General features: G+C 63.8%; 52 protein-coding genes and 1 pseudogene (1 of these 53 running past the window's edge). 22 read left to right on the forward strand and 31 right to left on the reverse strand.

The window, feature by feature from the left end:
* Positions 1-379: 379 nt before the first annotated feature.
* The 11 genes and pseudogenes from CR492_RS16765 to CR492_RS16820 form a co-directional block, all read right to left on the reverse strand.
* Positions 380-1534 (reverse strand): hypothetical protein, encoded by a 1155-nt coding sequence (locus tag CR492_RS16765; RefSeq protein ID WP_146030306.1) that lies wholly within the window; start codon positions 1532-1534, stop codon positions 380-382.
* Positions 1535-1596: 62 nt separating this feature from the next.
* Positions 1597-2052 carry a hypothetical protein gene (locus tag CR492_RS16770; RefSeq protein ID WP_146030307.1) on the reverse strand — a complete coding sequence of 152 codons (456 nt, stop codon included), beginning with the start codon at positions 2050-2052 and terminating at the stop codon, positions 1597-1599.
* A 247-nt stretch (positions 2053-2299) separates the two neighbouring features.
* Positions 2300-3436 (reverse strand): annotated as a pseudogene (locus CR492_RS16775) (IS3 family transposase).
* A gap of 498 nt (positions 3437-3934) precedes the next feature.
* Positions 3935-4225, reverse strand: coding sequence for a hypothetical protein (locus CR492_RS16780; protein WP_102844885.1), 291 nt, complete (start codon positions 4223-4225; stop codon positions 3935-3937).
* A gap of 219 nt (positions 4226-4444) precedes the next feature.
* Positions 4445-5116 (reverse strand): response regulator transcription factor, encoded by a 672-nt coding sequence (locus CR492_RS16785; RefSeq protein ID WP_102844886.1) that lies wholly within the window; start codon positions 5114-5116, stop codon positions 4445-4447.
* A complete protein-coding gene (locus tag CR492_RS16790) occupies positions 5116-7431 on the reverse strand; it encodes a GAF domain-containing protein (RefSeq protein ID WP_102844887.1) in 2316 nt (771 codons plus the stop codon). Before CR492_RS16790 ends, CR492_RS16785 begins: the two co-directional genes overlap by 1 nt.
* Positions 7424-8062 carry a biliverdin-producing heme oxygenase gene (locus CR492_RS16795; protein WP_180982584.1) on the reverse strand — a complete coding sequence of 213 codons (639 nt, stop codon included), beginning with the start codon at positions 8060-8062 and terminating at the stop codon, positions 7424-7426. Before CR492_RS16795 ends, CR492_RS16790 begins: the two co-directional genes overlap by 8 nt.
* Positions 8063-8204: 142 nt before the next feature.
* Positions 8205-8816, reverse strand: a complete 612-nt coding sequence (locus CR492_RS20570) for a hypothetical protein (RefSeq protein ID WP_146030308.1) — start codon at positions 8814-8816, stop codon at positions 8205-8207.
* Between the two features lie 131 nt (positions 8817-8947).
* The gene (locus CR492_RS16810) at positions 8948-10201 is read right to left on the reverse strand and encodes an SAM-dependent methyltransferase (protein ID WP_102844891.1); all 1254 of its coding nucleotides are present in this window, start codon (positions 10199-10201) and stop codon (positions 8948-8950) included.
* Positions 10198-10995, reverse strand: a complete 798-nt coding sequence (locus tag CR492_RS16815; protein WP_102844892.1) for a DUF1365 domain-containing protein — start codon at positions 10993-10995, stop codon at positions 10198-10200. The genes CR492_RS16810 and CR492_RS16815 overlap by 4 nt, the downstream gene beginning before the upstream one ends.
* Entirely contained in the window at positions 10992-12335 is a 1344-nt protein-coding gene (locus CR492_RS16820) for an NAD(P)/FAD-dependent oxidoreductase (protein ID WP_102844893.1), read from the reverse strand. The genes CR492_RS16815 and CR492_RS16820 overlap by 4 nt, the downstream gene beginning before the upstream one ends.
* 146 nt (positions 12336-12481) lie before the next feature.
* Between CR492_RS16820 and CR492_RS16825 the strand changes: the two genes are divergently transcribed.
* On the forward strand, positions 12482-13318 hold the full coding sequence (locus CR492_RS16825; RefSeq protein ID WP_102844894.1) for an alpha/beta hydrolase: 837 nt from the start codon (positions 12482-12484) through the stop codon (positions 13316-13318).
* On the forward strand, positions 13315-14124 hold the full coding sequence (locus CR492_RS16830) for a DUF1295 domain-containing protein (RefSeq protein ID WP_102844895.1): 810 nt from the start codon (positions 13315-13317) through the stop codon (positions 14122-14124). Before CR492_RS16825 ends, CR492_RS16830 begins: the two co-directional genes overlap by 4 nt.
* Here the strand turns inward: CR492_RS16830 and CR492_RS16835 are convergent.
* Positions 14121-14522 carry a DUF2177 family protein gene (locus CR492_RS16835; RefSeq protein WP_102844896.1) on the reverse strand — a complete coding sequence of 134 codons (402 nt, stop codon included), beginning with the start codon at positions 14520-14522 and terminating at the stop codon, positions 14121-14123. The two genes, CR492_RS16830 and CR492_RS16835, sit on opposite strands and share 4 nt — an antisense overlap.
* A gap of 133 nt (positions 14523-14655) precedes the next feature.
* On the opposite strand from CR492_RS16835, the gene crtI reads away from it, so the two are divergent.
* Positions 14656-16146, forward strand: coding sequence for a phytoene desaturase family protein (crtI, locus tag CR492_RS16840; RefSeq protein ID WP_102844931.1), 1491 nt, complete (start codon positions 14656-14658; stop codon positions 16144-16146).
* Between the two features lie 15 nt (positions 16147-16161).
* Here the strand turns inward: crtI and hemA are convergent, their stop codons facing one another.
* From hemA to bchF, 14 genes are read right to left on the reverse strand one after another with little or no spacing between them, the layout of a single operon-like run.
* The gene (gene hemA / locus CR492_RS16845) at positions 16162-17388 is read right to left on the reverse strand and encodes a 5-aminolevulinate synthase (RefSeq protein ID WP_102844897.1); all 1227 of its coding nucleotides are present in this window, start codon (positions 17386-17388) and stop codon (positions 16162-16164) included.
* A gap of 23 nt (positions 17389-17411) precedes the next feature.
* The gene (puhE, locus tag CR492_RS16850; protein WP_102844898.1) at positions 17412-18299 is read right to left on the reverse strand and encodes a putative photosynthetic complex assembly protein PuhE; all 888 of its coding nucleotides are present in this window, start codon (positions 18297-18299) and stop codon (positions 17412-17414) included.
* A 13-nt stretch (positions 18300-18312) separates the two neighbouring features.
* The gene (gene acsF / locus CR492_RS16855; protein WP_102844899.1) at positions 18313-19374 is read right to left on the reverse strand and encodes a magnesium-protoporphyrin IX monomethyl ester (oxidative) cyclase; all 1062 of its coding nucleotides are present in this window, start codon (positions 19372-19374) and stop codon (positions 18313-18315) included.
* On the reverse strand, positions 19371-19676 hold the full coding sequence (locus CR492_RS16860; RefSeq protein WP_102844900.1) for a hypothetical protein: 306 nt from the start codon (positions 19674-19676) through the stop codon (positions 19371-19373). Before CR492_RS16860 ends, acsF begins: the two co-directional genes overlap by 4 nt.
* Positions 19673-20146, reverse strand: coding sequence for a photosynthetic complex assembly protein PuhC (puhC, locus tag CR492_RS16865; protein ID WP_102844901.1), 474 nt, complete (start codon positions 20144-20146; stop codon positions 19673-19675). Before puhC ends, CR492_RS16860 begins: the two co-directional genes overlap by 4 nt.
* Positions 20143-20841, reverse strand: coding sequence for a photosynthetic complex putative assembly protein PuhB (gene puhB / locus CR492_RS16870; protein WP_102844902.1), 699 nt, complete (start codon positions 20839-20841; stop codon positions 20143-20145). The genes puhC and puhB overlap by 4 nt, the downstream gene beginning before the upstream one ends.
* Positions 20838-21599 (reverse strand): photosynthetic reaction center subunit H, encoded by a 762-nt coding sequence (gene puhA, locus CR492_RS16875; protein WP_102844903.1) that lies wholly within the window; start codon positions 21597-21599, stop codon positions 20838-20840. Before puhA ends, puhB begins: the two co-directional genes overlap by 4 nt.
* A 24-nt stretch (positions 21600-21623) precedes the next feature.
* Positions 21624-23054, reverse strand: coding sequence for a BCD family MFS transporter (locus tag CR492_RS16880; protein WP_102844904.1), 1431 nt, complete (start codon positions 23052-23054; stop codon positions 21624-21626).
* Complete coding sequence (gene bchM / locus CR492_RS16885; RefSeq protein WP_102844905.1) at positions 23051-23752, reverse strand: magnesium protoporphyrin IX methyltransferase; 702 nt, start codon at positions 23750-23752, stop codon at positions 23051-23053. The genes CR492_RS16880 and bchM overlap by 4 nt, the downstream gene beginning before the upstream one ends.
* Positions 23752-24660, reverse strand: coding sequence for a ferredoxin:protochlorophyllide reductase (ATP-dependent) iron-sulfur ATP-binding protein (gene bchL, locus CR492_RS16890; protein ID WP_102844906.1), 909 nt, complete (start codon positions 24658-24660; stop codon positions 23752-23754). Before bchL ends, bchM begins: the two co-directional genes overlap by 1 nt.
* Entirely contained in the window at positions 24657-28406 is a 3750-nt protein-coding gene (locus CR492_RS16895; protein ID WP_102844907.1) for a magnesium chelatase subunit H, read from the reverse strand. The genes bchL and CR492_RS16895 overlap by 4 nt, the downstream gene beginning before the upstream one ends.
* The gene (gene bchB / locus CR492_RS16900; protein ID WP_102844908.1) at positions 28378-29922 is read right to left on the reverse strand and encodes a ferredoxin:protochlorophyllide reductase (ATP-dependent) subunit B; all 1545 of its coding nucleotides are present in this window, start codon (positions 29920-29922) and stop codon (positions 28378-28380) included. The genes CR492_RS16895 and bchB overlap by 29 nt, the downstream gene beginning before the upstream one ends.
* A 3-nt stretch (positions 29923-29925) precedes the next feature.
* Entirely contained in the window at positions 29926-31206 is a 1281-nt protein-coding gene (locus CR492_RS16905) for a ferredoxin:protochlorophyllide reductase (ATP-dependent) subunit N (protein ID WP_102844909.1), read from the reverse strand.
* On the reverse strand, positions 31203-31736 hold the full coding sequence (gene bchF / locus CR492_RS16910) for a 2-vinyl bacteriochlorophyllide hydratase (RefSeq protein WP_102844910.1): 534 nt from the start codon (positions 31734-31736) through the stop codon (positions 31203-31205). The genes CR492_RS16905 and bchF overlap by 4 nt, the downstream gene beginning before the upstream one ends.
* A 438-nt stretch (positions 31737-32174) precedes the next feature.
* On the opposite strand from bchF, the gene CR492_RS16915 reads away from it, so the two are divergent.
* Entirely contained in the window at positions 32175-33023 is an 849-nt protein-coding gene (locus tag CR492_RS16915; RefSeq protein ID WP_180982585.1) for a cobalamin B12-binding domain-containing protein, read from the forward strand.
* Positions 33024-33119: 96 nt separating this feature from the next.
* The gene (gene ppsR, locus CR492_RS16920) at positions 33120-34496 is read left to right on the forward strand and encodes a transcriptional regulator PpsR (RefSeq protein WP_245412139.1); all 1377 of its coding nucleotides are present in this window, start codon (positions 33120-33122) and stop codon (positions 34494-34496) included.
* 184 nt (positions 34497-34680) lie between these two features.
* Here ppsR and CR492_RS16930 read toward each other — a convergent pair whose 3' ends face one another.
* Positions 34681-35532: a carotenoid 1,2-hydratase gene (locus CR492_RS16930; protein WP_102844914.1), complete on the reverse strand. Its 852-nt coding sequence runs from the start codon at positions 35530-35532 to the stop codon at positions 34681-34683.
* Between the two features lie 35 nt (positions 35533-35567).
* A complete protein-coding gene (gene crtD, locus CR492_RS16935) occupies positions 35568-37115 on the reverse strand; it encodes a 1-hydroxycarotenoid 3,4-desaturase CrtD (RefSeq protein ID WP_102844915.1) in 1548 nt (515 codons plus the stop codon).
* Positions 37116-37231: 116 nt separating this feature from the next.
* Between crtD and CR492_RS16940 the strand changes: the two genes are divergently transcribed.
* From CR492_RS16940 to CR492_RS17015, 16 genes are all read left to right on the forward strand, one after another.
* On the forward strand, positions 37232-38101 hold the full coding sequence (locus tag CR492_RS16940; RefSeq protein WP_102844916.1) for a polyprenyl synthetase family protein: 870 nt from the start codon (positions 37232-37234) through the stop codon (positions 38099-38101).
* Positions 38102-38193: 92 nt separating this feature from the next.
* Positions 38194-39327, forward strand: coding sequence for a methyltransferase (locus CR492_RS16945; protein WP_102844932.1), 1134 nt, complete (start codon positions 38194-38196; stop codon positions 39325-39327).
* 90 nt (positions 39328-39417) lie between these two features.
* Positions 39418-40365: a chlorophyll synthesis pathway protein BchC gene (gene bchC, locus CR492_RS16950; RefSeq protein WP_102844917.1), complete on the forward strand. Its 948-nt coding sequence runs from the start codon at positions 39418-39420 to the stop codon at positions 40363-40365.
* Positions 40366-40424: 59 nt separating this feature from the next.
* Entirely contained in the window at positions 40425-41396 is a 972-nt protein-coding gene (locus CR492_RS16955) for a chlorophyllide a reductase iron protein subunit X (RefSeq protein ID WP_102844933.1), read from the forward strand.
* A gap of 45 nt (positions 41397-41441) precedes the next feature.
* A complete protein-coding gene (gene bchY / locus CR492_RS16960) occupies positions 41442-42983 on the forward strand; it encodes a chlorophyllide a reductase subunit Y (RefSeq protein WP_102844918.1) in 1542 nt (513 codons plus the stop codon).
* On the forward strand, positions 42983-44440 hold the full coding sequence (gene bchZ / locus CR492_RS16965; protein WP_102844919.1) for a chlorophyllide a reductase subunit Z: 1458 nt from the start codon (positions 42983-42985) through the stop codon (positions 44438-44440). The genes bchY and bchZ overlap by 1 nt, the downstream gene beginning before the upstream one ends.
* A gap of 72 nt (positions 44441-44512) precedes the next feature.
* Positions 44513-44746: a hypothetical protein gene (locus tag CR492_RS16970; protein ID WP_102844920.1), complete on the forward strand. Its 234-nt coding sequence runs from the start codon at positions 44513-44515 to the stop codon at positions 44744-44746.
* 99 nt (positions 44747-44845) lie between these two features.
* The gene (gene pufB / locus CR492_RS16975) at positions 44846-45076 is read left to right on the forward strand and encodes a light-harvesting antenna LH1, beta subunit (protein WP_102844921.1); all 231 of its coding nucleotides are present in this window, start codon (positions 44846-44848) and stop codon (positions 45074-45076) included.
* 15 nt (positions 45077-45091) lie between these two features.
* Positions 45092-45298: a light-harvesting antenna LH1, alpha subunit gene (gene pufA / locus CR492_RS16980; protein ID WP_102844934.1), complete on the forward strand. Its 207-nt coding sequence runs from the start codon at positions 45092-45094 to the stop codon at positions 45296-45298.
* A gap of 113 nt (positions 45299-45411) precedes the next feature.
* Positions 45412-46236: a photosynthetic reaction center subunit L gene (gene pufL, locus CR492_RS16985; protein ID WP_102844922.1), complete on the forward strand. Its 825-nt coding sequence runs from the start codon at positions 45412-45414 to the stop codon at positions 46234-46236.
* A 15-nt stretch (positions 46237-46251) separates the two neighbouring features.
* Positions 46252-47217, forward strand: a complete 966-nt coding sequence (pufM, locus tag CR492_RS16990; RefSeq protein ID WP_102844923.1) for a photosynthetic reaction center subunit M — start codon at positions 46252-46254, stop codon at positions 47215-47217.
* A gap of 8 nt (positions 47218-47225) precedes the next feature.
* The gene (gene pufC, locus CR492_RS16995; protein WP_102844924.1) at positions 47226-48242 is read left to right on the forward strand and encodes a photosynthetic reaction center cytochrome PufC; all 1017 of its coding nucleotides are present in this window, start codon (positions 47226-47228) and stop codon (positions 48240-48242) included.
* A gap of 99 nt (positions 48243-48341) precedes the next feature.
* Positions 48342-49271 (forward strand): chlorophyll synthase ChlG, encoded by a 930-nt coding sequence (gene chlG / locus CR492_RS17000; protein ID WP_102844925.1) that lies wholly within the window; start codon positions 48342-48344, stop codon positions 49269-49271.
* Complete coding sequence (locus tag CR492_RS17005) at positions 49271-50638, forward strand: BCD family MFS transporter (protein ID WP_102844926.1); 1368 nt, start codon at positions 49271-49273, stop codon at positions 50636-50638. Before chlG ends, CR492_RS17005 begins: the two co-directional genes overlap by 1 nt.
* 2 nt (positions 50639-50640) lie before the next feature.
* Positions 50641-51843, forward strand: coding sequence for a geranylgeranyl diphosphate reductase (locus CR492_RS17010; RefSeq protein WP_432431218.1), 1203 nt, complete (start codon positions 50641-50643; stop codon positions 51841-51843).
* A 32-nt stretch (positions 51844-51875) separates the two neighbouring features.
* The gene (locus tag CR492_RS17015; protein WP_180982586.1) at positions 51876-52397 is read left to right on the forward strand and encodes a TspO/MBR family protein; all 522 of its coding nucleotides are present in this window, start codon (positions 51876-51878) and stop codon (positions 52395-52397) included.
* A gap of 17 nt (positions 52398-52414) precedes the next feature.
* Here CR492_RS17015 and bchO read toward each other — a convergent pair whose 3' ends face one another.
* Positions 52415-53569: an alpha/beta fold hydrolase BchO gene (bchO, locus tag CR492_RS17020; RefSeq protein ID WP_102844927.1), complete on the reverse strand. Its 1155-nt coding sequence runs from the start codon at positions 53567-53569 to the stop codon at positions 52415-52417.
* Between the two features lie 83 nt (positions 53570-53652).
* Here bchO and CR492_RS17025 point away from each other — a divergent pair, with 83 nt between their 5' ends.
* Entirely contained in the window at positions 53653-55170 is a 1518-nt protein-coding gene (locus CR492_RS17025) for an alpha/beta hydrolase (protein ID WP_102844928.1), read from the forward strand.
* On the opposite strand, the gene CR492_RS17030 is transcribed toward CR492_RS17025, so the two are convergent.
* Both CR492_RS17030 and bchI read right to left on the reverse strand, forming a co-directional pair.
* The gene (locus CR492_RS17030; RefSeq protein ID WP_102844929.1) at positions 55160-56926 is read right to left on the reverse strand and encodes a magnesium chelatase subunit D; all 1767 of its coding nucleotides are present in this window, start codon (positions 56924-56926) and stop codon (positions 55160-55162) included. The genes CR492_RS17025 and CR492_RS17030 overlap by 11 nt on opposite strands.
* Positions 56923-57671 carry the 3' portion of a magnesium chelatase ATPase subunit I gene (gene bchI, locus CR492_RS17035; protein WP_102844937.1) on the reverse strand. It continues 277 nt past the right edge of the window, so 749 of the gene's 1026 nt are visible here — the last part of the coding sequence; the start codon falls outside the window, past its right edge; the stop codon is at positions 56923-56925. Before bchI ends, CR492_RS17030 begins: the two co-directional genes overlap by 4 nt.

Genomic DNA, 57671 nt, shown 5'->3' on the forward strand with positions numbered 1-57671 from the left:
AATCACCTGCTCGAACAAATCGAGAGCTTTCGCGTCGGCGACAAAAACAGGGATCGAGAAGACGACCTCCTCGACACCTTCTGCTATGGCGTCGCCATCGCACTCGGCAATAGCAAGGGATTTTAGGCGGCTCAGGGCACGTCTTTGCGCGCCGGCCTGCTCACTTAAATTTTGATGAATCGGTCAGCCGCGCCGCTGCGCCGTTTACAGACTTTTATGGGCTTTACAGCAACCGCCGAGCAAGTCCGGTTTTTCGCCCGCGATCTGTTCACGCCCGCGCGCGATTTTTCGTGCAGGAACTCGCAGACCGATTGGCGTCATCCCCCAATAGACACGCCAACGCCATTCTGCAGATACTGAATCCCCGCGGCGACGCGCATCAGTAGTCTACAAATTCGTGAAGATTGACCCGAAGAGCGGCGGCCTCTTGCTTTAGAGCGCTATCTATCGAGAGGCCGGGCAAATCTGCAATGTTCTGGACATAATTGATATGGGCGTCCCGCAAAAACCGTTGATACTCCGACGTTCCGGCCTGCAATCCCAACACCCGCGGGTCCGGGTCAGCCAGCATGCGCGCCAAGCCTGGGTGTAAGCACGCCTGTTCCGCAACTTCCTGCGGAGTTTCGCGCTGTAACTCAGCCATCTTTCGCACCCAAAGCAAAATTTGGCCTGGCTGGAAACGAGCTGGCAGATCAAATGTCGGCGCGAAGTAATGCGTTCCAAGCTCATCCACATTCTGGCGAAGACGCTGCAACCTGTTTCGTTCACCTTCGGTGAACATAAGGCGTTCGAGACGTCCGCCCTCATTTGATCCCAAGCTCGCTACCACTGCGGCGCACAGGTGCCCGAGATAAGTCGCATTACAAAATCCCGAGACATTCAATGTTTTTCGAACTCGCCACAGGCGGTAAGCTGCATCGCTCAGCTGTTCGGCCTTATGCAAAAGCATGACCTTCACCGGCGGGCAGGTTCGGTTGAAAAGCCCTGGAATCATCGAATATGACGTCTCGTATAAGGTGGGAATCATGTGGCGGGCGAGTATTCCAGGAACTTCAAAACGCATGTATCGAGCCGCCAGCCGAAGGACCGGATCTGGGCCTGTAGACACGCCGAAATTGACGCCCTCGAACAACGGCTTCGTGATCGCCGCAGCAAACGGCATCGTCGAGTCCTTGTGGCGGCGCAGCGTGCAAAACTGGGCGATTGATTGCATCACGAGCTTCGGCTTGCGCATGCCAGGAGGTACGTCCCGCCGGGGGAGTTCAGCCGCGATCTCGGACGCGCGCCGCCAGAGCTCGCTTTTTCCTGCGTCATCGGGCACGGCGGGATGCAGCACATTTACGGCCGTTTCATCCACCCCCTGAGGCAATGTCGAGGTTCGATAAGCATGCTTGCTGGGGATATCGAGGAAGACGTATCCAGGCGGCCTTCCATCGGTAAAAACTTCCTTGTTCCAACCGTCTAGAGGCGTGCTTACGCCAAAAACACCGTGAAGCGCATCAGACCATGCGCCATCTGCGGGTCTCTCCAACATCAATTGGCGGCACGCGCAAAGCCAAAGGTGAAGCTCAGGAGACTCGACCTCGTCACGGCCGGTCACGAACGCCGAACGATCGCCTGCACGACGACCGTCACCTCATGTGCCGTTTCTCGCGCCTGCGCGTTGATCGCGCCCGCGTCAACCAGTACTTTTGCCAACGTCTCTTCAGCCGCGCGCGCCGCCTCGGGCGATGCGCCGCGCTCCTCGATTGCTGTCAACGCGAGCTGAAGCTGCTTTTGTTGCGCCTCGCCGTCAGAAGGCTCGATTTTCTTGGCGCGGATTTTGGCCAAGTAGTCGCGCGTGGCGTCGGCGTGCTGCTTAGCGAGGGGCTTTATGCCAAGCTCGTCCAAATAGGCTCCCGCGTAGCGGTTAAGGACAAAAAGCACAGTTCCAATAAAAAGTGCCTCGCCGATAAAATATCGGTCCTCCGCGCTGGGCGTAGCCAATACGGTCGCTAACGCCTTGTCCATTTTACTGCTGAACTCGCTTACGGCATTCGACGCATCTGCCATCATTTTCCCCCTTCGAAGTCAGCAAACGTCGTCCGACGCTTAGATTTGTTTTTCACTGCGTTGCGCATTCGGCAAAGGACATGAACGCCACCAGCGCCCCGTCAGAAAACTATCCGTCCGCACCTGCCAAGACTAAATAAGTCAAGATACGCACGGTTGCCAATTGCTTCTGAGCCCCGCTTTGCGGACAACAAGTTCTCATGCGCGAAGAGCAATGTGAGATGCTGCTGGTTTCATGGACACCGAGTTAGGCTAACATAGCTGCATTCTCGAACTCGACGGGGCTAGATATCCAGCGTCGAGTGTCGGCGGCGCGGGTTGTAGAAGCGCTCGATATAATTGAACACATCGGCAATGGCATCGTCCCGGGTGCGGTAGACTTTGCGGGCGGTGCGTTCGGATTTGAGCGATGAGAAGAAGCTCTCCATCGCCGAATTGTCCCAGACATTGCCGGACCGGTTTATCGAGCAGGTGATGCCATGATCGGTTATCAGTCGCTGGAACAGCTCGCTCGCGTATTGGTTGCCCTGGTCGGAATGATGCAGCAGGCTGTCCGGCTTGCCGCGGCGCCAGATCGCCATGATGAGAGCATCCGTGACGAGCTGGGCGGTCATGCTCGCGCTCATCGGCCATCCAACGCGGCGTGAGAACAGATCGACGACCGCTGCCACATAGAGCCCGCCCTGAGCTGTCCAGATGCAGGGTGAAGTCGGCGATCCACTTCTGGTTCGGTGCTGAAGCTTCGAACGCTCGATCGAGGATGTTGGGCGATACCGCATGACGCTGGCCGGCACTTTTGGCAGGCCTCTGCGTCATGGCCGTACCCGTGGGCCCTGCTAGCGCATCAGCCGCTCGATGCGATGCAGACCGGCGTCGAGCCGTTCGGCGAACACGTCATGCCAGACCGACGAGTTCCGCAAGTCCGGTCGCTGCCGGCAAAGCTCGACTGGATCTCGGCAACCAGCACTTCGTCATGCCGGGCCCGTTGGCTGGACGAGCGATTGAGCCAAGCATGAAAGCCCGAGCGAGAGACACCGAGTGCCTCGCAAATCCACGTAACCGGCCAGATCCCTCGGTGCTTTGCGACGAACGCGAACTTCATATCGAGTCCCTGGCATAGTAGGCCGCGGCTTTTTTTAAGATGTCGCGCTTTGCGCTTGGCGACTTTGCGCCGCAGCTTCTCGATCTCAAGCTGCTCCGGCTTCATCTGACCATGGCCGGGAAACGCCTGTTGCGGATCGACGGAATGCTCTCGCACCCGTTTGCGCAGCGCATTCACATGCAGGTCGAGATCACGGGCCGCCTGCGCGACAAAAACACCTCGATCCACCACCAGCTTCACTGCCTGGAGCTTGAACTTAAGGCCGAATTTCCGTCTCTCCATCAACACTCTCCAATTCCAAAAACACCTTACCTCGGTGTCCTCAAAACCGGCAGCAGCTCACGTTGGCCAATCTTCAGCTATGGCGTCGCCGCCTGAGGCGACAAGTTCTGGCTTCGGCTAGACAACAACGTGAACGCCGGCACTCAATTTTTGCGCGGAGTTGCAAATGGCTCAAGAAACGATTGCGAATTTGGTCCTCCGGCAAGATCGTCCTTTGCAACTCGTCGGCAAGCGCCGCAGGAGTTGAAACCCACGTCCTTGCGTCATACACTCTCAACCGGGGGGCTTCTGCAAATTCGGAGATGATCATGGGACTTGTGATCTGGGTTTGGATTTTATGCGCGCCAGTTGCGGCTATTGCACTGACTTACCCGCGCTCCTGACGCATTTTGGGCTGCCGAGTTTGATCTGAATTCGGCAGCTAGCACGGCAATGATAGCGTTTGCAGTGTCAGCAAGTTGCCCAGGTGGGGCACCTTGCCTTCTAGTTAGCTGGAACCTAACAGCTAGCAAGCTGAGCTGGCGACTTACCATTACGCAAATGAACTGCGAGTGCGTGAAGCGCTTTCACGCTCAAGATCACGGGATCGCTCTCATCGCGCTCGGCCTCATTGAGGATTGCCTGCGCGAGATAATTTCGAATGGACAGGATCTCTGCGGATCCGAACTCTTTTAGTTCGCCCTCCAGCATGGCCCAAGCCTGGTCAAACGCCTTCTGACGCACAATCGCACCATTATGCTCAGTTCGGTTAATGGGCACCGCTTCAACTGCCGGAAGAATGTCGGACATCAATGCTCCAGTCACATACTTTCGCTAAAAAAAGGTCTTGAAATAGACGTTAAGGCGCGCGTTCAGCGGAACCGTCATTCCCCGACAGATCGTCCCGCCAGGTTAAGGGCTGAAATTACAGTAGAATTCGCCCATGGCGCGGCAAAGGAGGAAAATCCCCGCTCCCTGTCGATAAAAGTCCCACATGTCAGGGAAATTACTGACAAAGCGAAGCTTCGGCTAAGATTCGCCGAGCCAGCCTTTGCCAGCCGCGTAGCGCACCAGCTGCACCCGGCTGTCGAAGCCAAGTTTTTCCATCGCCCGCGCCTTATACGTCTCCACCGATTTGACGCTGATGCGGAGTTCGGCGGCGACCGCCTTATGGCTGTGTCCTCCAGCCGTCAATCGCAAAACCTCTGTTTCCCTCTCGCTGAGGTCAGCAATGGCGCTGAGCGCGACGACGGTTGTCTTTTGTGGTATGCCGCCGAGCACTTTTCCAGCGATCGCCGGATCGAGATAGATCCCGCCCGCGGCGACGGCTCGTATCGCCCTTATGAGCTCCTCCGCGGCCGAACGCTTCAGAACATAGCCCGCAACGCCAAGTTCAAGGAGCTGGCGCAAATATCCGCGATCTTCGTGAACCGTAAGCGCGAGAATCTTGCTCTGAGGACAAGCCGCACGCAAAAGCTCGGCGACTTTCGTTCCATTCAGGCCGGGCATCGAAATGTCCAAGATTACGATATCCGGCTTAAGCTCCGTCGCCAAGCTGAGCGCGCTGCGCCCGTCGCAAGCGTCTCCGACGATCGTCATTTCTGGATCGGCGCCGATCAGCGCCTTGACGCCAGCTAGGACGACAGGGTGGTCGTCGGCGAGAAAAACGCGAAGGGAGATGGGCGCCGCCGCGGGGCTCATTAGAGCGGAACATGAATGAAGAGGGTCGCGCCATGCCCGGGGCTGGTTTCAATCTCCAGTTTGCCTCCTACAAGGGACAAGCGCTCCCGCACGCCAAGAAGCCCAAGGCGGGAGGAGGGCTTTGTCGCCGAGTCGACGTCATCCCAGAGAAAGCCCCTGCCGTCGTCCTCCACGATCATTATCGCCTCGCTCGACGTCGCCTTCAGAATGACGCCCGCTTTTTTTGCCTGCGAATGCTTGACGACATTCGTGATCGCTTCCTGAAGAATGCGATAGAGCGTCGTCTCGACAATAGGCGGCAGTCGCCGATCGCTCAAGGCGAGGTGCAAATCAAACTGCAGCCCCGATTTCTGGCCCCATTCCTCCAAGAATTGCTGAATTGCCGTCTGAAGGCCAAGATCGTCCAGGGCCGTCGGCCGTATTTCCCAGGCGAGGCGATTGACCTCTTTGCCAAGACTCGCCGTCAGGTTTTTGAGATCCGCCACCCGTCGCTTGACCGCGAGAGATGAATCGACGTCACGGCCGATACCGTCGAGATCGAGTTGCATTACAGTCAGATATTGCCCCAGACTGTCGTGTAATTCGCGCGCAATCCGCTGTCGTTCCGCTTCCTGGTTGATGACCGTACTGCGCAAGACTTCGGACAGCTCGGCCTCTACAACAGCCCGGCGATCTGATTCGATCTTCAGTTGCTGCGCCGTCGTCTCCCATTGACGGATCCGATGGTCGAGCGCCACAAGCAGCGCATCCTGACGCTGGCGCGCACTCTCACGCTCGCGCGCAATTTGGTCGACCCGTCGCAGAACAACCTCGAGCAGCGACACCCTGAGCGCCTGCGCGGTCTGAATTGCGACGCTGCTCCACGGGCGCGACTGCAGTCGGACTTCCTGCTTCCAAGCGGCGAAGCTCTTTCGCGGCGACAGGCGTTGCCCATCGGGCTCGGCGTTCACCGACTTATCGGGGTTGCCAGCCCACGTCACAGTCTCGATGATTTCCGGCCGGAACCAGATGACATAATCACGCGGGGTCTTCGACACCGAAAGTGCGATGATTCCGCTAGCCACATCTGCAAAGTCGACGGCGGGCGCATAAAGCGTAGGCAGCGCCGAGGTATGAAAGACGCCGTCCTCCGCGGTCTCGTTTAGCCAGCCCACGAGCCCGGCCGCCTGATCCGCGTCCGGCGCCCGTCCGAGATGTGTATAGCGGCCCTCGATCCAGAGCCCCAGTCCATCAGCGGATATAATGTCGAGCAGGCTCGGACGAAGCGTTTCGAGAGCGTCCGCAAGTTCCCCCACTCCCGCAAGATGCGTCAAAAGTCTGTCGTGCAGGACTTTGGACCGGGATCTAAGCTCGAGCTCGGCGGCAGTGATTTTGGTCTCGAGAAGGAACGAAGCCATCTGGCTGAAAAGTTCGAGCGCGACGCGCAGGCGATGCGCGACAAAACGCGGCGTCCGTGAATGGCAGGCCACCAGGCCCCACAATTTGCCGTCGAGAATGATCGACAGCGACATGGTCGCGGCGACACCCATATTTCCCAGATATTCAAGATGAATTGGCGAGACGCTGCGCAATGCGCTCTGGCTCAGATCGAGCGGGCGCCGTTCCTGCGCGTCGAACACCGGTTCGAGCGGGGCCGGTTCATAGCGCGCGTCGGCGATCAGCCTGATCCAGTTGCGCAGATAGAGATCGCGGGCCTGCTTTGGAATGTCGGACGCCGGGTAGTGCAATCCGAGGAAAGGCGCCAGCGCCGGGTCTTTAGCTTCCGCGTCGACCGCGCCGCTGCCATCGGGCAGAAAGCGGTAGACCATGACGCGGTCGAAATTCGTCGCCTGACGCACGACGTCGGCGACGGATTGGCAGAAAGCCGCGACAGAATCGGCCTCCTGCACGCTGCGGATCATGGTCTGAACGAGCGCCAGCGAATCATCTACAATGTCCTCATAGACCGGCTCGAATTCGAGAATGAGCGATCCGTCGCTGAAATGCGCGGTGACGTCGACGCCACGGTTGCCACCCACGGCGTTCATGCGGAAAGCATGCAACGGGCGGATCATCGCCCCCTCATTATCCAATAAGTCCCGCAGCCGACCGATCCGCCCGGCCGAGAGCCAGTCTTCGATCGGTTTGCCGATCAGATCGCGCGGCGCAAAGCCGAGGAGCTGTCTTGTATTGCCGCCTGCCTGCGCCACCGTCAGACTTTCGGCGTCGAGCGCCAGCAAGGCGCCATGGGGCTGAATCGACCCTGGAATATGGATCGGCTCGCGGTCGCAGTTTGACAGGTCCGCGGCGCCGAACGCGGGCGTCTCGTCATCCATCTGCGCCGCCCGATGAAAACGTCGCGCCGCCGCGCTCCAGGCCGGCGAACCAGGCGCCGAACAGGTGAAACGCGTCGATCGCCGCACGTTCGATCTCGGCGACGGCGCCCTCGTCGCCGCCGAAATTTTCGACCGCCGCTACATAAGCCCGCCACATCCGTCCGACGTCAGCTCCATAGCTGGCAAAGAAGCGTCCGCCAAAAGACGGACTGAGCCCAAGTTTCGGGCCAAGTCGGCGCAGGATCAACTGGCCGCCCAAAGTCGAGCCTTCCACGACATAAAGAACGCCAAGACCCGCGGCGATCGATCCCGGCCGGGGCAGACTTTTGCGCTGCGGCAGCGCCGCGCATGCGCCGGCGTCGAGGCCGAAATCGGCAAGGTCGGCGGCGATCCAGGGAAGTTTGCGGCGCGCCTCGAAATCGAGGCCTGTCGGCGTCCAGTGGAGCTCCGACAATGCCTTTTCCAGCGGAGCATAGAGTCCGAAGAACCGGATCAGCAGCGCAATATAATCGTTGCGGCCCATGTCCCGATCGAGGTCGAGGAGTTGCTCCACACGCTGATGCAAACCCTCAGTCGCAAGCCGCAAGCGGCCCCTCACGCCAATGCCGGAAAGCTCAGTCACCGCATCCATCATGTCTGGCGAATCGATTTTCTGACGCCGGAGCATATTCGCAAAACACGCCACGCCGCTGCCGCTCTTTGTAACACGCCGGACGCCGCGACGCCGATTCGGAGAGCCGCGCCGAGACGGCGCCGCACTGTGATGCGGGGGGTCAATTGGACCCCGACTCGTCCCGGGCGCCCCGACGGGCCTTGTTTTTCGCGGCCCTGGCCGACCATTCGTTCGGAGACGCCGGAGTGTCCTTGACCGGCTCCTCCACTTCCCCATCAAAGATATGAACACCGGCGAACTGCTCTCGCAAAAGCTTGATCAATCGATCGACGGCGGGGTCCAGCATCCTGACCCAGATCGTCTCCTCCTCCGATCCCAGCTCCCGCATCTCGGCGATCCGGGCGAGAGAGGTCTCTCTGTCTTCCATCATCAGCGAAGCAGCAACGCGCGCCGCGTTGAGTAGGGCTGAAACGGCGGGATCGCTTTTTGCCTGGATCATCAGGCGAGGAATAATCTGCGTTTCGATCATCCGCCTCAGACGGGCGTTTCGATCGCCGTCTTCAGCGGTCCCTGCGCCGTTCGCAGATAAGGCGTAGCCGTGCGCCGCATCTGGCCGGTCGCCATGTTGCGCCGGCGCGCGAATTTTCAGGTGCGCCTCAAATTTCATATCCCGCACGCGCCGCCTCCCCGGATCGATACGATGATATTCTTCTTGTCCGGCCCCTTTTCCCGAGAACGGTCCCGCGAGCCGAAAGCCGTCGCAAACTGCCATGTTTCGCGCGATTGGCAAACCTTGATCGCGCGAAAATCGAAATTTCCCAAAGCATAATCCGCAGAGGCGTAGCTTCTCTGCACCGTTCCTCAGCGCGCCAGCAAATCGCCACTCACAAACCAGCGAAGGCTCTACAATGGCCGCGTTTTCGCCGACGCGGCGCCCGACCGAGACAGCACATAAAGCCCAACATCCGTCGCGCCGCTGCGAAAGCCGCCCTCGCAATAGCCAAGATAATATTCCCAAAGCTTTCTGAAGCGGAGATCAAACCCGAGCGTCTCGATCGTCGCCCAGTTTTTCTGAAAGCGCGTCGCCCATTCGGCGAGAGTCGCCGCATAGCTTTCGCCAAAGGCCCGGATCGCAAGGAGATCGAAGCCGGCGTCCGTGATGTTTTTGCGAAGGAGGCTGGGCGACGGCAGCATGCCGCCGGGGAAGACATAGCGCTGGATGAAATCCGAGGCGCTTTCATAGGAGCTGAAGCGCGCGTCCTCGATCGTGATGACCTGGATGGCAGCGAGGCCTTCGTAACTGAGACGTGCGCGCATCACGTCGAAATAGGCCGGCCAGAAGTGTTTCCCGACGGCCTCAAGCATCTCGATCGAAACCACCCGATCGAATGTGCCAGTCACATCGCGATAATCCTGCAGGCGTATGTCCGCGCGGCCGGCAAGCCCTGCGCGCGCGAGACGCGCCATGGTGTAATCGCGCTGCGCCGGCGAGAGGGTAATCCCGGTGACCTCGCAGCCGCGTTCGATCAGCTTCTGCGCCAGGCTGCCCCAGCCGCAGCCGATTTCGAGCACGCGTTCGCCGCCGGAGAGAGCCAGCTGGTCCAGGATGAAATTCTGCTTCGCTTCCTGCGCCGCCTCAAGCGTCAGATTCGGCTCGTGAAAAAGAGCGGACGAATAATTCATGTCCTCATCGAGCCAGAGCCCGAAAAATTCATTGCCGAGATCATAGTGGTCCATGATGTTGCGCCGGCTGCCGCGCCGCGTATTGGCCCGAAGCGCGTGACGCAAACGGTTGAGCATGCGGACTGGAAAAAAGCCGCTCATGGCGTTTTGCAAGCCCGAATCATTGCGCGCGGCGAGTTCGATCAGCGCCGCCAGATTCGGGGTTGTCCAATCGCCCTCAAGATAGGCGGCGCCAAATCCGGTGTTGCCTTCGAGGAAAAGGCGGCGGATCGCCCTCCAGCGGCGCACATGAATCTCCGCGCCAGGACCAGGCTGCGCGCCGCGATGTCGAATCGTTTCGCCGCCCGGCGTGATGATCGTCAGGCTGCCGATCGTCATTTTGCGCAGAAGCGTGTGCAATATCAGATGGCGGACGTTGGCGCGGACATCCTGAGGCGCGAGGAGGCGTTCTCCTTCATTAATCTCGTTCGTCAAGGACGGACCTCATCTCTTTCGGGAAGCGGGATAAGACTTGGCGACTGGTCCGGCGGGCCGGGCGAGGGCCTAAGACGCATGCCTTTCAGCAACAGGCGCAGCGCCTCGAAGTGAATTCCGGCGATGACTTTCAAGGTCATCAACGGATAGGCGAAGAGGAGGCCAAGCAGCCTGCCGCCGGTAAATTCAACGCGCCGCCCGGAAAAACTCGTGGCGAGCATCACGCCTTCCGGATCAGCCGCATTGACGTTGAAAGCCATCCGCGCGCCGGGCGGCCGGATCGTGAACCTGTAGGTTAGCTCCATGTCCATGAAGGGAGACACATGCAGCCGCTTCGGGCAATGTTGCGCGATGCGCTCCTGTTGACCGCGCGCGTCGAACAGATAGACGTGCTTCTCGCCAAATGTATTGTTGACCTCATAGAGGATGGCGACCAGATCGCTTTCTGCGCTGTAGCAGAAATACACGCTGATCGGATTGAAGACATAGCCGAAAACGCGCGGCATGCATAAAAGCCGTATGGGGCCGCCCTCGGCTGAAAGGCCGGCGAGCCGCAACGCGCCCTCGACTTTCGCGCGCAAGGACTCGGCGCCGGCGTATAAATGATCCTTGTCATGGAAACTGATCACATTGGCGCGGTTATAGCCGAACAGCCGCAGCTCGCCGTCGAGCGCGGCAAGCTCGTCGAGATCGAAAAGAGCAAGAAAAATCCCGTAGCGGAACCTGTGGCGACGCGGCCTCAGGCGCTGATGCATGACGACGCCGGGATAAAAACAGGACGCCCGCGGCTTCATAACGGAGCCATCTCCGCATCATGCAGCCTGAGCGAGGGAATGCGCCCGGATTCATTCGGCACGCTCCAGGGACGGCGCACGCCGCCGATCTGTTCGGCGACGGCCAGTCCGGCCTGCAATCCATCCTCGTGAAAGCCGGCGCCGAAATAGGAGCCGCAAAACCAGATGTTGCGCTTGCCCTGCAGGCTCCAGAGCCGCCGTTGCGCGTCCAGCGCCGCGGCGTCGAAAACGGGATGATGATAGATTTCACTGTGCAGGACGGAGCCGCGGCGCGGCGCATTCGGCGGGTTGAGCGTCACGAAAATATTCTCGGGCCCGGGCAGGTCTTGCAGCATGTTCATCCAGTAGGTGACGCAGAGGGAATCTCCGCCGCCCTCGCGCATGGTGAGATAGTTCCAGCTGGCCCACGCCTTGCGCCGCCTCGGCATCAGCATGTCGTCGGTGTGGAGCACGGCCGCATTGCCGCTGTACCTGAACGCGCCAAGCAGCCGCCGCTCATCGGCGCTGGGGTCCGCCAGCATTGCAAGCGCGTCGTCGGCGTGGGCGGCGATGACGACGTGATCGAACTGCTCAACATGCCCGGCCGGCGACCGGATTTCCGCGCCTGCAGCCGTCTGCCGGACGGTCAGCGCGGGACTTTCATATCTGACCTCGATATCGCGCAGTATCCGTTCGACATAGGCGCGGCTGCCGCCGGAGACCGTGCGCCAGACGGGCCTTCCGACCAGCTTCAGGAGGCCGTGATTGTCGAAGAATTTTATGAAGGCTTCGGCCGGAAAATCGAGCATGGTTGTGGCCGGCGCCGACCAGATCGCGGCGGCCATCGGCAGAATGTGATCGTCGCGGAAGGGCTCGCCAAACTTCTCCCGCGTGAGATAGGCGCCAAGACTGACGCCCTGCAATGTCCCGAGATGGGCCGGGGCGTTGGCGTAGAAGCGCCGCAGATCCCGCAGCATCGACCAGAAGCGGGGGCTCGCCATATTGCGAGGCTGCGCGAAAAGCCCCCTGAGATCGACGCCGCCGCTATATTCGAGGCGGCCGCCGTCGAGGGACACGGCAAACGACATTTCCGATTGTTGCGTCTTGACCCCGATATGGTCGAACAGCGCCGTCAGATTGGGATAGGTCAGCGTATTGTAAACGATGAAGCCGGTGTCGACAGGCAAAACGCCCGAGGCGGTTTTGACGTCGACCGTGTTGCTATGCCCGCCGGGCCGCGCCGCCCGCTCGAACATTCTGACGCGATGGGCGCCGCTCAAGAGCCAGGCCGCGGCCATGCCCGCAATTCCGGCGCCGACGACGGCAATATTGTAGCCGCTCCCGCGGTCCCCTTGAGTCATTTTTTTCCCCCAGTCTATATACGGCCCGCGCAGGCAAAGGTTTCAAGCCCGAAAAGAAATGATTTTCATAAAATATCGACGGAACTTATCGCCGCCATCACGCGTATCCCGGCGACGCTGCGCGCTCTAACGTCCGAGCTTTTTGAATGTTTCGTCTGGACGAGCGCCTCGGCCTCGCTCTCCTCAATCTACCGGTCTTGTCAGGCGCAAAAGCGATCGCGCGCGATGTCGCCTATGGAGCGCAGCCGCGCCGCCGTCTCGACGTCTATGCTCCGACCGCCGCGTCATCGGCGCCGGTCGTTGTTTTTCTGCACGGCGGCGGTTGGGAGACCGGCGCAAAGGAGGACCACCGCTTTGTGATGGGCGCCCTCGCCGGGCGCGGCTTTGTCGCGATCACATTGAACTACGGGCTCTATCCAGCCGTGCGTTATCCGGTGTTTCTGGAGGACGCGGCGATGGCGGTCGCATGGACGAAGAACCAGGCCGCGGAGTTTGGCGGCGATCCGGCGCGCATCGTGCTTCTCGGCCACTCCGCGGGCGCCTATATTGCGGCCATGCTGAGCCTCGATGCGCGTTGGCTCGGCGGCGTCGGACTTGATCCTGCGCGCGATATAGCGGCCGCGATCGGGCTTGCCGGCCCTTATGATTTTCTTCCCCTGCGAAGCCCCGTGCTCAGAACCATTTTCGGGGCGCCGGAAAGCTGGCCGCAGACCCAGCCGATCGCCTATGTGACAGGCGAGAATCCGAAGATGCTGCTCGCGACAGGCGATGACGACGACGCGGTCGATCCCTGCAAACCACACCGTCTGGCGGCTAAAATCCGCGAATCAGGCGGCGACGTACAAACGATCGTCTACCCGGGCCTGTCGCATCGCGGCATCCTCGCGGCGCTCGCCATGCCTTTGCGTTTTCTGGCGCCCGTGCTTGACGATATCGCCGGCTTCATCGCGCAGCTTCGCCCTCGAACATCGGATCGGCCGTGACCGGAATCATCATCATCATAGCTTGCGTCGCGCTTTTGAATTGCGCCATCATGGGGCTTGCGACGCTCGCGCAGCGCGCTACCGGCAAATCAGGCTGGGCGGACGCGTTTTGGACGTTTGGCGTCGGCGTTTCAGGGGTCATCTTCGCCCTTGCGCCCCTTGCGCCCGAAGGAGGCCCTTCGTCGCGCGCGCTGCTCGTCGCCACCATGGTCTCCCTGTGGGCCGCGCGGCTCTGCGCCCATATCGCGCAGCGCGCCTTTCACGGGCCTGACGATCCACGCTACGCCGCCTTGAAGCGCGAATGGGGCGAGGCTGCCGCGCGCAAAATGTTCTGGTTTTTGCAAACGCAGGCGTTTTTCGCCGTGTTTCTCGCGCTAAGCGTCTGGGCCGCAGCCACCAATCCGCGGCCCGGCCTCGATATGAGGGATTTTGCTGGCGCATTGCTGCTTGCGATCGCCGTCATCGGAGAAACGGCGGCGGATCGGACCCTGCGGAATTTCGCACGCAATCCGGCCCATCGCGGCCGCGTCTGCGATATCGGACTCTGGCGCTGGTCGCGGCATCCCAACTATTTTTGCGAATGGCTCGTCTGGCTCGCCTATCCGGTCATCGCCATCGATCTATCGGGCGCATATCTCTGGGGCTGGTTCGCATTGACGGCGCCGGCGGCGATGTACTGGCTGCTGGTTTATGTGTCAGGCGTTCCGCTGCTCGAAAAACATATGCTGGAAAGCCGGGGCGAGGCGTACCGCGCCTATTGCGACCGCACCAGCGCGTTTTTTCCGTGGCCGCCGAAATCGGCCTAGGCGTGCAAGGCGCGCGTGATGAGAAATCCTGCGGAGGCGGCCGTCGCCGTCAGAATCGCGCCCCATGTCATGTCGATCAGACTGAGCGTCCACGTCCAGTTGCGGACCGTCGCCTGACTGGTCAGATCATAGGTCGCGTAGCAAAAAAAGCCGAACAGGGCGCCGTAAGTCGCGGCGGTCGAAAGCCGCCCGCTCGTCAACGCCGGCGAGACGGCGAATATCACCACGCCTGCAACGAACAGCGCGTAGAAAATGAGCGCGGGCGGCGCGTCGAATCCGGGACGCAAAACGTCCTGCAGCGTCGCCCTGTAGAGCCTGTCCCCCATCAGGCTTAGCCACACGAAATCTAGCCCGAGAAAGACGACGGCGGTCGACGCATAGGCGATCACATAACGCATGTTTGACGTCCCTCGCCGGAAACGGATTTGGCCGGCCTGTCTCTTTTTGCTTCAACCTTGTCGCGCGCGCTTCGTTCCTTTGCTAGCATGTTTGCGGAAAACGAGAAAAGTCGATGCGCGCGAAGACGATGACATGAACGCCACTCCTTCAGCCGTCGTCGTGGGGGGAGGATTTGGCGGAATCGCCGCCGCGCTGCGTCTGCGCGCCAAGGGCTGGCGCGTCACCCTGTTCGATCGCGCGCCGATGCTCGGCGGCCGCGCGCAAGTCTTTGAACGCGAAGGGTTCCGCCACGACGCGGGGCCGACCGTGATCACGGCGCCTTTCCTGATCGACGAATTGTTCGAACTCTTCGGCAAACGCCGCGAGGACTTTATCGAATTCATTCCGCTTTCGCCCTGGTACCGATTTCGATTCGCAGATGGCGACGTCTTCGATTATGGCGGCAGCGTCGAAGACACGCTGGCCGAGATCCAGCGCATAGAGCCTGCCGATGTCGCGGGCTATATGAATTTGCTCGAGCATTCCCGGCGGATGTTCGACACGGCGTTCACCGCTCTGGCCGACCAGCCGTTTCACGAATTGCCGACCATGATGCGGCAGGGCGCGGCTCTCGCTCGGCTTCGCGCCTACAAGACGGTCTGGGGCATGGTCTCGCATTTTCTGACGAACCCCAAGCTGCGGCAGGCTTTTTCCATTCAGCCCTTGCTGCTCGGCGGCGACCCGTTCGAGACCACAAGCATCTACAGCCTGATCCATTATCTCGAACGCCAATGGGGCGTGCTCTTCGCGAAAGGCGGAACAGGCGCGATCATCGCGGCGCTGGCGAAACTCATGGCGGACCAGGGCGTCGACATTCGCCTCAACTCCACCGTCGACCGCATTCTGATCGAAGGCGGCGCGGCGCGCGGCGTGAGGCTTTCGAGCGGCGAAATCATCGCCTCCGACATCGTCGTCTCGAACGCCGATCCGATGCATCTCTATCGGGAAATGATCGACGCATCCGAGCAGCCGCTTTCGATCCGCCTGAAGACGCATTCGAAGCTGTCGATGGGCCTGTTCGTTCTCTATTTCGGGACGCGGCGCCAATATAAAGATGTGGCGCATCATACGATCTGGCTCGGAGCGCGCTACAAGGAGCTGCTTGCCGACATTTTTCGACGCCGCATTCTGCCCGACGATTTCTCGCTCTATGTGCATCGGCCGACGGCGACGGATCCGAGCTTTGCGCCGCCCGGCTGCGACAGCTTTTACGTGCTCTGTCCTGTGCCTAATCTTTTGGGCGAGATCGATTGGGCCGTCGAGGCGCCGAAGCTTCAGGCGCGCATCGTCAAGGCGCTCGACGCGACGATGCTGCCCGGCCTCGCGGAGGTCATGACAGCTGATTTCTTCATGACGCCGGAGGACTTCGCCTCGCGCTATCTGAGCTTCGCCGGGGCCGGCTTTTCGATCGCGCCGCTGTTTTCGCAGTCCGCCTGGTTTCGCTTTCACAATCGAGCCGAAGGGGTCGCAAATCTTTATCTTGCCGGAGCGGGAACGCATCCAGGCGCCGGAATTCCTGGCGTGCTCTGTTCGGCGAAAGTGCTCGACCGTCTTGTGCCGCCGGCGAACGCGTTCGTGCGATAGGCACTTTGCGGCGACCTATTGCGCGGCGATCGCCATCGCCTGCGACATCGGACAGCGCGCCCAAAGCCCCGACAGCGTATCGACGAGATAATCCATCTGCGCATCGGTATGAACCGGCGAGGGCGTCAGCCTGATGCGCTCGGAGCCGCGCGCGACGGTCGGATAGTTGATCGGCTGCACGTAGATCTCATAATCATCGAGCAGCAGATCGGTGATCGCCTTGCAATGCACCGGATCGCCGACGATCACCGGCACGATGTGGCTTTGGCTTCTCATCACCGGCAAGCCGGCGTCGGTGAGGCGCTGCTTCAATGTGATCGCGCGCTGCTGGTGAAGCACGCGCTCGGCGCTGCTGGCTTTCAGGTAGCGGATGCTGGCCAGCGCGCCGGCGGCGACGACGGGTGCGAGCGAGGTCGTGAAGATGAACCCCGCCGCATAGGAGCGAATGGCGTCGCAACAGGCGCGGCTGCCCGCGATGTAGCCGCCCATGACGCCGAACCCCTTGGCGAGCGTGCCATTTATGATGTCGACATGATCCATCGCGCCGTCGCGCTCGGCGACGCCGCCGCCACGCGCGCCATAGAGGCCGACGCCATGAACCTCGTCGAGGTAGGTCAGCGCGTGATATTTCTTCGCCAGCGCGCAGACCTCCGCGATCGGCGCGATATGGCCGTCCATCGAATAGACGCTTTCAAAGACAATCAATTTCGGCGCATGCCTTGGATATTTGCTGAGTTTGGCTTCAAGATCCTTGATGTTGTTGTGGCGCCAGATTTCCTTCTGGCCGCCGCCGTGACGAATCCCCGCAATCAGCGAGGCGTGATTTTTCTCGTCGGAAAAAATCACGCAGCCCGGGAGCAATTTGACCAGCGTCGCGATGGCGGCGTCATTGGCGACATAGGCGGAGGTAAACAACAAGGCGGATTCCTTGCCGTGCAGGTCAGCCAGCTCCGCCTCGAGCTCGACGTGATAATGGGTGGTGCCAGAAATATTTCGCGTTCCGCCCGATCCCGCGCCGGCCGTATCGAGGGCCTCATGCATCGCCGCGAGCACGACGGGATGCTGCCCCATGCCGAGGTAATCATTGGAACACCAGACCGTCACGCTGCGATGCGCGCCGCCCCGTAAATGCTCTGCTTTGGGGAAGGCTCCGCGCTGGCGGATGATGTCGGCGAAGACGCGGTATCGCCCCTCCGCGTGCAGGGCGTCGATCTGGACCTGGAAGCCTTGTTCGTAGTTCATTGTCGCCACCCTTGGAAGCTCATCTAATTGCAGGAAGGCAAGCGCGCGCGCACTTCACCCTGACGGATTGCAAGGGACGTCAGATCCTGCCTCACAAGCAGGGCCTGCAACCCTATGTCTGGAGTCGTAACCTGTGCGGCCTTTTCACGGGAGCGCTTTGCCCGCAGGCTCCAGCTCCACAGCCTTTCGGCGGGAAGCGGCAAAACCAGAAGCCAATGCTCGACGATAGCGAGCGTCATCAAGCTGGCGAGAAAAGCGTAGCCCGCCCGCTGGAAATCGGCGGCGTCCGGCGCGATGGCATGCTGCGCAAGCAGAACGGCGGCCACCGTCGAGGCCGTCACCGAAACCGGAAAAAGCAGGTTCATCGGCTTTTTCTTAAAGTAAGTTTTTAGATATTGAATCGGGGCCGGCAGAAAGTTTTCCGTCAAATTGAGAACGCCGAAAAATATGTTGAGCTTGGCGCTGAGCCGCATGACCCAGAGAATGATGAAGGTCGCGGCCCCGACCTGATTGGGACCGCCGTCCGTCGCAGCGAGCACAAGCATCGCGGTGACGAGGATCGCCAGCTCGTGATAGAGCACCGCCTCGAGCGAGAAGCGAAAACGCTGAAATCCGGCGGCGCCCTCCGGGCATGCCGTACGGCGAGGGCCGGTCACAACTCCCATGAGAAAGCTCATCTCGTGCCACGCCCATACTATAAGAGCGCATGTGAAGGCGAGATAGGCGCCGCCAATTGTCGTGTCAGCGCTGCTTTTCGACAATCCATAGAAGGACGCACCCATGAGCGCCGTTGTAGCCAGCAGGCTCCAGCGAAACGTGTGCGACGGCAGGCCGTTGACATAGATCACAAGGCCCGTGCTGAACCACCAGACGAACAGGCAATACAGAATGGGCAGGCCGTAATCGCTCATTGCGCCGCTCCGGCTACCACACGGGGGACAGGCGGATGTCCGCCGGCATGTCGTTGCGCCGCGCCGGCACGAGATAGAGCCGGACGAAGGCAAGGCCGGCGGCGGCGGTGAGGGCGAACTTCTGCAGCCGGCCGGAAACGCCGCCGCGCTTCTCGGCGCGCGTCATCGCCTCGCCGATGCGCCGCAGGCGATCCAGCCCGGCGTGGAAGGCGGGATTGTCGAGATCGAGCGTGAGCGGAAAGGTCTGGCGGGAAATTTCGGACGTGATCCTGAAGACGGCAAAATCATACTCGTCCGGCGTGAGCCCGAGAGCCTTGTGAAATTCCGGCCTTGCATGGTCGCGCACATACATTGTCGCGAAGACGGCGATCAGGAAGAATTTCACCCAGTAGACGTTGACGCCGCTCAGCAGCTTCGGATTCGCGCGCATCAGCAGCGCGAAAGCCTCGCCGTGCCGGAATTCGTCATTGCACCATTTATCGAACCATTTGAAAATCGGATGAATGCGCCGCTCGGGATAGCGCTCCAGCTGCCGGAAGATGGTGATATAGCGCGCGTAGCCGATCTTCTCCGAAAGATAAGTCGCGTAGAAGATGAACTTGGGCTTGAAGAAGGTGTATTTCTTGGCTTTCGTCAGAAAGCCGAGATCGACCCCGATGTTGAGGTCCTTCAAAGTGGCGTTGATAAAGCCGGCGTGGCGCGCCTCATCCCGGCTCATATATCCGAACAGCGCGCGGATGTCGGGATTGCTCGCGCGCTTGCGCAATTCAGCGTAGAGCACGCAGCCGGAAAATTCCGCCGTCACCGAACTCACTAGAAAGTCGATGAATTCCTTGCGCAGCGCTTCGGGCAGATGCGACAGATCGGTATCGAATTCGTCGGTGCGGACGAAATGGCCCTGGTTGGGATCGCGCGCCATTTCGTCAATCAGGGCGTCCCATTCGGGGCGCACCGGGCTGACGTCGATGCGATCGATTTCGGCGAAGTCGGTTGTGTAGAATCGTGGGCTGAGGACGGTGTCGGCCGTCGCCATGGCGGTCGTTTCGTTCGGCGCGCTCTTGCGGTCTGCGGTCATAGCGCCCTCCATGAGGAAAAGCTGACGTCGAAGAGTTCGGTGAGCTCGAATTGCGACTTGATGCGCGTCGCGATCCTGTCGAACCAGCCGGGCTGAACGATTGTCGCGCGCCGACGCAGGACGAGACGCGAGCCGAACGGCGCCTCTATCGCCTCGCCATGCACGATGACCTCGGCGCCGGGGCCGATGATCGCGTCGCTATCGAGCGTTACATGGGCGTGCAGACTGTCGAAACTATGCTCTATTTCGATGGCGCAGGGAGCTTCAAAGCGCCTGCGGCCAAGCAGCCAATCCGCGTTCATGGCGCGCTTCCTTTCTCCGTCAGAAGCTTCGCGAAAGCTCCCGAATTGGTCTCGCCGAATGCGTTGAGTTCGACCACGCGTCCCGTCGCGCGATCCTCGATAGACAGCGCGCTATCCTCGCCAAGTTGCAGGCGGAAGGGCGGCCCGGCGGTCGCCGTGGTGATCGCCGCATCGTCGGCGCGGCGCTCTCTCGCGAAGGAGCGAAGCACCCCCCGGATGAAGCCGTTGGCGCCTGCCGAGAGCACGGTAACCTCCGTGTTGTTGCTGGCGTCGAACACGGCGACCGATCCGTCGGCGCGATCTTCGAAACGCAAATCGCGCGAAATGCTTGCAGCGGGCGCCGGCGCGCGATAGACGCCAGCGCCTGTCAGCCGGCCGATCGAGACCAGCAGAAGCGCGAAAACGACCAGCCCACCGGCTGCAAAAAGCGGCAGACGGGGAAACGGGCGATAGCCGACAAACTGGTTCATGACGCTTTTTCCTGCATCGCCGCGCTGTCCTGATCGGCGCAGCCGCGGGCGTCCCTGTTGGGACGCGAGCCCTCATAGACCTTGAGGCCGGGCGCCGAACGCTTGGTCGCTGAGGAGAAGCTGGTGAGCGCTCCGGCGAGAATGGCGGAAACGCGGGCGGCCTGCGGCACGGCGCGCAGCATCGGCTCGGGCTTCGCCCAGCGCCACGGCCGCGCATGCGGCCAAAGAATGAGATAGGCGAATTTGTCCGTGCCGGACAGGGCCAGCGCAATGTCGCCAAAACCCTCCGCATCCGCCTTGAGTGCGGCGGATTCGACGATTGTGAAGGGGAAGTTGATGGTGATCGGCAGGGCGACGCCGATGCGCATGACGATCCGTTTGCTGGTGATGGAATAGACCGTTGTTTTCGCCGTAAGCCAGGCGATCAGCGTCAGCATCCCGCAGGACAACATCGCGAGTGGGACGAGCCAAAGGAAGGATTGCGCGGCGCCCCGCAGCCCAAGGCCGTCCGCCGCCGCGGAGCCGACGCCCCACGCCAGAAGAATCGCGAAATAAACAGCGACAGCGCGCACATGGAAGACGCTGCGCGTCAATCGTCCCCAATCGGGGGCGCCCTGCCAGAGCAGTTTCTCTCCGTCCGGCAGGGGCTGCGGCAGGCCGCGGATGGGTTCGAACTCGAAATCATCCTGGATCATGCGATCGGCTCCGCGCGCTGGGGCGTGGCGTAGAGCTTGCCGCCGCCGTAATAGCCATAGATCTTGTCTTCTTCGAGCAAGGTCACCTGATCCGGGTTGCGATGACCCGGAACATTGGCGAACTGGGACGCCAGGATGGCGTCGACCCGGACTTTTCGCGCCCGGCGGTCGATGCGCGCGAGGCCCATCGGCAGCAGGACGCTCCCGGCGCCGACATCAACTTCAAGGTAGCGAATGACCACCTCGGAGCGATCGACCCATATGTCGCCCACGGTTCCAGCAACGGCGCGGTCGGCGCCGACCACGCTCATGCCGCGAGGATCAGGATCGCGGCTGTCAAGTCCGAAGGACGGATCCACGCGGAGCGGAACGATCCGGGGCTCGCCATTGATGGTCACATCGGGAATGTCGCGCCTTAGCGCGTAGGATCCCGGCCCGACGCCGCCGCCCATCGGATCTCCGCTTGGCAGCAAAGGCGCTCCCGGCCAGACCGCCGCCGGCCGCGCGGAGAACGCGGGCTGGTTCGCCGCGCCGCTCGGCGCCGACATGCTGTTGCCGTCCGCAAGGCGGAAGATTTTCGGCCGCGGCAGGGGAGTGACGCCGTCGCTCGTGGCGTTACGGGCCCCCTCGACGAGCGGATAGCCCTCGCGCTTGTCTTCGCCCCGCAAATACAGGATCAGAAGCGCGAAAAAGATCCAGAACGTGTAAAGCACGACCTGGGCGACATCGATGTTGCTTGTGATGGATCCGGCGTTCATGGACGATCCTCCAAATCTGTGAGGTCAACCGGCGCTCTTGCCGAGCTCGAATGCGCCTGCCGCACCGCCCTCTCGTGCGTCGTGGCGCACGAGAGGGCCGATCGCGACAAGGGTCACGAACATCAGCATGAGCTCGATCATATAAACCGCTATGTAACCTGTGGCCGGAGCGGCGACGGCGGGCCCGAACGCGCCTTGCGCGGCGAGGGTCGACACCCCGTCGGCGATGGCGCCTCCGAGCGCAATCGCGAGCCCGGCGGCGCTCGCCTGCGCCGCCCCCCAGGCGCCGAGCGCCATGCCGGCGGCGTCGCGCCTGGCCTGGTTCATCGTCGCGGTCAGCGTGCCATGTGCGAACAGTCCGGCGCCGAACCCGATCAGCACCGTTCCGACGCCGAACAACTGCGCCGAGTCGAGCGGCGCGGCGAAGATCACAGCGCTGAAGGCGGCAAGCCCCGCGAGCAAGCCATAGGCGGAAACGCGATACGGATCGGCGGCCCGGCCGAGAAGCCGCGCGGCGAGCCACAGGCCGCAAATGCTGCCGATCGCCAGCATCGCCGTCAGCGCGGTGGTCGCGCCGACGGGCAGTCGCAGCACCTGACCGCCATAGGGCTCGAGAAGAATGTCTTCCATGCTGAACGCCGCCGTGCCGAGCGCGATCACCAGAAGCCGGCGCCTCGCCCGCTCGCTCTGGCGCAGATAGGCGCTCCAAGAGGCGGCGAAGGACGGGCGCGGCGCGATGAGCGGCTGAAGCGCCCGGCGCGGCTCCTGTTTCCACAAGGCGATCATGTTCAGCCCCATGGTCAAGACGGCGGCGCCCTGAATCACCTGGATCAGGCGAAGTTCGCTGAAGTTGGCGAGAAGCGCTCCGAACGCGAGGGCGCTCGCAAGCATCCCAACGAGAAGCATCATGCAAAGCAGGGCGACGACGCGCGGACGCGCATGGGCCGGAGCCAGATCTGTAGCAAGCGCCAGCCCCACCGTCTGCGTCGTATGCAGACCCGCGCCAACCAGAAGAAAGGCGAGAGCAGCGGCGACATGGCCGGCCCAGATCGGTCCATTGGAATCGCCTGACAAAATAATCAGGGCGAAGGGCATGATAGCGAGGCCCCCGAACTGGACGAGCGATCCAAGCCACAGATAGGGCACCCTGCGCCATCCGAGAGCGGAACGATGGGCGTCGGAGCGGAAGCCGACGACGGCGCGAAAGGGAGCGAAAACCAGAGGCAGCGAAACCATCAGCGCGACGAGCCAGGCTGGAACGCCAAGCTCGACGATCATGACGCGGTTCAGCGTGCCGACCAGCAGCACGATGGAAACGCCGACGCTGACCTGAAACAGCGAGAGGCGCAACAATTTGCCAAGGGGTAGCTCGACGGTGGCGGCGTCGGCGAACGGCAGCAGGCTCGGACTGAGTCGCATCCAATTGCGCGCAAGTTTTTCGTTGAGCTTCGTCATGCCCGGCGAAGCTCCTGCGCTTGCGAAACATAGAATCCGTTCTTGATCCTTTGCGTTCGGGCGAAACGCCAATTCGAAAGGCCCGGCTCGTCGACAAGTGCGCGCCGCAAGGCGGCTTCCGCGACAGGCGAAATGGCGGGCGCGCGATCTTTGCGCGGGAACAGCCGCCCGGCCGCGTGCATGATCGCAAGCGCCGGAGTTCTCGGGGCAAAGGTGAACAGCATTGACGCGCGGGTCCGGGCGCCGATTTTGTTTAAAGCCTCCACCATATCGGCCTGCGGATAATGGATGAGGCAGTCCATGCCGACGATGTGATCGAAATCGCCGAGCCCGGCGTCGAGCATGTCGCCGGCGAGAAATTCGATTGAGCCTCCGCCTGGGCAGCGCGGCGCCCGCTGCCGTGCGAGCGCGATCAGCGTCGGCGAAAGATCCACCGCGACGACCGCCGCGCCACGCCGCGCCGCCTCGACGGCAAGCGCGCCGGAGCCGCAGCCGGCGTCGAGCAGGCGCAAGCCCGACATGTCGTCCGGTAGCCACGAGAGCAGCGTCTGGCGCATCGTCTCGCGCCCGGCCCGGACGCTCGCCCGGATGCGCCCGAGAGGAGCATCCGAGGTCAGCCTTGACCAGGCCTCGACGGCGGTGCGGTCGAAATAGGCTTCAATCGCCGAGCGGCGCTCGAGATAGGAGAGGCCAGCCATCAGTCATATCCCAACAGGTCGAAGATCTCGCGATCCTTCAAAGGATTCGCGTCGAGCGGCTCGGTTCCGGCCCAAAGCGCTTCGGCCAGATGCATGTATTCGGCCTGCACGGCGAGAATCTCAGGACCCGGATCCATTTCAAAGATTACCGATTTTTTCAGCCGGCTGCGGCGGATCGCGTCGAGATCACGAAAATGCGCCATGGTTTTCAGGCCGACGCGATTGTTGTATTTCTCGATCTGGTCAAGCTCAGCGCTGCGGTTGGCGATGACGCCGCCAAGCCGAACCTTGTAGTTTTTTGCCTTTGACGCGATCGCGGCGACAATGCGATTCATTGCGAAGATCGAATCGAAATCATTGGCGCAGACAATCAGCGTGCGATCGGCAAATTGTAACGGCGCGGCGAAACCGCCGCAGACGACATCGCCGAGCACATCAAAAATCACCACATCGGTATCTTCGAGAAGGTGATGCGCCTTGAGCAGCTTGACCGTCTGGCCGACGACATAGCCGCCGCATCCGGCCCCCGCCGGCGGGCCTCCCGCTTCGACGCACATGACGCCATTATAGCCTTCAAAGATGAAGTCTTCGGCGCGCAGCTCCTCGGCGTGGAAATTGACCGATTCTAGAACATCGATGACGGTCGGCACGAAGCGCTTCGTTAGCGTGAAAGTCGAATCATGCTTGGGATCGCAGCCGATCTGCAGCACGCGCTTGCCCAGCTTTGAAAAGGCAGCCGAGAGGTTGGAAGAGGTCGTGCTCTTGCCGATGCCGCCCTTGCCATAGACAGCGAAGACCTTGGCCGTTTCGATGTCGAGATGCGGATCGGTTGCGACCTGCACGCTGCCTTCGCCATCGCCGCAACCCGGACCCGAGCCGCATCCGCCAATTCTCAAGGGAATATTCATGCGACCTTGTCCAATCCAATGCCTTCGAGCCTGTCCTCAAGCTCCTCGCCGGAGCGGCGAAGCGCTGCGAGCGTCTCCTCGTCAGGCGACCAGTAGTTGCGTTCCTGCGCCTCGATGAGGCGGTGGGCAATTTTCAGCGAGGCCGCCGGATTGAGCTTTGCCATCCGCTCGCGCATTTCGGGATCAAGCAGATAGGTCTCGGTCATGCGGTGATATACCCAGGGCGCGACCTGACCTGTCGTAGCCGACCAGCCCATGGTATTGGCGACATGCGCCTCGATGTTGCGCACGCCCTCGAAGCCATGCTGCAGCATTCCCTCGCGCCATTTCGGATTGAGGATGCGCGTGCGTGTTTCGAGCGCCACCTGCTCTTCAAGCGTGCGCACCACGGCCTCGCCCCTTGTGGCGTCGCCGATATAGACAGGTGCCGTCTCGGCGTCCGCCCCCTTGGCGCGCTTGATCGCGCGGCTGACGCCGCCCAGCGTGTCGAAATAGGTGTCGACCGTGGTGACGCCAAGCTCGACCGATTCGAGGTTCTGGTAGGCGAGATCGACGCCCGCCAGAACATTTGTCAAGAGATCCAGCTGTTGCCGTGGCGCCCCGCTGCGGCCATAGGCGAAGCCCTTCCGCCTGGTGTAGGTTTCAGCGATTTCATCTTCGTCGCTCCAGCGCCCGCTGTCGACGAGCAGATTGACATTCGAGCCATAGGCGCCGTCCGCATTTCCAAACACGCGCAGCGCGGCGGTTTCAAGATCGACGCCGCTCGCCTGTTGATAGGCGACCGCATGTTTGCGCACGAAATTGCGCTCAAGCGGTTCGTCGGCGGAAGCCGCAAGGTAGGCCGCCTCGGCGAGGAGCTTGATCTGCAGCGGCATCAGATCGCGGAAAATGCCCGACATGGAAATCATCACATCGATGCGCGGGTGATCGAGTTCTGCGAGCGGCGTGAGGCTCGCGCCGACGAGGCGGCCGTAGCTGTCAAAACGAGGCGCCGCGCCCATCAGCCACAGCGCCTGGCCGATCGGGCTGCCCTCGGTCTTCAAATTGTCGGCCCCCCAGAGCACCAGGGCGACGAGTTCCGGCGCGGACTTGCCTTCCGCCGCATGGCGCTCCAGCAGGCGGGCGGCCTGACGGGCGCCGTCCTGCATGGCAAAGCGGCTTGGGATGCGGAACGGATCAAAGCCGTGCAGATTGCGCCCGGTCGGCAGAATGGCCGGCGTGCGCAACAGATCGCCGCCTGGCGCGGGCCGTATGAATTTTCCGTCGAGCGCTGCGAGGATCGCTGCGGTCTCATGGTCTTCGGTCATCAGCGAGTCGGCTTTCGCAAGCTCAGCGAGCATGGCGAGCGTCGCTTCATCCGGCGCAAGCGCTGCTGCGGCTGATGCCTCGTGCGCGGATGCGCCGTCGATCAGCGCTTCGATCACCGCGGGCACAAGGCGGACGCCAAGCGCGGCCTCTGCCATCGCCGCCAGCGTCCCGGCGCGCTCCTCGCGCGAGGGCGCCTTGCCGATCACATGCAGCCCATGCGGGATCAGCGCATATTCAATTTCGAGCACCGCCTCCGCGAGCTTCATGATCCGCTGTTCAGGCCCTCCGGCGGACGGCGCCAGATCGACCTCAGCGGCCTGAAGCTCGATCAGTTTTGCAAGCTCCGCCCGCTCGTCAGCTGCGCCCGCCGGCGTTTGCCGCCAGCGCTCGATCGACGCCTTGAGATCGATGAGGTTGCGGTAGAGGCCAGCATAGGCGATGGCCGGCGTCAGATAGCTGAGCAGCGTCGCGCCGGAACGGCGCCGCGCCAGCGTTCCTTCGGACGGGTTGTTGGCGGCATAGACATAAAGATTGGGCGCGTCGCCGAGCAGGCGCTCCGGCCAGCAGGCGTCGGTCAGTCCGGTCTGTTTGCCGGGCATGAATTCGAGCGCGCCATGGGTGCCGAAATGCACGATGGCGTTGGCGCCGAAATCCTGCCGCACCCAGCGGTAGAAGGCGCTGAAGGCGTGCGTCGGCGCAAAGCCCTTCTCGAACAGAAGGCGCATTGGATCGCCCTCATAGCCGAAGGCCGGCTGGATGCCGACGAAGACATTGCCGAATTGCGCGCCGAGCACGAAAATGGAGCATCCATCGCTCTGCTGGCGTCCGGGAGCCCTGCCCCATTGCGCTTCGATCTCGGCGAGCCAGGGCTCATTGTCGATATGATCATCGACAGAGATCAGCCGGTGCACATTGGCGACGGCGCCGAAGCGCGACGCATTGCCATGGACGATCGCCTCGCGCAGGGCGTCGACGGTTGGCGGCGGCTCGACGCTGTAGCCGGCGCGCTGCATGGCGAGAAGCGTGTTGTGCAGCGATTCGAAGACGGCGAGAAAGGCCGCCGTCCCGATGTTGCCGGCGTTGGGCGGAAAATTGAACAGGACGACGGCAACCCTGCGCTGCGCCCGCGTGGTCCGCCGCAACTGCGCCAGCCGAAGGGCGCGGGCGGCGAGAATCTCGGCCCGCTCCACGCAGACATGCATGTCGCGGGCGCCCTCCGATTGCGGAAAGACGCAGCGGCGAGCGCAGCCCTCGCAGGCGTGGCCGGCCCCCTCGGAACGGCCGCCGAAGACCGTCGGACATATGGCGCCGTCGAGCTCCGGGATCGCAACCATGATAGTGGCTTCGACCGGCGACAGGCCGCGATCGGACGCCCGCCATTGCTCGATTGTCTGGAATTCGAGCGGATGCGCGGCGATATAGGGAACATCTAGCCGCGCGAGAATTTCTTCGGCGGCGCGGGAGTCATTATAGGCGGGGCCGCCGACCAGCGAAAAGCCCATCAGCGACACCAGCACGTCGATGCGTGGAGCGCCAGGTCCAAGAAAATAACGCTCGATCGCCGGCCGCGCGTCGAGGCCCGTTGCAAAGGCCGGGATGACGCGAAGTCCCCTCGCCTCGAAGGCCGCGATCACACCATCGTAATGGCCGGTATTGCCGGCCAGCACATAGGAGCGCATCACCAACAGACCGATGGTCGGCTGCGCGTCACAGCCGCGCGGCAGATCTTCGAATTTTTCGCTGACGCGGTTTTTCATGCGCGGGTGGTAGACGCCGACTTCCGGATAATCTTTCGGATTCTCGATCTGCCGCGCGCCGCGCAAAGACCTGCGCGCCCCGTCCGCGTAGCGGGAGACCAGAAAGCGAACCATATTGGCCATGTTGTCTTCCGACCCCGCGAGCCAATATTGCAGGGTCAGGAAATAGGCGCGCACATCCTGCGCCGCGCCTGGTATGAAGCGCAGGATTTTTGGGAGACGGCGGAGCATCCGCATCTGCCTTGCGCCGGCCGTCGCTCCCTCGCTCTTGCCGCGCAGCCGTTTCAGCATGGCGAGCGGCCCTTTGCGCGAGCCATCCATGCTGAAGCCGCCCATGCGCGTCAGCCGCGTGACTTCGCCAGCCGACATGGCGCAGACCATGGCGTCGCATTCCGCGCGCCGCGCCTGAAGCGCTGGCAGGATCGGTTTGAAATGCTCCTCCATGAACAGCATGGTGGCGATGATCACGTCGCCCGTGGCGATCGCGGCGCGGGCGCGCTCCAGCGCGTTTTCGTTGGCGGACCATTCGCAGGCGGCGTGAACATCGAGGGACAGGCCCGGAAGATCGCGCTTCAGGCTTTGGCGCGCGCGATCGATCGCGCTCGCGATATGCGCGTCCATCGTGATGATGACGACCCTGATCGGGACCATCTCAGCGGCTGTAGTGCGCTTTTGCGTCATAAAGCGTCTCGATGGTGATGAGCGGAAGTCCGCGCTCCTGCGCGTAGCGCTCGGTGTTGCGCCGGGCCTTGCCGCGCACAAAAAAGGGAATGGATTTCAGCTCGCGCTCGGCGCCCGCGTCCCAGGCCAGGATGGCGGGCGTGTCGGGCATGTCGATCGCCTGGGACGCCTGGGGCATCGCGACCGCAACGCCGAGATGGGATGGCAGAGCCTCGTCGTTGAATTCGTCATCGCCGCGAAACATCGTCAACAGATGTTCCTCAAGGCCCATCATCAGCGGATGCACCCAGCTGTCGAAGATCACATTGGCGCCCTCGAAGCCCATCTGCGGCGAATGACGCGCGGGAAAATCCTGCACATGCACCGGCGCGGAGATCACCGCGCAGGGGATGCCAAGACGCTTGGCGATATGGCGCTCCATCTGCGTGCCGAGCACCAGCTCCGGCTGCAGCCTTTCGATCTCAGCCTCGACTTCGAGATAGTCGTCGGTGATCAGCGCGTTGAGCGAATAGAGCGCCGCCGCCGCGCGCATCTCGCGGGCAAATTCGCGGCTGTAGGAACCGAGCCCTGCGACTGTAAATCCAAGCTCCTGCGAGGCGACGCGCGCCGCCGCAATGGCATGCGTGGCATCGCCGAAAATGAACACGCGCTTGCCGGTCAAATAGGTCGAATCAACAGAGCGCGAATACCATTCCAGCCGAGATTCGGCCGAACCCAGAAGCGGGCGCGGGTCGAGACCGGCAAGGCTCGCCACCTCCTCGATAAAGGCGCGCGTCGCTCCAACTCCGATCGGCTGAGTCTTGACCAGCGCCTGGCGGTGTGTGCGCTTTAGCCATTCGGCTGCCTCAAGCGCGACCTCGGGATAAAGCACGATGTTGAAATCGGCCTCCGGCAGGCGCGCGAGATCGTCCGGAGAGGCGCCGAGCGGCGCGCAGACATTGACCCCGACGCCGAGCCGGTCGAGCAGCAAGGTCACTTCACGGATATCGTCGCGATGCCTGAATCCAAGCGCCGTCGCGCCGAGCAGATTGCAGCAGGGCCTTACGCCGGCGCGCTTTTCGCGCGGCGCAGCTGGCGCCTTCGCGAAGGCGCGCACGAGATTGTAGAAGGTCAGCGAGGCGCCGAAGTTTTCCTTGCGCTGATAGGCGGAAAATTCGAGCGGAATGACGGGAACCGGCAGGCCGAGCCCAAGGGCGAGGCCGCCCGGATCATCCTGGATCAGCTCGGCGGTGCATGAGGATCCGACAAGCAGCGCCTTTGGCTTGAAACGCTCATAGGCCTCTTGCGCCGTTCTCTGGAACAGCGCGGCGGTATCGCCCCCAAGGTCGCGCGCCTCGAAAGTGGTGTAGGTCACCGGCGGGCGCGTGTCGCGCCGCTCGATCATGGTGAACAGCAGATCGGCATAGGTGTCGCCCTGCGGCGCGTGCAACACATAATGCACATCTTTCATCGCAGCCGCGATGCGCATGGCGCCGACATGGGGAGGGCCCTCATAGGTCCAGAGCGTCAGCTGCATGGCCTAAATCCTCAACCGCAGTCTGCGCTCGATCGGCCGGGCGAACAGCGCGGCGAGATCGCCTGCCTGCTCAAAACCCTGGATCGGCGAGAACAGAAGTTCGATCGACCATTTGGTTGTGAGCCCCATGGCTTCGAGCGGATTGGCGAGGCCGAGGCCGCAGACAATGAGATCGGGATTTTCCGCCCGGCACCGGTCAAGCTGAAGGTCGACGTCCTGCCCTTCGCTGATCAGCGTTCCCTCCGGCAGCAGATCCAGTTCCGGCTGCAGGTGCTGGCGATGCAGGAAGGGCGTCCCGACCTCGACAAGCCGCATGCCGCATTCACGCGAGAGGAAGCGCGCCAGCGGCGGCTCGAGCTGCGAATCCGGGAAGAAAAAGACGCTCTTGCCGGCAAGAGCGCGGCGAGATGGCTCCATCGCCTCTTGCGCGCGCTTGCGGCGGGGCGCCGTCACGGCTTCGAGGCGCGCGGGATCGACGCCGAAGGCCTGCGCCGCCGCCGCGATCCAGCCCGCTGTCCCCTCCGCGCCGAGCGGGAACGGCGCCGGCAAGCGCCGCGCGCCAAGCGCTTCAAGCGCCCGCGCCGTCTCGGCCAGGAAGGGCTGCGCCAGCAACAGCCTCGTATTCGGGCCGACCGGCGGGAGGTTGCCGCTGCCGCGCGGCGGCAGGAAGGAAACCGCGCCAATGCCAAGCTCGTCAAAAATGCGGCGCAGCTGGTCTTCGACAATATCGGCGAGGGCCCCGGCGATGAGAAGAGATGGCGGCGCATCGGCGTTGGCCTGCGGCAGCTCCGGGACCAGCGCCGCAAGGCAGGCGTCCTCTCCTTGCGTAAACGTCGTCTCAATGCCGCTGCCGGAATAGTTGAGCACCCTGAGCCCTGGGGCGAATTTCCGGCTGAGCGTCTGCGCCGCGCGGGCAAGGTCGAGCTTGATCACTTCCGACGGGCATGAGCCGACGAGGAACAGCAGCTTGATGTCCGGACGGCGCCGCATCAGCTCGGCGACGACGCGGTCGAGCTCCTCATGCATGTCGGCGAGGCCGGCGAGATCGCGCTCGTCGATGATCGCGGTCGCAAAACGCGGCTCGGCGAAAATCATCACGCCGGCGGCAGACTGAATGAGATGGGCGCATGTGCGCGAGCCGACTACCAGGAAAAAGGCGTCGCTGATCTTGCGGTGCAGCCAGACAATGCCGGTGAGGCCGCAAAACACTTCGCGCTGGCCGCGCTCGCGCAGCACGGGGGCCGTCCCGCAGCCGGCCGGAAAGGGCTGCGCCAGGGCGTTCATCGCGCGCTGTCCATGGCGACGCAGGCGCCGGCGCCCGACTGACAGCCGGCGCGCTCAAGCTCCTTGCGGGCGGCGCGCAGCTTGAGGATGAATTGCCCGGCGTTAATGAAATAGGAGGCATAGGCGGCGAGCGCGAGGAACATTTTTCCGCGATCGGACAGCAGACCGAAAAGGAGCGCCGCGAGATAGGCGGTGTGGAGCGCGAGGACGATCATGCTGAACGCGTCCTCCCAGAAGAAGCTCGGCGCGAAGAGGTAGCGGCCGAACACGACCTTCTCCCAGATCGAGCCGGTGATCATGATGGCGTAAAGCGCGAGGGTCTTGACCACGACCGAGGCGGCGGCGGCCTCAAAGCCCTGCCCCGTCGCGATGAAGCGCAGCACAAGAACGACGCTGACGAGAAATACGAAGAACTGGATGGGCGCGAGTACGCCCTGCACAAGGGTCCAGGGGGTCGTGTCGCGCCGCGCGCGCTCTTGCTCCGTGTAGATCAACGCCGTGTTGCGGGACCGTTCGCTGGGCGCTTGCAAGGGAGATCCTCTTCGGATTCTGGACTTCAACAGGCTATGCGCCCCCTCAAAAAGTGTCAACAAAAGATTACGTCATTATTTATTGACAACAACCCGGCTCAGGAGTTGGATGGCGAGAACACGGGATTGCCTAGCCATTCGAAACATGCTTTTTTTAGGATTGGACGCATTCGAAGACCCGCAATGCGAGATCAAAAGCCACGACAAGGCCGCGATCGGCCCTCTCTCATTGCACGATCATAAGGGCGCATAAGCGTCCGCCGTCCGGGGGGAAACCGGGTCGGGCTCAAACCCGGCCATCGGTCAGGGAGCGGGGCAATGCCGACTGTCAATCGGAGACTTCACGACGACTGTTCAGCGCCCGGGGAGTGCGCCGATCCCCGCGGTTTGTTCTCCTGGGGCGATCTATTCGAAAGCAGGGCGCATAGTTCCGCGCGTATGAGCGTCTCGCCGGACGGGGGCCAGTTTTCGTCGGCGAAGTCATCGGGACAGAGATCGCGGACAACGCGGCTCGCGCGCACCATCGAGTCGGAAATCATCCCCCGTCTGATGATCGCCCACAGCGAGGAGACGCCGCGCACGTCGCCGATTGCGCCCCCCTCGCAAATCAAAATGCCTGACGTCGAACGCTTCGCCGAGCTGGTCGTGACGCAGGACGCCGCTGTCGGCTATTCCTGTGTCGCGGCCGTGCTGGACCAGGGCGTTTCCGTGGAGACGATTTATATGGATCTGCTGGCTCCGGCGGCGCGGCGGCTCGGGGATCTTTTTGACGAAGACATCTGCTATTTCACGGACGTCTCTATCGGCCTCGCCCGGCTCCACCAGATCATGATGAACCTCGCCGAGTTCATGCGTTCGCGGAGCTTTCCGCTCGCCGGCGCCCGGCGCGCGCTGCTCGTTTCCTTGTGCGAGGAGAAGCACAATTTCGGGCTCTTCATGGCTGCGAACTTTTTTCGCAGGGCCGGCTGGGACGTCTTCGGCTGGCCCTTGATGGCGCCGCAGGAGCTCGCCGCCATCGTCTGCAATGAGTCTTTCCATCTTGTCGGGATTTCGGTAAGTTGCACCGATCATCTGGATCGTGTGCGGCGGGCTATCAGCATGGCCAGAAAAGCCTCCCGCAACAGGGCCGTAAAGATCATGGTGGGCGGCCTTCCGTTCTGCGATCATCCAGAAACCGCCGCCGAACTCGGCGCTGACGCGGCTTCATCGGATGGGCTGCAGGCTGTGCAGATCGCAAACAAGCTGGTCGGGTCCGTCCCGGGCGCCGGCCGCACCGGGATCTTTTAGGCCCTCAGAAATGGGGCTCTTATAGCTGACATGGACATGGCCGCCGCGCGCACGCAACATCGTCAGTTGAAGGATCCAAAATCCTCTCTCGGAGCATTGAACGCGTTCGACACGGCGAAATTGATCACCGCCGCATCGGACGTCACGCTCATCCTGGACAACGACGGCCTTATTCGCGACGCCGCGTTCGCCGCCGACCTCGTCGGGGAGCCTCAGACCCATGATTGGATCGGCCGCCGCTGGCCGGATATTGTTTCGAGCGACAGCAAGACAAAGGTCGAAGAGCTTCTGCGCGACGCCGCCGCGAAGACAGACCTGCGGTGGCGACACGTCAATCATGTCGCCGCCGGAGCCGCCGCGGATCTGCCGATCCGCTATTGCGCCCTTCAGGTTGGCCAGAAAGGCCGCATCGTTGCGCTTGGCCGCGATCTGCGCGCGATAGCCAAATTGCAGCAGCGCCTTTACGACGCGCAGCTCTCCCTTGAGCGCGAATATTCGCGGCTTCGTCTTTCGGACACGCGCTACAGGCTGATGTTCGAAGTCATTTCCGACGCCGTCCTGATCGTCGACGCTGGAACGCTGAAGATCGTCGAGGCCAATCCGGCGGCGCTGCGGCTTATCAACAGGACGACGCGGCGCACCATCGGCCGATCCTTTCTCGATCTTTTCGACGCCGGCTCAGCGCCGGTCGTCAACGGGCTGATCGCCGCGGTCCGGGTCGCGGGCCGCGCCGACGAGGCGATCGCGCTGCTTGCCGACCGCGCCGGTGAAGCCGCGATCTCCGCGACGCTGTTCCGGCAGGAAGCGCTTTCGCATATCCTCGTCCGGCTGACGCCAACCCGCCGAGACAACGCGGCCGAGGCCTTGCCGAAAACAAAATCGACGCTGCTCCGGATGGTCGAAAAACTGCCGGACGGCTTTGTCGTCACCGGCTCCGACTGGCGCATCATGAGCGCCAATCCAGCCTTCCTCGACATGGCAAATCTGGCGAGCGAGGACCAGGCGCGCGCTGAATCTCTTGAGCGTTTCGTAGGACGCGACGGCGTCGCCTTCAACGTGCTGACCTCGCATCTGCGCGAGCACGGGCTCGTTCGTAATTTTGCAACGACGCTCAACGGCGATTCAGGAACCTCGGAAGAAATCGAGATCACCGCCGTGTCGGCTCCCGACGAGGATCAGGCCTGCTACGGCTTTACCTTCCGGCCTGTGCGCGGCCGCCTCGTCCAGCCGCCGCAGGCGGGCGGCAGCGGTCCGCGCTCGGTCGAGCAATTGACCGAACTGGTCGGCCGCGTGTCTCTGAAGGACATCGTGCGCGAATCGACCGACATCATCGAACAACTCGCGATTAAAGCGGCGTTGCAGCTGACCGGCGACAACCGCGCCTCGGCCGCCGACATGCTCGGCATGAGCCGGCAGAGCCTTTATGTGAAGCTGCGGCGCCACAGCCTCGGCGATCTCGATCCCGAATATTGACGCTGCGGCCTCTTACGCCCTGGCTCCGCGCGAGGCCCCCGATGAGCCCGAAAATATTCGGCATTCTCGATATGGCCCTGAGCTTTGGCGGCGTCTTTGCTTTCGGGCTCTGGCAACTGGCTTGCCTGCGCCGGGGCGGGCGCGACGTGCGGTCGGAGCGGCCAACGAAAACGACTGCATCCGATCACGATCCCCCCGCCTGATCGGCCCCGGGGCCCACGTCCCATGGCGCGCGTGGCATCTTGAACGGCAGCAGCGCCTTGACCCAATTCGTGGCGAAGCGATCGAGCGACAGGCTTTCGTGGACCATGAGCATCGGTTCGCCCGACAGCCGCACGGACACGAGCGACCTTGCATAAAACGGAGCGTCTTCAAGAGTGCGCAAAAGCCTCGCCTGCGCCTCGCTCCGTACCCAGCGCGTCATGCGCCAGAGCGTTTGCTTAAGTTTTACGCGCGGCGGCGCGCCAATCGGATGAATCCGCCCGCTGGAGTCGATGGCGAGCGCGAGGTCGAGCCGCCCGCCGTCCCGGTGCAGCACATCATAGAACACGACCGCGCCGTCGGCCGTCTTCGCGCGCGACCAGTCCCAATGCGTGAAATCGTCCTCCAGCGGCGCGTCGCCCCAATTGGCGTCGAAATAGCCCTCGCCGATCCAGCGCAGCGGCGGATGCTCCATCTCGACCTCGACCCGCGCGGCCGGGGCGATCGGGCGCCAGAGATGACGCCCGCCGGCGTCGAGCATGAAGGACAGGGCGCCGAACATGCGCGGCGTGACCCGGACGACGCCGCGCAGCCGTTTGGGAAAGGGCGCGGCGATTTCATCGATGACGATGGTCAAGGCGTCGCCGTTCCAACTCATCGAGCTCGGACCGATGGAAAGATGCGAGGCCTCACAGCGGACATCTTCCCGGCCGCGCTCGGTCATCGCCCAGTGGCGGGCGCGCTCGCCATAGAGCGCGACGTTGAAGGCGCAATGATTCAGCGGATCCTTGCGGCCGGACCAGGCGTAATAGGGCGAGAAAACACTGCCGATCATGGCGATGATCGCGAGGCCGAAGCGGCCGTCGTCGCTTATCGCGTCAAGGTAGCGCCAGGCGTAGCCGCCCGGCGGAACCGGCGCGTCGAAAGGCGGTCCGCGATCAGGCTTTGCGCGGCCAGTCTCCCCGACAGCGCCGCCATCGGCACACCCGGCCCCGGATGCGCGCTGCCGCCCGCCAGATAGAGGCCGGGAATTTTCGAGCGCGATCCCGGCCGCTGGAACGAGGCCATCCACCCATGGCTCGCGCGCCCGTAGAGGGCGCCCCCCGTCGCCGGAAAGAGCGTTTCGAAGTCCCGCGGCGTCGCTGTCGCCGTCGAGTTCGCGGAATGCCCGATCTCGAGGCCGCACTGGTTGAGGAGCGCAAAAACGCGGCGTCTGCATTGGTCAATCTCCGCTGCGTCGAATGGATCGGAATCGCCGGTCGCCGGCGCATTGATGAGAATGAGCAGCCGCTCGGGAAGACTCCCCTCGCCTCCAGGCGCCGCGCCGCAATCGTCGCGGTCCTGCGCGCAGATATAGACCGTCGGCTGGAACGGCGTGCGCCCGCGCCGGAACAGGGCGTCGAACTCGGCGGCGTAATCGTTCGAGAAAAACACATTGTGCCTGACCAGAGGAAATCCGCTGGCCGGCGCGTTCAACATCCATGTGACAGCGGACAGGGAGCGCTGCGCGCGCGGCGCCGGACTTGCCGCGACGGCGGCCTCCGCGCCGAAAAGACCGGAGGCCAGCGCCGCAACGTCGGCGTTGACGATCACCGCGCTCGCCTCGATTGTCTCGCCCGTTGAAAGAACGACGCCGGCGGCGCAGCCGTTCCGGATCAGAATGCGACGCGCCTCGGCGCCGTATCGGAATTCCGCGCCGCGCCGAACGGCAAGCCCGCTCAGGGCGCGGGCCAGCGCATGCATGCCGCCCTCGACCAGAAAAATGCCGTCGCGCTCAACATGAGCGATCAGCATCAGGGTCGCGGGCGCAAGGAAAGGGGACGATCCGCAATAGGTTGCGTAGCGCCCGAACAATTGCCTGAGGCGAGGATCGTGGAAATAGGCGCCGAGCCGGCTCCACATCGTCGCAAAGGGATGGATGCCGGCGAGATCAGCAAGGCCGGAAAGTCCGGCGCGTCCGACAAGCCCCGCCGGGCTTGGCCGCTGCGCCCGGATGAAGTCTTTTTCCAGCGTCGCATAGATGTGCTGCGACTCGGCGCAAAAGGCGGCGTAGCGGCGCGCTTCCGCCGCGCCGGCGAAGGCGCCGATCGCTTCGACCGAGCGGGTCATGTCGGCGAACAGGTCGAGCCGCTCGTCCGCGCTCCAGGCGTGCCGGGCGATGATCTGGCTCTTTTTCAGCGTCACATGATCGGCGAAGCAATCGCCGGCGCTGGTGAACAGTTCGTCGAACACCCAGCGCATCGTGAACAGCGTCGGGCCGGCGTCGATGTGTGCGCCATCGACCTCTACAGTGCGGATTTTTCCGCCCGGCGCGTCGGCCTTTTCGAGGACGATGACCTCGCAACCGCGCGCCGCGAGATTGGCGGCGGCGGAAAGGCCGCCGATCCCGGCTCCGATCACGATGATTTTTTCGCCCATGGCGTCGATCCCTAGCGGCGATTGCGTTGCCGGGGCCCGTTCTGGTGTCAATATAAATTGACACACAAAAATGACAATATAAACTTACAATCGGGAAACGCCGCAGGAGCTCCAAAATGGACGCCATCATGCACATCGAATCGGCGCTGGAGACAGCGGCCGCTCTCGCCGCTTCCGACGACGCGCCGCCTCGCCTCGCCGCCGCGATCCACTACGCCATTTTCCCCGGCGGCGCCCGTATCCGTCCGCGCCTGTGCCTTGCTGTTTCCGCCGCCTGCGGCGCGCAAAATCTTGGCGCCAGCGCCGCCGCTGCGGGCGCGATCGAGCTGTTGCATTGCGCCTCGCTGGCGCATGACGATCTGCCCTGTTTCGACGATGCGCCGACGCGGCGCGGCAAGCCGTCCGTTCACGCCGCCTTCGGCGAAGCGCTGGCCGTCCTCGCCGGCGACGCGATGATCGTCATGGCGTTCGAGAGCATCGCCCGCGCCTTCATGGACCGGCCGCATCTGCTGCCGCCCCTCGTGCAGACCATCGCGCGGGCCGCCGGAATGCCAAACGGGATCGCCGCCGGTCAAGGCTATGAAAGCGAGCCGCAGCTCGCCCGCAGCCAGTATCAGCGCGCGAAAACCGGCTCCCTCTTTGTCGCAGCCACCGTCGCCGGAGCTCTCGCCGCGGGCGCCGATGGCGCGCCTTGGCGCATGCTCGGCGAGGGATTGGGCGAGGCGTATCAGATCGCCGACGACATCCGCGATGTGGCCTCCTCGCCGGAGGCGATCGGCAAGCCCGTCGGGCGCGACGCCGCGCTCGGGCGGCCGAGCGCGGCTCTGGAGCTCGGCATCGACGGCGCGGTGGCGCTGTTGAAACGATTGACGCGCGAGGCGGTCGATTCCATCCCGGCCTGCCCAGGCGCCGACTGGCTCAAGGCGCAAGTGTTGATCGAGACCCTGCGCGTGCTGCCGGAAGAGCTGCTGCGGCGCGCCGCCTGAGGCCGCGCCGCGCGCTATGCGGGGCTCACATGAAGTTGCATGCGCCAAAACTCGGTACGCGGATTGAGACTCCGCCATATGCGCACCGGAGCGTGAGCGCTGATGAGCAAGCGTGCAGTTTTTTTGACCGCATCTTTGCTCTGCGCGATCGCCTGCTCGGCAATCCCCGCTTCCATGACTGGATGAGCGCTTTTCCACTGACTCGTCCGATCGTGCGCAATCGCGCCGGCGCCCTGTTCGATCTGTGCTCGGGGTTTGTCTACACCCAGATCCTGCTGGCGTCGGTGCGCGTCGGCCTCCTCGAACGCCTCGCCGCCGGTCCGCAGACCGCAAGCGTCCTTGCGGCGCAGCTTTCTATGTCGCCCGACGCAACCCTGCGCCTGCTGAATGCGGCCGTCGCATTGGGGCTCGCGTCAAAACGCAGCGGCGGCCGATATGGTCTCGGCGTCACCGGCGCAGCGCTGCGTGGAAATCCCGGCGTCCCCGAGATGATCGAACACAACGCCATGCTGTATGCCGATCTTGCCGACCCGGTCGCCTTGCTGCGGAACCAGCGTCCGGCCGGCGAGATCGCGCGTTTCTGGCCCTATGCGCGGGCGGCGCGGCCGGGCGATCTGCCGGCCGAAGAGGTTGGCGCCTATAGCGCGCTGATGTCGGCCTCGCAATCCTTCATCGCGCCGGACATCGCTGCGGCGTGGCCGTTCGAGCGGCATCGGCGTCTGCTCGATATCGGCGGCGGCGAGGGCGCCTTTATCTGCGCGATCGCCGCGCGCGTAAAAACCGATCTGCGCTTTACCCTGTTCGATCTGCCGGCCGTCGCGGCGCGCGCGAAAGACCGTTTGGAGGCGGCCGGCCTCGGACCCCGCGTCGACACCGTCGGCGGCGATTTTCTGGAAGGCCCACTGCCGCAGGGCGCCGACCTGGTGACGCTGGTCCGAATCATTCACGATCATGAGGATGAAGCCGCGCTCAAACTGCTCCGCAACATCGCCGCGGTGTTGCCGCCGGACGGCACGCTGCTGATTGCCGAGCCGATGTCGGGAACCGCCGGCGCCGCGCGCGCAGCCGACGCCTACTTCAGTTTCTTTTTCCTCGCGATGGGCCGCGGACGGCCGCGCACGCCGGCGGAGATCGAACGGCTTCTGCGCTCGGCGGGATTTCGTCGCATCCGCAGGATCGCGACGCGCCGGCCTTTGATGACGAGTCTGATAGCCGCCTCGCATTAGAGGAATGTGTAAAGAAAGGTTGACAATCTCGTTTGTCATTTTAAACTTACATTTGTTCCGGGCCAGAGCCCGGCGCAAGTGGGGCTCCGCATGGATACGCTCGCGGTTATTCTCGAAGAGCCGGAACATCTCGTTCTCGGGCGGCTCGATATCGTCGAGCCCGGCGAGGAGGATGTCGTCGTCGACATTGAATGGAGCGGGATCAGCACCGGCACAGAACGGCTGCTCTACACCGGCCGCATGCCTGAGTTTCCCGGCATGGGCTACCCTCTCGTGCCCGGATATGAATCCGTCGGGCGCGTCGTCGCGGCGGGCCCTCGCTCGGGCGCCACGGCCGGAGCCCGCGTCTTCGTGCCGGGGGCGCGCTGCTTTGGGTCCGTGCGCGGCCTGTTCGGCGGCGCGGCCGCGCGGGTGGTTCTCCCGGGCAAGCGCGCGACGCCGATTGGAGAGGCGCTCGGCGAGCGCGGCGTGCTGCTCGCTCTGGCGGCGACCGCCTATCACGCCACGGCGTCCGGCGACGGCGCCGAACAGCCGGACCTCATCATTGGACATGGCGCGCTGGGACGTATCATGGCTCGTCTTGCGCTCGCCGCGGGCGCCATGCCGCCGCCGATCGTGTACGAAACCAACCCTGCCCGGCGCGACGGAGCGAGCGGCTACAGCGTGCTCGATCCAGCCGATGACGATCGTCGTGACTATCAATGCATCTGCGACGTCAGCGGAGATCCCGCTATTCTCGACAGCCTGATCGCGAGGCTCGCCCCCGGCGGCGAGATCATTCTCGCCGGCTTCTATGAGGCTCCTCTTTCCTTCGCCTTTCCGCCCGCCTTCATGCGCGAGGCGCGCATCCGGGTCGCCGCGCAATGGCTGCCGGCCGATCTTTGCGCGGTCCGCTCTCTGGCTGAATCCGGCGCGCTCGATCTTGGCGGCCTCATCACCCATCGCCGCGCGCCCGACAATGCGGGCGAAGCCTACCGGACGGCTTTCGGCGATCCCTCCTGCCTCAAGATGGTCCTGGATTGGAGACAACATTCATGAACGCTCACCCGGCCGAGGCTTCTCCCGCAGGGCGCGTCGAGGCGCGTCCCATCGAGGATATGGCGCTTAAGCTTCGCGCTGAGGCGGCTATCGAAGCCGAGCCGGCGCCGGCGTCCGAACCGACGAAGAAAACACAGATCATCGCCATCTACGGCAAGGGCGGCATCGGCAAGAGCTTCACCCTCGCCAATCTCTCCTACATGATGGCGCAGCAGGGCAAGAAAGTGCTGCTCATCGGCTGCGACCCCAAAAGCGACACCACCTCTCTCCTGTTCGGCGGCAAGGCCTGCCCGACAATCCTTGAAACCTCGAGCCGCAAGAAACTTGCGGGCGCGCAGGTCGAGATCGGCGACGTCTGCTTCAAGCGCGACGGCGTGTTCGCGATGGAGCTCGGCGGCCCGGAAGTCGGACGCGGCTGCGGCGGCCGCGGCATCATTCACGGCTTCGAGCTGCTCGAAAAGCTCGGCTTCCATGAATGGGATTTCGACTATGTGCTGCTCGATTTCCTCGGCGACGTGGTCTGCGGCGGCTTCGGCCTGCCGATTGCGCGCGACATGTGCCAGAAAGTGATCGTCGTCGGATCGAACGATCTGCAGTCGTTATATGTCGCCAATAATGTCTGCTCGGCCGTCGATTACTTCCGCCGGCTCGGCGGCAATGTCGGCGTCGCCGGCCTTGTCGTCAACAAGGACGATCACACCGGCGAAGCGCAGGCCTTCGCGAAAGCCGCCGGCATTCCGGTCCTGGCGTCGATCCCGGCCGACGACGACATCCGGCGCAAGAGCGCCAGCTACGAGATCATCGGCCGGCCGGGCGGACAATGGGCGTCCGTGTTCGAGGAGCTCGCCCGCAATATCGCCGAGGCTCCCCCCATGAGGCCCTCGCCGCTGACGCAGGACGGGCTGCTCGGATTGTTCTCCGGCGACGCCGTCGGCAGGGGCGTCGTGCTCCAGTCGGCGAGCTCGACCGACATGATGGGCGCGGCTCGCCTCGAGAAGAAATCACTCGAGATCATCTACGACGCCGTTTGACGACAAACCCCCAAGCCGCCTCAAAATTCCGCGCAGCGAGCCGCAATGAACAAGACGCTTCTTCCCTCCGACAAGCCCGCGCTCGAAGCCGGGGCGCCGATCGCGCATGGCGACGGCCTCGGCTGCCACGCGGGCGCTGGGGAGATGCGCCGCGCCGCCGCGGCGGCGGGCAAGAGCGAGACGCTCGAACGCTACGCGGCCGACTATCCGGCGGGGCCGCACGACCAGCCGCAAAGCATGTGTCCGGCGTTTGGCTCGCTGCGCGTCGGGTTGCGCATGCGCCGGACCGCAACCGTGCTCAGCGGATCGGCTTGTTGCGTCTACGGACTGACTTTCACCTCGCATTTTTACGGCGCGCGGCGCACAGTCGGCTACGTGCCCTTCAATTCGGAATCGCTTGTCACGGGAAAGCTGTTCGAAGACATTCGCGACGCTGTGTTTGGCCTCGCCGATCCGCAACTCTACGACGCCATCGTGATCATTAATCTGTGCGTTCCGACCGCGTCCGGCGTGCCCTTGCAGATTCTTCCCAAGGAGATCAACGGCGTTCGCATCATCGGCATCGACGTGCCGGGATTCGGCGTTCCGACCCACGCCGAAGCGAAGGACGTTCTCGCCGCCGCCATGCTGCGCTACGCCCGCGCCGAGGCGGAACAGGGCGCCGTACAGGCGCCGCGCGCCGGCCGCAGCGAGCGCCCGACCATAACGCTTCTTGGCGAGCTGTTCCCCGCCGATCCCGTACAGATCGGCATGATGCTGGAGCCGCTCGGCCTTGCCGCCGGTCCTGCCGTTCCGACGCGCGAATGGCGCGAGCTCTACGCCGCCTATGACTGCGCTGCGGTCGCCGCCTTTCATCCCTTTTATCGCGCTTCGATCCGCGAATTCGAGGCCGCCAGCCGCAAGATCGTAGGCTCTGCCCCAGTGGGCAGCGAAGGAACGGAAAGCTGGCTGAACGCCATCGGCGAGGCCTGCGGCGTCCCGCGCGCAAAGATCGACGCCGCCAACAACCGGCTGCTACCGGTCATCCGGGCCGCGCTCGCCGCAAGGCCGGTCAAGGGGCGTATTACGCTTTCGGGCTATGAGGGTTCCGAGCTTCTCGTCGGACGGCTGCTCGTGGAGAGCGGCGCCGATGTCCGCTATGTCGGGACGGCGTGTCCGCTGACGCCCTGGTCGGAGCAGGACCGGCAATGGCTTGAGGCCAAGGGCGTCAAAGTTCAGTTCCGCGCCTCGCTCGAGCACGACCTCGCCGCGCTCGCCGAATATGAACCGGACCTTGCGATCGGCACGACGCCGGTGGTGCAGAAGGCCAAGCAGGGCGGCACGCCCGCGCTCTATTTCACCAATCTCATTTCGGCGCGGCCGCTGATGGGGCCGGCAGGGGCGGGCTCGCTCGCCGAGGTCGTCAACGCTTCGCTCGCGGCCAAGCCGCGCTTCGACGCCATGCGCGAATTTTTCGAGGATGTCGGCGAAGGTTTTGCCGCGGGCGTATGGGAGAAGAAGCCGACGGACCGGCCCGAATTTCGCGCGCTCTACAAGCGCCGCATCGAGGCGAGCGCCAAGGCGCGTCAGGGCGAGGATATCAAATAATGCTCGTTCTGGATCATGATCGCGCCGGCGGCTATTGGGGCGCCGTCTATGTGTTCAGCGCCATCAAGGGGCTGCAAGTCATCATCGACGGTCCCGTCGGCTGCGAAAACCTGCCGGTCACGTCGGTTCTGCATTACACCGACGCCCTTCCGCCGCATGAATTGCCGATCGTCGTCACGGGCCTCAGTGAGGAGGAGCTCGGCCAGACAGGAACGGAGGGCGCCATGAAGCGCGCCCATCGCACGCTTGATCCGGGTCTGCCCAGCGTCGTCGTCACCGGCTCTATCGCCGAGATGATCGGCGGCGGCGTCACGCCGGAAGGAACCAACATCCAGCGCTTTTTGCCGCGCACGATCGATGAAGATCAGTGGCAATGCGCCGACCGCGCCATGAACTGGCTATGGACGGAGTATGGTCCGAAGAAAGTTCCCCAGCGCAAGCCGCGCAAACCGGATCAGAAGCCCCGCGTAAATATCATTGGCCCGTGCTACGGCGTGTTCAACAGCCCGAGCGATATTGCCGAGATCCGCCGGCTGGTTGAGGGCATAGGCGCCGAAATCAACATGGTCTTCCCGCTCGGCAGCCATCTCGCCGATGTGGCGAGGCTAGCCGACGCCGACGCCAATATATGCCTCTACCGCGAATTCGGGCGGCTGCTCTGCGAGGGGCTTGAGCGGCCTTATCTGCAGGCTCCAATCGGGCTGCATTCCACGACCAGCTTTCTGCGCACGCTCGGCGGACTGCTTGAGCTCGACCCTGAGCCTTTCATTGACCGCGAGAAGCACACGACGATCAAGCCGCTGTGGGATTTGTGGCGCTCGGTCACGCAGGATTTCTTCGCGACCGCGAGCTTCGCAATCGTCGCCAATGAAACCTATACGCGGGGCGTTCGTCATTTTCTTGAAGAGGAAATGGGGCTGCCCTGCTCCTTCTCGATGTGCCGCAAGGCCGGCGTAAAGCCCGATAACGCGGCGGTGCGCGAGGCAATCGGCAAGAAGGCGCCGCTGATCGTGTTCGGCAGCTTCAATGAACGCATGTATCTCGCCGAGGCCGGCGCGCGCGCGATCTACATCCCGGCGTCGTTCCCCGGCGCGATCATCCGCCGCCATACCGGCACGCCTTTCATGGGCTATGGCGGGGCGACCTACATCGTCCAAGAGGTGTGCAACGCGCTGTTCGACGCGCTGTTCAATATCATCCCGCTCGCCGCCGACATGGACCGGGTCGAGGCGACGCCGGCCCGCCTCGGACTCGCGGCGTCGACGCCCTGGGACGAAGCGGCGCATCGCCTTCTCGAACAATATGTCGAAGCCGAGCCGGTTCTCGTGCGCATCTCGGCGGCAAAACGCCTGCGCGACCGCGCCGAACAGGAGGCCCGCTCGGCCGGAGAAGCAAGCGTAACGGCCGAGCGCGTCAGCCGCGCGCGCGATCAGATCGCGCAAGGGAGGGCGGCATGAGGGCGTCAGGCGACAGCCTTACGCCGCTCAACGAGGCGTTCGGGCTGCATCCATTGGCAGGAGGATGACGACATGACTCTCGGGGCGCCTTCACATCACGGGCCGGCTTTCGCCCAAAGGCAGCGCAGCGGCTTCAATCGCCTGTTCACGCCGATTTTGGTCGTCTGTTTGATCGGCGCCGCCTTCGACATCATCCTTCCCCGGCATTGGCGGCTTCTGCCGCAGCCGGATGGTGCCCGCAAACCGTTCCTCGATCATGTCGTCGACAAGGCGGAGGCGTTGACGGCGTTCGCCTTCCTGGAGTGAGGGAGAGATCTTTTCGACGCCGCGCCGCGGCGCGCATGAATCCCCGCCGCGCGGGAAAGGCGCGGCAATGGCGAAAGCCGCTGCAATGGAGAGGATAATATGATCGACGACATCGACGGGCGGAGCTCGCTATCCGGGCTCAGCGATTCAGAGGCGAAGGAGTTTCACAAACTCTTCGTAACAAGCTTCTTGATTTTTACCGGAATCGCGATCGTCGCGCACATTCTTGTGTGGATGTGGCGCCCCTGGATCCCCGGCCCGAACGGCTATTCGTCGCTCATCGACAGCGCAAGGGACGTTGCGATGAGCGTCATCCCGCATATCGTCTAGGAGGGGGTCATGGAACTGTACAAAATCTGGCTCGTATTCGATCCGCGCAGGGCGCTGATCGGACTGTTCGTCTTCCTGTTCGGACTGGCGATTCTGATTCACTTCATTTTGCTCAGCACCGACCGCTTCAACTGGCTCGAAGGTCCGCGCGCCTCGCGGGTGAAGGCGAGCGAGTTGATCGCGCCGCCCGCGCCGGCTCTCGATTTCGTCAGATTCGGCTGACGGGACCGCACGCTAAACGCCAATGGGCAGGCCGTTCAGACCTGCCCGTCACTCCCTCTGCCGACGCGCGACTTGTCGCGCCGCGCCCGCCCTTCGTTGAGGAGGCTCCGCCGATGGCGATGTTGAATTTCGAAAAGAAATATCGGGTTCGTGGCGGCACGCTGATCGGCGGCGATCTGTTCGACTTCTGGGTCGGGCCATTCTTCGTCGGCTTTTTCGGCGTAACGACGATCTTCTTTGCGACGATCGGAACCGCGCTCATCATCTATGGCGCGTCGCTCGGACCGACATGGAACATCTGGCAGATCAGCATCGCGCCGCCAGACCTTTCCTACGGGCTCGCGCTGGCGCCGCTCAAGGAAGGCGGCCTCTGGCAAATCATAACGATGTGCGCGCTCGGCGCCTTCATCTCATGGGGACTGCGGGAGGTCGAGATATGCCGCAAGCTCGGCATCGGTCTTCACGTGCCCTTCGCATTCTCGGTGGCGATTTTCGCCTACGCCACGCTCGTGGTGTTCCGGCCGCTCGCCCTCGGCGCGTGGGGTCATGGCTTCCCATACGGAATCATCAGCCATCTCGATTGGGTGTCGAACGTTGGGTATCAATATCTGCACTTCCACTACAATCCGGCGCATATGATCGCCGTCAGCTTTTTCTTCACGACAACTTTCGCGCTCGCGCTGCATGGCGGAGTGATCCTGTCCGCCATCAACCCGGGCCGCGGTGAGGCGGTGAAGACGCCGGAGATCGAGAACGCCTTTTTTCGCGACGTGATGGGCTATTCGATCGGCACCATAGGCATTCATCGGCTCGGCCTCTTCCTGTCCTTGTCTGCAGGATTCTGGAGCGCCGTCTGCATCATCATCAGCGGCCCCCTTTGGACGCACGGCTGGCCCGAGTGGTGGGGCTGGTGGCTCAATCTTCCGATCTGGCGCTAGCCGAGGAACGCCGCCATGGCAGAATATCAGAATATCTTCACACAGGTTCAGGTCCGCACGGCGCATGAGTTTGAAGCGGCCCTTCCGGTCGGCGCGCTGCCGCGCGAAGGCAAGCCATTCCTGTCCTACTGGCTCGGCAAGATCGGCGACGCGCAGGTCGGCCCGATCTATCTTGGCTGGAGCGGCGTTGTCTCGTTGATCTTCGGCTTCATCGCCTTCGAAATTATCGGGCTCAACATGTGGGCTTCCGTCAACTGGAGCCCAATCCAGTTCGCGCGGCAGTTGCCCTGGCTCGCGCTGGAGCCGCCGTCGCCCAAATACGGCATCCACATTCCGCCGATGAGCGAAGGCGGATGGTGGCTTCTCGCCGGATTCTTCCTCACGCTTTCGATTCTCATCTGGTGGGCGCGCATTTATATCCGGGCGCGCGAAATGAGGATGGGAACGCATGTCGCCTGGGCCTTCGCGGCGGCGATCTGGCTGTACCTCGTCCTCGGCTTTATCCGTCCACTGATGATGGGCAGCTGGTCAGAAGCCGTCCCATTCGGCATCTTCCCGCACTTAGACTGGACCGCAGCCTTCTCGATCCGCTACGGCAATTTGTTCTATAATCCGTTCCACATGCTTTCGATCGTGTTCCTCTATGGTTCGACGCTGCTGTTCGCCATGCACGCGGCAACGATCCTCGCGGTCAGCCGCTTCGGCGGCGAGCGTGAAATCGAGCAGGCGGTCGATCGTGGAACCGCCGCCGAACGGGCGGCGCTGTTCTGGCGCTGGACCATGGGCTTCAACGCCACAATGGAGTCCATTCACCGCTGGGCGTGGTGGTTTGCGGTGCTATGCCCACTGACCGGCGGCATCGGCATTCTGCTCACCGGCACGGTCGTAGACAATTGGTATCTTTGGGCAATCAAGCACGGCGTCGCTCCTGCCTACCCGCATATCTTCCCGATCGTGCCAGATCCGGCTCTGACGCAATAGGCGCGACAATGAAAACGACAGCTCTTCTTTCGACTGCGGCATTGACGATCTGCCTCTCGCTCGGCCTTGGCGGCTGCAAGGAAGATCGGCTGACAGTAAAGCAAACCGGCTATCGCGGCCTCGGCATGGTGCAGATCAACGAGACGGCGGCCCTCGACGCGATCACAGCGCGAAACCAGCCGCCGGATCCGATTGATCCGGTAGAAAAAAGCGGGACGCCCTCGTCCCAGGTCTATCAGAACGTCAAGGTTCTAGGCGACCTCGACTCCAATGAGCTGATGCGCCTGATGACGGCGATCACGCAATGGGTCGCACCGGAACAGGGGTGCAATTACTGCCACAATCCGGAAAATCTCGCCTCCGACGATCTCTATACCAAGGTCGTGGCGCGGCGTATGATTCAGATGACTCAGCATATCAACGCCGACTGGACCAAGCATGTCGATGGCGTCGGCGTCACCTGTTATACCTGCCATCGCGGACATCCCGTCCCCGCCAATCTGTGGTTCAGCAATTCCGTCGCCGAAGCGCATGGCTTCTTCGGCTACAGTCCTGACGCAAAGAATCATCCGGGAAGCCTCATCGGCCTCGCCTCGCTGCAGAATGATCCGTTCACGAAGCTTCTCGACTACTCTCAAGAGATCCGCGTGATCGGCAATACCGCGCTGCCGCAGGAGCCGGAGCGCCCCTCGATCAAGCAGACCGAATTAACCTACGGGCTGATGATGCATATCTCGAAGGCGCTCGGGGTCAATTGCACCTTCTGCCACAACAGCCGCTCTTTCTTCGCCTGGGATCAGAGCACGCCGCAGCGCGCCACCGCCTGGTACGGCATCAGGATGGTGCGCGATCTCAACCACAATTTCCTGGAGCCGCTGAAGGCGAGTTTCCCGCCGGAGCGGCTCGGCGCTGGCGGAGACGTTCCGAAAATCAATTGCGCTACCTGCCATCAGGGCGAGAGCAAACCGCTCAACGGGGCGAGCATGATCAAGGACTTTCCGGAACTGGCAGTCGTCGGCAAGTAATCCTACTCTTCGAACCTTTATTTTGACGCATGATGTTGGTCGCAAAAACTCTGCAACATTTAGGCGCCACGCTCCAGCACAAACTAACCGGCTGACCCTATGACCATCGAACTGCCACATGGCAACGAATCCGTCGCCGCAACAGCTCTGCCTCACCCCAGGGCGGTGCTTGAACTGCTGAAGCCCGTCACCTGGTTCCCGCCGATGTGGGCGTTTGGTTGCGGGGTCGCCTCGCAGCCCGGCCCGGTCGGCGCCAGAATTGGCGTCATCCTCACCGGGATCGTGCTGGCGGGGCCGCTTGTTTGCGCAACCAGCCAGGCGGTCAATGACTGGTTCGACAGGCATGTCGACGCCATCAACGAGCCCGGCCGTCCGATTCCATCAGGACGCATTCCCGGGCGGTGGGGTCTTGTCATCGCCTGCGGCTGGACCCTTCTTTCTCTGTTCGTCGCCGCGATTATCGGGGTTTGGGTTTTCGTCGCCGCCGCGCTTGGGCTTGCGCTCGCCTGGGCCTATAGCGCGCCGCCGCTGCGGCTGAAGCAGAATGGCTGGTTCGGCAATAGCGCCTGCGCGCTCTGCTATGAGGGCCTCGCCTGGGTGACGGGCGCCGCGGTCATGGCCGACGGCGCCTTGCCGGACTGGCGGATTTTCATCATCGCCTTTCTCTACAGCGCGGGCGCGCACGGAATCATGACTCTCAATGATTTCAAATCGGTCGAGGGCGATCGTCGCATGGGGATCGGCTCGCTGCCGGCGCTGCTCGGGGTGGAGCGGGCCGCGCGCGTCGCCTGTATCTTCATGGCCGTCCCGCAGATCGCCGTCGTCGCGCTGTTAGCGCTTTGGGGACGCCCGGTTCATGCCATCGTCGTCCTGCTGGCGCTGATCGCTCAATGCGTGCTGATGCCGCGGCTGCTTGAAAATCCCCGCGCGAAGGCGCCCTGGTACAATGGAACCGGGGTCACGCTTTATGTCCTCGGCATGCTCGTCAGCGCCTTCGCCCTGCGCTCCGTTCTGGCTGGAGGCGCATGATGGACGCGGGGCTCGGCTGGCTCAAGATCATGCGGCTTGGCCTCGTGCAGGCCTCGCTTGGCGCCCTCGTCGTCCTGACAACCTCGACGATGAACCGCGTCATGGTGGTCGAGCTCGCCCTGCCCGCGATGCTGCCCGGCGCCTTGGTCGCCTTGCATTATGCATTGCAGGCGCTGCGTCCGCGCTGGGGGTATGGCTCGGATCTTGGCGGCAGGCGCACGCCGTGGATTGTCGGAGGCGTCGGCCTGCTTGCGCTTGGCTGCGTCGGCGCGGCGCTCGCCATCTGGCTGATGGCGATCAATCTTATCCTCGGCGTAGCGTTCGCCTCCTTCTGCTTTGCGCTTATCGGCGTCGGCGTCGGCGCCGCCGGCACGTCGCTGCTGGCCCTGCTTGCGGCGGAGACCGCGCCGGAGCGCCGCGCCGCGGCGGCAACCATCGTCTGGATCATGATGATCCTCGGCTTCGTCGTCACGACAGTCAGCGTCGGGCATTGGCTCGATCCCTATACGCCGGAGCGGCTTCTCGCCGCCACGTCCTGCGTCGCCGCCGCGGCGATCATCGTCAGCGCGCTCGCCATGTGGCGCATCGAGCCCGCGCGGAGACCATCCGCAGGCCCGCCGCTTCAGGGCAACGCGCCCGCCATGCCGTTCCGCCACGCCCTCGGCGAGGTCTGGTCGGAACCCGAAGCGCGCCGCTTCACCATCTTCATTTTCGTCTCGATGCTCGCCTATAGCGCGGAAGAATTGATCCTCGATCCATTCTCGGGGGCCGTCTTCGGCTATTCGCCGGGCGCGTCGACGAAGCTCTCTGGCGTGCTGCATGGCGGCGTGCTCGCCGGCATGATCCTTGTGGCGCTGGCGGGAAGCGGATTTGCCGGAAAGCGGCTGCAATCGCTGCGCGGATGGTCGATTGGCGGCTGCATCGGATCGGCGCTCGCGCTGATCTCGCTCGTCTTCGCCGCTCTGTCCGGCGGAGACTGGCCTCTGCGGACCTCAGCCTTCGCGCTTGGCATGGCGAACGGCGCGTTCTCGATCGCCGCGATCGGCTCGATGATGAGTCTCGCCGGACTCGGACGTCCCGGCCGCGAGGGCGTCCGCATGGGGCTTTGGGGCGCCGCGCAAGGCATCGCGTTCGGGCTCGGCGGACTGTGCAGCGCGGGCGCGAGCGATTTTTTCCGCGCCGTGTTCGCCTCGCAGGGAACAGCCTATGCGCTGGTTTTCGCGGCGGAGGCCGTCTTGTTCCTGTTCGCCGCCGCGATCGCCGCGAGCATGCAAACGAGTACGCAGGGACACAAATCTGCGGCGTCCGGCTTCAATTCCTTTCGGACTCTTTCTGGCGCGGCGCCGAGCGCCGTCAATCAACGGTGAGCATGATGAAAGAGCTTGAAACCTTTGACGTCGTCGTGGTCGGAGGCGGCCCTTCAGGCGCTACCGCCGCGCATGATCTCGCCCGCGCCGGGCGCAAGGTTCTGCTGCTCGACCGGGCCGGCCGCATCAAGCCCTGCGGCGGCGCGATCCCGCCGCGCCTCATGCGCGATTTTGACATTCCGGCTCACCTTCTCGTCGCCCGCATCAATTGCGCGCGTATGGTGTCGCCTTCCGGCAAGCGCGTCGATATGCCGATCGAAGGCGGCTATGTCGGCATGGTCGATCGCGAAGTGTTTGACGAATGGCTGCGCACGCGCGCCGAAGCCGCAGGCGCCCTGCGGCGCACGGGCGCGTTCGAGCGCTTTTCGCGCGGCGAGGACGACGTCGCCATCGTTCAATTTCGCACGCGCGACGGGAAGGGCGCCGAGACCTTCGAGCGCGTGCGGGCGCAAAGCGTGATCGGCGCGGACGGCGCGCTCTCGCTCGTCGCGCGGCAGGCGGTTCCGCACGCCGGCCAGCCGAAATATGTGTTCGCCTATCACGAGATCATCCGCTCTCCGGAGAAGCGGAGCGAGGATTACGATGCGGCGCGTTGCGACGTCATCTATCGCGGCGCGATCTCCCCGGATTTCTATTCCTGGATTTTTCCGCATGGCGCCACCGCCAGCGTCGGAACCGGAACGGCGCGCAAGGGCCTTTCGCTCAAGGACGCCGTGAAAACGCTGCGGCAGGCGACGGGGCTTGAAGGCGCTGAGACGCTACGCCGGGAAGGCGCGCCGATTCCGCTGCGTCCGCTGCGCCGGTGGGACAATGGCCGTGACGTGGTTCTTGCCGGAGACGCCGCAGGCGTCGTCGCGCCGGCCTCGGGCGAGGGCATCTACTACGCCATGGTCGGCGGACGCTACGCCGCCGAGGCGGTCGAAGCGCTTCTGGCGACGGGCGACGCGCGGGCGCTGAAGCACGCCCGCAGCCGCTTCATGAAAGAGCACGGACGAGTGTTCTGGATTTTGGGGATCATGCAATATTTCTGGTACGGCAGCGATAAGAGGCGCGAAAGCTTCGTCAAGATCTGCGAGGATCGCGACGTGCAAAGGCTGACATTCGACGCCTATATGAACAAGCAGCTGAAGCGCGCCGACCCGATGGCGCATGTGCGCATCTTCTTCAAGGATCTCGCCCATTTGTTCGGCCTGGCGCGCGCATGAGCTGGACAGCGGGGCGAGACGCGGACCAACAGATGAGCGAGCCTCTTGGCCAATCGTCGGCGGGTTTCCCGCGCTGGAAGCCGCTCCTCGTCGCAGGCCTCGCCGGCGCGCTGGTTCTTTTTATCGGCGGCACGATCACTGACATCGGGCCCTGGTATCACAGCCTGCGCAAACCGTCCTGGCAACCGCCCGACTGGCTGTTCGGACCGGCCTGGACGGCGATTTTCATTCTCGTCACGCTCGCCGCCGCAAAGGCGTGGCAGGGCGCGGGCAGCCGCGAAAACCGCCACTGGGTTCTCGGCCTCTTCGCCCTCAACGGCTTCCTCAACATCATGTGGAGCGTGTTCTTTTTCCGGCTTCAACGTCCGGACTGGGCGCTTCTCGAAGTGGCGCTTCTGTGGCTTTCGATCCTGATGCTGATCGTGTTTTTCTGGCGGCGGACGCGGGCCGCGAGCCTGTTGCTCACGCCCTATCTGGCCTGGGTCAGTTTCGCAGCGGCGCTTAACCTTGCGGTCGTCATGCTGAACGGCGCCGGCGCCGCGCATGTCTCATAGGACGCCATATGGCCGATTTATTTTCGAGCGGGCGCGTCGCCGATCTGATCCTGATCCTGATGGCGGGCGAGGCGGTGTTTTTTCTTCTGTACCGGCGGGCCGGCGGCGGGGGCTTCCTGTTGAACCTCCTGTCCGGCTTTTGCCTGATCCTCGCCCTGCGCGCCGCCCTGTCCGGCCTGTGGTGGGGCTGGATGGGGCTTTTTCTGGCCGCGGGCGGCCTTGCCCACGCCGCCGACGTGGCGCGCTGGTGGCGCAGGCGGGAAAACTGAAGGAGCTGGCGACGCTGACCCGGCCTCATCCTGTTCGATCGCCGCCACGATGAGGTCGAACGCTTCTTCCGGACGCTCCTCATGCAGAAGATGACCGCCGCGGCGCAGGATGATCTTGCGCGATCCCGGAACGAGGCCGGCGGCGGCGTGGGCGTCCCTGACCGGTATCGCGCGATCATCCTCAGTCGCGACAAGCACGAGGTGGGAGTCGAGCCGCGGCAGGTCGCGCCGCAGGCTTTTGAGATCCCAATGCGCCATCATGCCGAGCGTCGCGCCGACATGGCCGGGATTACGGAACAGACGCGCGTAGAACTCGACGCCGCGCCTGTCGAGATGGGCGCCGACGTTTCTGAGCGTGCGCTCCACCGAGCTCCGCTCCGACGCCAGCCACGCGAAAAGCCTTGGCGCGGGAATGAGCGTGTTTTTGAACATCATTTTGGCCAGCGGCGAAAACACCCGGCCCGCGAAGCCGTCGAACGGCAGCAGCGCGCCATTGAGGCTGAACAGGAGGCGCGGCTCGATCGCGCGCTCAACGCGCATCCGGCACAGGATCGCCGCCCCCGCCGAATGGCCCGCGGCATAGGCTGGGTTCATGTCGAGCGCGGCGACAAGAGACGAGACCGCTTTGGCCATGCCGTCCGTCGACATGTCGCGCGCGCGCGGCGCCTGCGTGAAGCCATGGCCGGGAAGGTCCGGCGCGACGATCGTAAAACGGCGCGCCAGCAAGGGGGCCAGATCGCGCCACGAATGCGTCGAGGAGCCCGCGCCATGCAACAGCAGCAGAACAGGGCCATCGCCCATTATTTGCACGTGCCAGCGCAACTCTCCGGCCGTGACGAAGCGGCTCGTCGCGCGGTTCGGCCAGTCGGCGCCGTCCTTGTCCCAGTCCAGTCGGTCCGACACCGCGCTTCAGCCTCCCGCATCGCCGCGAGGCCAGCCTGCATCATCCGCGACCATTCGCCAAATTCCCGCGCCCGACCCGCCGCATGAAGAAGCCGGACGGGATCATCGCCGCCCTTGCGTTCGCGGCCATTGTGGTCGCCCTGACGCATCTGTTCGGTTTCCGCGCCGACCTTGACGTCGAACGAACCAGCGTCGCCGGGACGCCGGTGACGATCTTTCGCAAGGCGGACGACGGCCCGGCCCCGGCCGTTGTCATCGCGCATGGATTTTCCGGCTCGCAGCAGCTGATGCAGCCCTTCGCCGAAACCCTGGCGCAGAATGGCTATGTCGCCGTCACCTTCGATTTTCTCGGACACGGCCGCAACCCCGCCGCCCTGCCCGGCGGCCTCACGGACCAGGAGGCGAGCCTGCGCGCGCTGCTCGCCGAGCTCGGCGCGGTCGCCGATTTTGCGCGCAGGCTGCCCGCCAGCGACGGCCGCCTCGCCGTGCTCGGCCACTCCATGGCGGCCGATATCGTCGTGCGCTACGCCAATGAAAATCCGGCTGTGGCGGCGACAGTCGCGGTGTCGATGTTCTCGCCGGAGGCCTCGGCGCGCTCGCGCAATCTTCTCGTCATTACCGGGGCGCTTGAGCCGGGGGTGCTGAAAGAGGAAGCCCTGCGCGTCGCGCGCGACGTGGCGCCCGGCGCCGCCAAAGAGCGCGTGACCTATGGCGATTTCGCGGACGGGTCAGCGCGGCGGATCGCCTTCGCGCACGGGGTCGAACATATCGGCGTGCTCTACAGCGCCGAGAGTATGACCGAGGCGCTCTCGTGGCTGAACGCGGCCTTCGCGCGCCATGGCTCCGGCTTCATCGAGGCGCGCGGCGCCTGGCTCGGCCTGCTGTTTCTCGGTCTCGTCCTGCTCGCCCGCCCTTTAACGCGCCTCCTGCCGCAGGTCGCGACATCGCCGGTCGGGCGCGGCTTGCGTGGCCGCGCCTTTGCCCTTGCCGCCCTCGCGCCGGCCGCGCTGACGCCGCTCATTCTCTGGAAAGCGCCGACAGCATTCCTGCCGCTTCTGCTCGGCGACTATCTTTTATTGCATTTCGGGCTTTACGGCCTCCTGACAGCCGGCGCGCTAGCGCTGGCGCCGGCGAAAAAGCCCTCTGGCGGCGTGATCGTCTCCAAGGCGCGGCTGGCGCTCGCCGCCGCGCTCGTCGCCGCTTACGCCTGCGGCGCGATCGGCCTCGCGTTCGATCGTTTCGTCACGGCGTTTTTTCCGCTTGGCGGCCGCGCCCCTCTGGCGCTCGCGCTCGCCTGCGGCACGCTGCCGTTTTTCATCGCCGACGAATATTTGACTCGCGGCCCGGCGGCGCCACGCTTCGCGTATGCGCTGACCAAAATCTGCTTTCTCATCTCCCTCGCGCTGGCGATCGCGCTCAATCCGGCAAGGCTCTTTTTTCTCATCATCATCGCGCCGGTGATTTTGATTTTCTTTGTCATCTACGGGTTGATCAGCGGCTGGACTTATCGGCAGACCAATCATCCGCTGCCCGGCGCGCTGGCGCTGGCGGCGGCCTTCGCCATGGCCATCGCCGCCGTCTTTCCCGTCGTCAGCCCGTGAGCCGCGCAAGCGGCGGGCGGCGCACCGCCCGTGCAAGCGCCGACGCGTCGGCGAACGGTAGCGGCAGATAGCGCGCGTTCATTTCCGCCGCGAGCCGCTCGGCGTCCGGCTGGGGCCGCGGCGAAATATCGATCAACGCCGCCTCGAGGCCGGCCGCGCGGGCGAGCCGTGCGGCGTCGAGCGCGTCTTCCTTTGCCCGTTTTCGTCCGGCCGCCTTGCCGCCGGCTGAAATATTCGCGGCGCCGTCGGTCATCAGGACGATGAAGGGCGAACGGCCCTTGCGCTTTTCGGCCTCCGCAAGGCGCACGGCGGCGGCGATGCCATCGGCCAGCGGCGTCGCGCCGCCGCCCGGCATGTCTGCAAGGCTACGCTTGGCGCGGAGCAGCGAGCGCGTCGGCGGCAGCAGCAACTCCGCGCTTTCGCCGCGAAACGCCAGCAGCGCCACTTCATCGCGGCGCACATAGCATTCGGCGAGAAGCAGCTCGACGGCGCCCTTGGCTTCCGCCAGCCGGTTCAGCGCCGACGAACCCGACGCGTCGACCGCGAAGATAGTCACGGTCTGTGCGCGCTGTTTGACGCGCGTGACGCGAAAATCCTGACGCTCGATCGGCAGGCGCCCCTCGCCTCCGGCGCCCGCGCCGCCGCGGAGCAGGCGCCAGGGCGCGGCGGCGCGCAGCGTCTCGATGACGTTGAGCCGCTGTCCGTCTTTCGGCGCGCCCTCGACGACGTCGGCGGGGCGGCCGCGCAGGCCCGCTCGTTTGAAGCCGCCGGATTTGCCGCCAGAGCCGCGCGCGCCGCTGGAGGCGCGCTGCAGGCGCTCCATCATGCCGGGCGGAACGGCGGCGCGAGCCGCCTCGACGACGAGGTCTTCGGCCGATGGATCGACACTCTCGCCGTCGCTATCGGGCGGCGCATCGCTGTCGCCGTCGTCCTGGTCCGGCGCCTGCGGCGGATCGCCGGCGGCGGGCGAGGTTTGCGCGCGCGGCGCAAGCACCAGAGCGGCGGCACAGGCCGCGTCCGCGGTCGAAACCTGTGTCCGGCCGCCGAGCGCCGCCGCCGCCCTGGCCGATTGCGCGGCAAGCAGCAGGGCGCGCAGCGATTCAACGCCGAGGGCCATCGCCGCGGCGTTGAGATGCGCGATCATCGCCGCATCGATATCGACGGCGCCCAAGCGCGCCCGCGCCGCCGCGATGTCCGCCGCGGTCCAGGGCAACTCGATGAAGTCGCGCAGCGCTAGCTCCGAAAGGTCGACGAGAAAGCCGAGGCGGTCGGTCAGCGCGGCAGGCGCGCGCTCATCGTCAGAGGCGCCTTCATCGAGCGCGACGACGCCGAACCGCGCGGGCGCCTTCAGCGCCAGGCCATCGCGCTCGATGCTCACTTCCGCCGTGTCGAGCGTCGCGGCGATGCGCGCAGCCGCGGCGGGTTCAAGGCGCTCGGCCATGGCGAGCAGGATGATTCCGCCGTCGCTTTCGGCAAGCAGGCCGCGCTCGGCGACGGGACGGCCGAGACGCAGAGTTTCGGTGAGATCAAGGCCGCCGAGAAGGCGGCTGTCCGGAACGCCGATCGGAACGCGGCGTAGCGGCGTTGCTTCTGGAAGCAGGCGGGTCAGCCAGGACAAAAACGCCTCCCGCGCGGGCCCGCTCCTGGCGCGAAGCACGATCCCTCGCAGTCCAGCCGGATCGATTGCGAACAGCGCCCCGGCCAGCAAGGGGTCGCGCCATGTGTCGCCGCCGCCGCAGGCGCCAGTCTCGCTCACGCCGCCGCCGGAAGTTCGCTCATCGCCCGCTCGACGCGCCGCGTCGAGCCGGATTCGTCCAGCGGATTGCGCCGTAGCCGGTGCCGCAGGGCGGCGGGCGCGATCTGGCGCAGATGTTTTTCCGCGACGCTCAACGAGCCTTCAAGCGCGGCGATGGCGCGAGCGGCGCGGATCAGCGTCAGCTCGCCGCGCAGCCCGTCGGCGCCGAGCCGCATGCACAGCCGCGCCGCCCATTCGATCGCGGCGTCGGGCGCCTCGACGGCGGCGAGCCGCTTGCGCGCGCCGATGATTTTCGCGCGCAGGCGCCGTTCTTCCTTGCGCCAGAGCGCCGCGAAACCTTCGCGGTCGCGGTCGAAGGCCTCGCGCCGGCGCACCGCCTCAACGCGCGATTTGACGTCGGATGGCGTTTTCACCTCAACCATGAGGCCGAAGCGGTCGAGCAGCTGCGGCCGCAACTCGCCCTCTTCCGGATTGCCGCTGCCGATCAGCACGAAACGAGCGGGATGGCGCAGGCTGAGGCCCTCGCGCTCGACGAGATTTTCGCCGGAGGCGGCGACGTCGATCAGGAGATCGACGAGGTGGTCCTCGAGCAGATTGACTTCGTCGATATAGAGAAAGCCGCGATGGGCGCGACAGATAAGCCCCGGCTCGAAGGATTTTTGTCCGAGCGTCAGCGCCTTTTCGAGATCGAGCGCCCCGACGAGCCGGTCCTGCGTCGCGCCGAGCGGCAGATCTACCACCGGCG

This window comes from Methylocella silvestris (genome assembly GCF_002891535.1).
Taxonomy (GTDB): domain Bacteria; phylum Pseudomonadota; class Alphaproteobacteria; order Rhizobiales; family Beijerinckiaceae; genus Methylocapsa; species Methylocapsa silvestris_A.

Excerpts from the sequence above, each read along its gene's own strand:
- CR492_RS16765 (WP_146030306.1), bottom strand. The coding sequence starts at position 1,534 with ATGTTGGAGAGACCCGCAGATGGCGCATGGTCTGATGCGCTTCACGGT.
- CR492_RS16770 (WP_146030307.1), bottom strand. The coding sequence starts at position 2,052 with ATGGCAGATGCGTCGAATGCCGTAAGCGAGTTCAGCAGTAAAATGGAC.
- CR492_RS16780 (WP_102844885.1), bottom strand. The coding sequence starts at position 4,225 with ATGTCCGACATTCTTCCGGCAGTTGAAGCGGTGCCCATTAACCGAACT.
- CR492_RS16785 (WP_102844886.1), bottom strand. The coding sequence starts at position 5,116 with ATGAGCCCCGCGGCGGCGCCCATCTCCCTTCGCGTTTTTCTCGCCGAC.
- CR492_RS16790 (WP_102844887.1), bottom strand. The coding sequence starts at position 7,431 with ATGGATGACGAGACGCCCGCGTTCGGCGCCGCGGACCTGTCAAACTGC.
- CR492_RS16795 (WP_180982584.1), bottom strand. The coding sequence starts at position 8,062 with ATGGATGCGGTGACTGAGCTTTCCGGCATTGGCGTGAGGGGCCGCTTG.
- CR492_RS20570 (WP_146030308.1), bottom strand. The coding sequence starts at position 8,816 with ATGGCAGTTTGCGACGGCTTTCGGCTCGCGGGACCGTTCTCGGGAAAA.
- CR492_RS16815 (WP_102844892.1), bottom strand. The coding sequence starts at position 10,995 with ATGAAGCCGCGGGCGTCCTGTTTTTATCCCGGCGTCGTCATGCATCAG.
- CR492_RS16820 (WP_102844893.1), bottom strand. The coding sequence starts at position 12,335 with ATGACTCAAGGGGACCGCGGGAGCGGCTACAATATTGCCGTCGTCGGC.
- CR492_RS16825 (WP_102844894.1), top strand. The coding sequence starts at position 12,482 with ATGTTTCGTCTGGACGAGCGCCTCGGCCTCGCTCTCCTCAATCTACCG.
- CR492_RS16835 (WP_102844896.1), bottom strand. The coding sequence starts at position 14,522 with ATGCGTTATGTGATCGCCTATGCGTCGACCGCCGTCGTCTTTCTCGGG.
- crtI (WP_102844931.1), top strand. The coding sequence starts at position 14,656 with ATGAACGCCACTCCTTCAGCCGTCGTCGTGGGGGGAGGATTTGGCGGA.
- hemA (WP_102844897.1), bottom strand. The coding sequence starts at position 17,388 with ATGAACTACGAACAAGGCTTCCAGGTCCAGATCGACGCCCTGCACGCG.
- puhE (WP_102844898.1), bottom strand. The coding sequence starts at position 18,299 with ATGAGCGATTACGGCCTGCCCATTCTGTATTGCCTGTTCGTCTGGTGG.
- acsF (WP_102844899.1), bottom strand. The coding sequence starts at position 19,374 with ATGACCGCAGACCGCAAGAGCGCGCCGAACGAAACGACCGCCATGGCG.
- CR492_RS16860 (WP_102844900.1), bottom strand. The coding sequence starts at position 19,676 with ATGAACGCGGATTGGCTGCTTGGCCGCAGGCGCTTTGAAGCTCCCTGC.
- puhC (WP_102844901.1), bottom strand. The coding sequence starts at position 20,146 with ATGAACCAGTTTGTCGGCTATCGCCCGTTTCCCCGTCTGCCGCTTTTT.
- puhB (WP_102844902.1), bottom strand. The coding sequence starts at position 20,841 with ATGATCCAGGATGATTTCGAGTTCGAACCCATCCGCGGCCTGCCGCAG.
- puhA (WP_102844903.1), bottom strand. The coding sequence starts at position 21,599 with ATGAACGCCGGATCCATCACAAGCAACATCGATGTCGCCCAGGTCGTG.
- CR492_RS16880 (WP_102844904.1), bottom strand. The coding sequence starts at position 23,054 with ATGACGAAGCTCAACGAAAAACTTGCGCGCAATTGGATGCGACTCAGT.
- bchM (WP_102844905.1), bottom strand. The coding sequence starts at position 23,752 with ATGGCTGGCCTCTCCTATCTCGAGCGCCGCTCGGCGATTGAAGCCTAT.
- bchL (WP_102844906.1), bottom strand. The coding sequence starts at position 24,660 with ATGAATATTCCCTTGAGAATTGGCGGATGCGGCTCGGGTCCGGGTTGC.
- CR492_RS16895 (WP_102844907.1), bottom strand. The coding sequence starts at position 28,406 with ATGACGCAAAAGCGCACTACAGCCGCTGAGATGGTCCCGATCAGGGTC.
- bchB (WP_102844908.1), bottom strand. The coding sequence starts at position 29,922 with ATGCAGCTGACGCTCTGGACCTATGAGGGCCCTCCCCATGTCGGCGCC.
- CR492_RS16905 (WP_102844909.1), bottom strand. The coding sequence starts at position 31,206 with ATGAACGCCCTGGCGCAGCCCTTTCCGGCCGGCTGCGGGACGGCCCCC.
- CR492_RS16915 (WP_180982585.1), top strand. The coding sequence starts at position 32,175 with ATGAGCGTCTCGCCGGACGGGGGCCAGTTTTCGTCGGCGAAGTCATCG.
- CR492_RS16930 (WP_102844914.1), bottom strand. The coding sequence starts at position 35,532 with ATGATCGGCAGTGTTTTCTCGCCCTATTACGCCTGGTCCGGCCGCAAG.
- crtD (WP_102844915.1), bottom strand. The coding sequence starts at position 37,115 with ATGGGCGAAAAAATCATCGTGATCGGAGCCGGGATCGGCGGCCTTTCC.
- CR492_RS16940 (WP_102844916.1), top strand. The coding sequence starts at position 37,232 with ATGGACGCCATCATGCACATCGAATCGGCGCTGGAGACAGCGGCCGCT.
- bchC (WP_102844917.1), top strand. The coding sequence starts at position 39,418 with ATGGATACGCTCGCGGTTATTCTCGAAGAGCCGGAACATCTCGTTCTC.
- CR492_RS16955 (WP_102844933.1), top strand. The coding sequence starts at position 40,425 with ATGGCGCTTAAGCTTCGCGCTGAGGCGGCTATCGAAGCCGAGCCGGCG.
- bchY (WP_102844918.1), top strand. The coding sequence starts at position 41,442 with ATGAACAAGACGCTTCTTCCCTCCGACAAGCCCGCGCTCGAAGCCGGG.
- bchZ (WP_102844919.1), top strand. The coding sequence starts at position 42,983 with ATGCTCGTTCTGGATCATGATCGCGCCGGCGGCTATTGGGGCGCCGTC.
- CR492_RS16970 (WP_102844920.1), top strand. The coding sequence starts at position 44,513 with ATGACTCTCGGGGCGCCTTCACATCACGGGCCGGCTTTCGCCCAAAGG.
- pufB (WP_102844921.1), top strand. The coding sequence starts at position 44,846 with ATGATCGACGACATCGACGGGCGGAGCTCGCTATCCGGGCTCAGCGAT.
- pufL (WP_102844922.1), top strand. The coding sequence starts at position 45,412 with ATGGCGATGTTGAATTTCGAAAAGAAATATCGGGTTCGTGGCGGCACG.
- pufM (WP_102844923.1), top strand. The coding sequence starts at position 46,252 with ATGGCAGAATATCAGAATATCTTCACACAGGTTCAGGTCCGCACGGCG.
- pufC (WP_102844924.1), top strand. The coding sequence starts at position 47,226 with ATGAAAACGACAGCTCTTCTTTCGACTGCGGCATTGACGATCTGCCTC.
- chlG (WP_102844925.1), top strand. The coding sequence starts at position 48,342 with ATGACCATCGAACTGCCACATGGCAACGAATCCGTCGCCGCAACAGCT.
- CR492_RS17005 (WP_102844926.1), top strand. The coding sequence starts at position 49,271 with ATGGACGCGGGGCTCGGCTGGCTCAAGATCATGCGGCTTGGCCTCGTG.
- CR492_RS17010 (WP_432431218.1), top strand. The coding sequence starts at position 50,641 with ATGATGAAAGAGCTTGAAACCTTTGACGTCGTCGTGGTCGGAGGCGGC.
- CR492_RS17015 (WP_180982586.1), top strand. The coding sequence starts at position 51,876 with ATGAGCGAGCCTCTTGGCCAATCGTCGGCGGGTTTCCCGCGCTGGAAG.
- CR492_RS17025 (WP_102844928.1), top strand. The coding sequence starts at position 53,653 with ATGAAGAAGCCGGACGGGATCATCGCCGCCCTTGCGTTCGCGGCCATT.